The sequence below is a fragment of the Chryseobacterium sp. GTID13 genome (assembly GCF_056172655.1).
On record NZ_JAOCMB010000007.1, the window covers coordinates 576,715 to 634,385 of the forward strand.

Below are 57,671 nucleotides of genomic sequence, written 5' to 3' on the forward strand. Positions count from 1 at the left end.
GCATGTAAAACAACTACTCCGACAGCAGAAAAAACGACTGATATTACGGGCAAAACATGGAAACTAACGGAACTGAACGGACAACCGATCCAACTTAAAAATCCTAAAAACAATCCATATTTCAAGCTTAATACGGAAGGCATGAGATATGAAGGTCATGCAGGATGCAACGGGTTTGGAGGTACTTATGAAATCAAACCTGAGGTGATGAGGATCAAGTTCAACCAGGGAATGTCTACCATGATGGCTTGTGAGGATCTGGAAACTGAACAATTATTTACAAAAGCGGTGCTTGCAGCAGATAATTATTCGGTAAACGGAAATACGCTGACGCTTAATAAAGCAAGAATGGCTCCTCTGGCTAAATTTGTTCTTCAGCCGTAAAACTAAAGGCTAAAGGGTAAGAAGGCAAAAGTCTTCAATATATTTACGATAAAAAAGGTGGCTTCGAGTTCCTCGGCCACCTTTTTTGTTAAGATTTTTTATAAATCATGTAGCAGACCAACAAGCTTATGTTAACAAGAACCGCAAAAGCATTTGATAAAATGATGGGCAATTCGTCTTTAATAAAGCCGTACCAGACCCAGAGCGACAGTCCTGAAATAAGAACCAGAAGCATTACTAACGATATATCATCTACATTTTTATCTTTTATTACTTTAATGAGTTGAGGAATCATGGAGATGGATGTAAGAATTCCGGCTATTATACCCAGGACATTTTCGTTCATAGTTTAATTCTTTCCCTGAAGATAGGAATTATTTAAATCTATCGAGGGAAACTTCCTCGTGAAGTGGTACATTTTGTTCAATAAACTGATAAAGGCTTCTGGAAAAATAGCAGCCGTTAAGAATTCCCTTGCGCCAAGGCCATTGAAAACATATAAATTTTTAAATAACTGATGTCTTCCGATGATGGGTCTTCTGTCCTTTACGGTTGGTCTGAAACCAAAGTTTACTTCTTTCACTTCAAAGTCATAGGGATAAATTTCAGAAAGGCCGTTCACAAGCTGCGTGACGGCGGATTCATCAATATGGTGATGGAGCTGTTCCCTGTCGTAGGTTCCTCCATAGAAATGAAGCCCGTTATCTGTTGGAAATAGGAAATGTTTCTTTTTAATGGTAACATCCTGTGGAATTTCTTCAGACAGTTTTACCTTAATGTGATGACCTTTATTCGGAACTACAGCAATATCCGAGAAAAAAGGATTTTCTTTCACTCCCATTCCTTCACAGAAGATTATATTTTTGAATTTTATATCTTTATAGGAATCTGCGGAGGGATCCAGTTTTTCGTAATCAAACTTTTCTTTAATCAAAAGTTCGTTTTTTTCTAAAAAATCAAATAGACCTATAAAAAATCCATTAACTTCGAGCCTGGCAGACTGATTAACCTTTCCTGTCTTAAAATCGTTTTTTACCACCTCTAAATGATCCAATTTTTGATCAAGAAAGTTAGAAAGTTCTTCATTTCCGGATTTCTTCAGCCAAAGGTTCTGCTCATTTTCGTCATGAAAGATTCTGTGGATGGGTGAACTGATGAGGTAATTTTTTCCTGTGTATGATTCTATTTCATTTAAGGTGACCTTGAGGAAATCAATTTGTTCCTGCGCTTTCCAGAAAGTAGTGAATTTCTTAAGAACCACGGGATTGATAATTCCTGCGGAAACCTGGGATGCACTTTTTCTACCCTCAGAGAAGATCACGAATGATTTATTATTTTTAATTAACTGGTGGGCGAAGAAGAGTCCCGCATATCCGTCTCCAACAATGATATAGTCTATATGTTTCATAATAAAAAAACCTGAGTAAAAATACTCAGGTTTTGTATAAATATCAAGTGAAATCTTAGTAATTCCACATATCATTTTCCATGTTAAGGATTTGAGCCTTGATTCTTTCGCTCTCTTCCAACTGATCTTCAGCATCTTTAGGAATGTAATCCTTAATGGTACCATCTCCTAAACCGCTTGATGATTTGTAAATAACCGAAGAGAATCTTCTACCGTTGATGATATCATCAAAAGAAAGGTCTGCAGAAGAGTTTTTTCTGTTATAAACGTAATTGTTTGCCAGAATATCTCTCGCGTTCGGATAGAAAATCCAGAATAGGTCGATAAGTTCGTCGTTACCGGCGATTGGCTTACCATCTGGTCCTATAACTCCCTGTACAGCAGGATCTGGTCCCATAGCTGCAATTCCAAGAGGTCTGTATTTCATCTGTCCGTCTCTCTTATCGATAAACCACATCCCCATGATTTTAAGAACTTTTACTTTATCGGTAGTAGTTTTGAAAACGTCGGTATATTCTTTTTTCTCCTGTTCAGTTAACTGTCTTCCGGAGTTAAGGATATCAATAGCAGCATCATTGATGATTACTTTTTCAAGTCTCTTCTGGATACCTTCCGGTGAAAGTTTCACGGTAAAGTTTTCGTCATCATAAACCTGCTCGATCTTTCCTGTTAAGGCTCCGTCTAATAATAGCTGGTACAAAGATCTTGTAGGAGTAGCTAGAAGCCCGTCCGGATTGTCGTAGTAGAATGGCTGATTGATCTTATCATTCATATCAATGATTTCCCAAACAAACATACTCTTAAGGATATCTTTATCTTCTACAAAACCATATTCAAGAGGCTTTACTTTGTTATCAATAATAGTATCACCAACTTTTTGTTTGTTTTCTTCTCTCATCTGTCTGAACTCTTCCGGAGAAGCTGCGTTCAGGATAGTCTGGGAAAAAGCAAATCCCGAAACTAATACTAAAAGGGTGCTAATATATTTTTTCATAATAAATTACAATTTTAGTCCTATTGAACATTAATAATTATAGGAGTAATGTTTTTAATCTGCTGTCCTTCCAATCCTTGTGCTGTAGCTTTAATATCGAAGATCGAAACCACATCACCTGTTCTAAGGTTCTTCACTAATCCTGCGGCGTCACCTAATGTGTTTCCGTGAACCAGTAATGCTGCTCTTCCAGGTACTCTTACCATGAACTGTGTCACGTTAAATGAAACAGGGAAGTCGAAGTCCGGAATCGCTGCCTGTACAGACTGGTTAGGAATAGACGTTGCCGGCATCGACAATACGTTCTGTCCTCTCATCTGACCTTGTGGCGGCGGAACATTCTTAATTCTATATTCAAACACCTGAGATACAGATTTTCCATAAGGATCTACTCCTGATAACGTTAGCTTAACTGTATTTCCTGTTGTTGGTTTTACAATCCATTTTCCTGGGCCTGTACCTCTTACAGAAGCTCCCGGAGCAGATAGTGAAAGTTTAGAATTGTCAGCACCCAAGATTGATCCTGAAACAGGGTTCTCAAGTCCTCTATACATTACATTCATCTTATCAGCAGAAAGCAATAGTCCTTTTTCAAGTTTTACTTCTCTAGGTCCAGCAATTACGTTGTAAGTATGCGTCCAAGGGAAACTTTGCGGCTTACCTGAAGCATCTGTCAGAGTAATTGTTCCGGCAAGTTTATGCTCACCAATACCAGATCCTGAAATAGGGATGATCCCTTTACCGTTCTCTACTCTGCTTACACCGGAAATATTGATCTTATTACTGTTTGAATAAGTACCCAACATTACTTTTACTTCAGCCTGTTTTCCTGCCTGGATATCTACCGGACCGGAAACAATAGGTTCGTAGCTTGAGAATTTGATATTCGCATCTACTTTCTCCTGAAGTAATAACGCCAATGCATCAGACTGTACGTTTCTCGCATCATTCTGGATGATCTCAAGGTTTGAGATCGCAGCGATTAACGGCTGGTGATAGAATTTATTCTGAAACCAAGTCTTATCATTCGGAGATTTTCCTTTAGGATATTCAGCAATCAGAGATTTGTTGGCTCTGTCTACTAAATCTTTTAACTGAGGATTATTTCCAAAAGTTGAATTAATATAATTTCTTACATCATCAATTTTAGCTTTTAGTTCCAGAGCTCCTTTTGAAGGTGTATTCTCATCTCCTTCTTTAAAGAAATATTCTGTAGTTGCCTCATTGTTGTTCAATGCAGCGAAGTTTTCACTTACATCAATATCTTTTCCTGTTTTAGGATCTTTGTCATGAAATTCCGACTGCTTTTTCAAAGCATCTTTAATACCTTGAGCAGAGGATACCAATAGATCGATCTTACTTTTTAAGACTTTATAGTTCTCCCAAGGCTGTGCATAGGTATCCGGAACCTGCTGAGCTTTAGCTTCTAACGTTTTTTCAAAGATTTTTTCGTTCTTTTTCTCCGTTAGAGTTCTGGTTTCGTTTAATGCTCTGGTAGAGTCATAGTATGATCTGATGATTTCTGCATCAATATTTAGGGCCATCATCGCGATGAACACCAAATACATCAGGTTGATCATCTTCTGACGAGGGGTCTGTTTTCCTTGTGCCATTCTCTTTTCTTTTAGTTTTTGATTAAGTAGTTAAATTTAGAAATGGTTAGGAATTAAGACTTCATAGCAGTAAGCATACCACCATAAACTCTGTTTAAGCTATTTAAATTAGTTGTTAAACCTTGTAATTCTTGATTGAACTTTTCAGACTGCTCTGCAGATTTCTGCATATCTGCTACATATTTGTTAGCAAACTCAGATTGCTTTTTACCGTTCTCCAACTGCATTGCATATAAAGCATTCATACTTTCCATATGCTGTGCAGCTCTGTTAAGCTGTTCATTATATTTATGAGTAGAAGCAGATACATCCACAGTCTGGTTGATCTGATCAACAGAGCTGGAGAATTTGTCGATACCTGTTCTAAGTCTGTCAAATAACTGAACATCCAGTTTTGCTTCCTGAAGCATTTTGTCTAATTTATTTGAAAGAGAATTTTCTAATTCTGCAAACTGCTGTGCATTGTTTTTGGATGACACATTAGAATGTAAAGGGTTTGGGTTGGCATGCTTATCCAATAGCTCAGGATAAACATTTTCCCATGCATAAGACTCTTCTGATTTCGGAGGGTCGAATGCGAAAATAATAAAGATAATAGCCTCCGTAATAAGACCCACTGTAAGAGCCATATTACCGTTAATTGGTCCCAAGGTAATGTGAGTAATTTTAAGCCAAGCTCCAAGAATTACAATTGCAGCACCGAATGAATAAAAGAAATTCATCCAAGCATCTTTAGTCTTAAACATATTAAGTTAGTTTTTTTAATGTTAAATAAAATTGTTATTGAAAAATTGTCCGGTTAAATTATCTGTTAACTCTTCTTGGCTTAACAGCTGCTTCAGGAATATCCTGTACAGTTCTGAATCCGATATAGCTTCTTGCAGAATCTTTTCTTTCCCAATCTCTAGCACCTGTCATAAGGGCATATCCTATATCTTTCCAAGATCCACCTCTTACAGACTTCTTCGTATCCACCTTATTCTTAGTCGAAGGGTTTAACGTAGAAGAGAATCCATAAGAAGAGTTGTTATACGCAGATTCTGTCCATTCAGAAACGTTTCCAGCCATATCAAATAACCCAAATCCATTTTTCTTAAATTTCTTTACTGGAGCTGTATATGTATAAGTACCTTTTTTATCGTCTTCCATATAGTTACCTCTCTTAGGTTTGAAGTTGGCAAGGTAGCAACCTCTGTCATCCATTAAATATGGACCTCCCCAAGGGTAAGTAGCATTTTGCATTCCGCCTCTGGCAGCATATTCCCATTCGATTTCTGTAGGAAGACGGAACTGCATTGGTCTTTGTTTTTTCTTTTTAAGCTTTCGTTGTAATCTGTTTTCAGTTTAGATCTGAAGTTACAGTAAGCTCTTGCCTGATCCCAGGTTACCCCAACTACAGGATAATCTTTGTAGGCCTTGTGCCAGAAATACTGCTCAAACAATGGTTCGTTGTAAGCAAAGTGGAAGTCTTTTACCCACACTGTAGTATCCGGATAGATGGCAATGCTTGAACTCTTAAGGTAATTGGCTCCTCTTTCGTTGTCAGCAAGTGCCGCATCCATATCTCCCCACTGGTAGCTGTATTTTAGTTTACTAACGTCTAAAATTCTTTCGTTTCCTATTCTGGAAGAAGCAGGCAGATACATAGATTCCAAAACTTCTGCATACTCTACATCAGGATACTTTCCAGTACTCCAATGCAAAGGAATTTTCCAGTCTAGTTTTTTGGTTGGATCATAGCCTCCGTCTTCTCTTCCTCCCTGGCCTTCTAAATATTCTTGATAAGGTGTTAAATTTTCTTCTTTTTTAGCAAGATATGCATAGTCGCCAATGCTTGCGCCTTTACGTCCGCCTTCTTCACCGCCTTCCCCAGCAGCTTCGGCTAGCAGAGTTCTCGCAATGGAATCTCTTACATAATTGATAAATACTCTGTATTCTGCATTGGTAGTTTCCGCTTCATCCATAAAGAATGAGGAAACAGTAACAGTTTTCAATGAAGCTTTTTCAGGAGTGTTTGTTGGATCCTGATCTGCAAGACCAGCAACAAATGAACCTGCTGGAATACCGACCATTCCGTATGGTCTTTCCGCAACAAATGATTTCGTTTTTTCTCTTGGTATCAATTCTCCTTTTGTTCCAGGCTTCCCTACAGAAGAACTGCCACCACCTGAACAAGATACTGATGCTACCGACGCAGACAATAATAAAAGAAATATCCTTTTCATGTTAATTTTTATAATTAAGCCGTAAATATATAATTTTTTTAAGAAACTTTTAAGATTTTTTTGAAATAACGGAAGAAATCTAAATTTATTTTATTTACAACTGTTTTTTATTCCACAGTTACCGATTTTGCTAAGTTTCTTGGCTGATCTACATTAGCTCCACGGTATATAGCAATATAGTATGCCAATAGCTGTAAAGGCACAGAGGCAACGATTGGTGAGAAACATTCTGAGGTTTCCGGGATTTCAATAACATAATCTGCCATTGAGCTTACCTGCTGGTCTCCTTTATTAACAACAGCAATGATTTTTCCTTTTCTGGCTTTAATTTCCTGAACATTACTTACAATCTTATCATAATGTCCTTTTTTAGGAGCAATAATAACGATCGGCATGTTCTCGTCAATAAGCGCAATAGGTCCGTGTTTCATTTCTGCTGCAGGATATCCTTCTGCGTGTATATAAGAGATCTCCTTAAGCTTCAGGGCACCTTCCAATGCAGCAGGATAGTTATATCCTCTTCCTAAATAAAGGAAATTGGTTGTCTGGATAAAATCTTTGGCAATATTCTGAGTCAGCTCGTGAGTAGTGCTCAAAACTTCTTCTATCTTTTTAGGAAGTGCATTCAGCTCAGTAATCAGGCTCATGAATTCAGCATTCCCAAGGTTACCGTTATGTTTTCCTAATTTAAGGGCAATTAAAGAAAGAATAGTAAGCTGCGCAGTAAATGCTTTAGTAGAAGCTACCCCGATTTCAGGACCAGCATGAGTATATGAACCTGCATCTGTAATTCTTGCAATGGAAGAATCCACTACGTTACATATACCATATATAAATGCTCCTTTTTCTTTAGCCAGCTTCAATGCAGCCATGGTGTCTGCTGTTTCCCCTGACTGGGAGATTGCAATAACCACGTCTTTATCTGTAATGATAGGGTTTCTGTATCTGAATTCTGATGCATATTCTACCTCTACAGGAATCCTTGCATATTCTTCAATAAGGTATTCCCCGATAAGACCTGCATGCCATGAAGTTCCGCAGGCAATAATAATGATTCTGTTGGCATTTTTGAATCTTTCAAGATGATCCCAGATTCCGGCCATTTTTATAACCCCTTCATCTACAAGAAGTCTTCCTCTCATCGTATCATGGATAGATTTAGGCTGTTCAAAGATTTCTTTAAGCATGAAATGCTCGTAACCACCTTTTTCAATCTGCTCCAGGCTTAATTTAAGCTCCTGAACTTCAGGCTCAATTCTTGAATTATCATTGATAGTTCTGATGTCTACCCCCTTTTCTAATGAAATTGTAGCCATATGCCCTTCTTCAAGATAGATGGCTTCTTTAGTAAATTCCACAAAAGGAGAGGCATCGGAAGCAATAAAATATTCTTTGTCTCCCAGTCCAATTGCCAGTGGAGAACCTAGTCTTGCCACCACCAATACTCCCGGGTAATCTTCATGTAGCACGGTAATAGCGTATGCTCCGTATACTTCATTCAAAGCATATCTTACCGCCGTAGGGAAATCTGTTTCCGGTTTCAGATCTGTGAAATACTGAATAAGATTGACCAAAACTTCTGTATCTGTCTCAGATTTAAAAGTAAATCCTTTTTCGCTAAGCATTGTTTTAATCGTATCATAGTTTTCTATAATACCATTGTGTACAAGAGCAATTTTTCCGTTGTTTGACACATGCGGGTGTGAGTTTCTATCACTAGGAACCCCGTGGGTAGCCCATCTGGTATGTCCCATCCCTATTTTGGCCGTTCCTTTCAACTGAGATGAAATATTAACCAAATCATCAACCTTACCTTTTGTTTTTTCTACTTCAAATTTGTTATCTGAACCTTCCAAAACAATCCCTGCACTGTCATATCCTCTATATTCTAATCTTCTAAGACCGTTGATTACAATATCATACGCATCTTGAAATCCTGTATATCCTACAATTCCACACATATTCTTCTGGTGTTTTTTATTTTTTAGTTCCGTAAGTAATTTTTAATTGAATTCTGTTAGCATTGGTTTTATCTGAACCAACATAAACGCCTCTTTCCGTTGCAAATGCGCGGGTGGTAAATTTATACCCTCCCAGTGAACCTGCTGTAGTTAAAACAAACTTTCCGGTATTAACGAGAAGTATTTTATTTGTTTCTGAACCTTCAACAATATCTTTTACTGTTTTTGTAACTACAAAGTCATAATAAGATGGGTTTTTATCTAAATCATAAGATTTAATCATTCCAAATCCTGCTGTTAAATCTGAAAGAAATCCTGAAGAAGTAAGCAAGCCGCTCGTCGCATCTTTCACAACAGGAAGCATCATTAAGTTATCTGCCGTTCTCTTATAGTTGTTGCTCCATGTTGCACCATCTGTATAGATTCTGATTTTAGCGCTCATAATTGCGTTCTTATCTTTATCATATAAAGCTTTAAGGCTGGTAATAGTCTCATCAGGAATTTTCACAGCAATAGAAGGTCCTCCCATTCCCTGTGCATATAGTTTTTTATCACCTTCACTCTCATTGATTGATAATCTTGCAGCTGCCCATGCAGAATTTGTTCTGTCATATTCATACTGACCGATACGGGCATTACCCACACCTCCTGTCAGCAAGAACTTAAAGGTAGATTGTGGTCTTGTGATAGTACCGTTATCATTCTTTTCGTTGGTATAGTACATGATCATTTCCATAGATTCCGGAGAAATCTGCAGAAGATATCCGTCTGTATCCGTTACAGAAAGCCTGATCCCTTTGAAGTATCTTGTAAAGTTAGCTGCATCCATAAGCTCTGGCTTACCATTCTTATCAAGAATCTTGGTCTGGAAAAAATCTTTGTCCAAACGAATTCTGATTCCTGCATCAGAGGTAAATAAAGCTGAGTTATCCGACTTTTTAGTAATCGTTTTAGCAGTTACTGTTCCGTTAAATACGGCAGACCCTAAAGCTGCTCCAGTGCCTACAACAACGTTGGAACGTTTGAAAGCAACATCATTCCCATCAAGGAAGGTTGTAATTTCGTCTACGTTAATATGCATTAAAGTATGGGTTCCTCCCGGACCTAACTTTGTTTTACCATATTTATAATTAAAACTGGTAGGGTATGTCTTAATCTCTGTAGAAACGGGTACGGTTTCTGTTCCGACTAATAGGCTTTCGTCTTTTAGAGGAAGGGTTGTTACTGAATCGGCAACAACATCAGGTCTCAGTACAAGAACAACTGAATCCACCTTTGGAGTAGTCCCGAAACTAAAATTATCCGTGCTCATTCTTAACTGGGTAAGATAAGATGCTCTCTGCATACCAAACTGTCCTTCTGAAAAAGCTCCAAGAACAAAACGGGATGAAGATATTCCGGAAGTGTTAATTACATCTACCAGTCTGCTGGCATCACTTCTGATTGAATCGTGATTATCAATATTATAAGCAATAAGGTCATAAGAAGATACATTGCCTTCCGCAGCACCATCTATAAAAAGCTGTTCGCCAAGCGAATCCGCCTCCGGTTCGCAATTATAAAGAAAAGCGCTCCCGAAAACCGCCATGAAAAGTATGGCAAAGGTCCTTTTAACAGTATGAGTCATTAAAAATGTGTTTAATAAAGTTGGTTTATAGAATCTACGTCGACGTATTCCGATTTTGAAGTGGCTGTTTCATTGAAACCTTTGTCAAGGTCTGCATCCAGAAACTCATCTCCTTTCACTACCATGTCAACATAGTTCATACTTTCAATAACAAAATTTTTGATTGTCGGATTATCTAACGCTTTTAATCCTGAAATATTATCGAATGTCAGTTTTTCGGCAATGTTTTTGTCCAGTGCGGCATCCTTCTCATTGTATAAGGAAAGAATAATTTTAGCGTCTTTGAAATACGTATCTGATTCGTAGTATGTTTTTAGGTAAATTGGAACAAAGGAAGACATCCATCCGTTTAAGTGAATTACATCGGGAACCCAGTTTAGTTTTTTGATGGTTTCTATAACTCCTCTGGCAAAGAAAATAGCTCTTTCGTCGTTATCATCGAAAGGATTTCCTTCATCATCTACGTAATATTGTTTTCTTTTGAAGTATTCTTCGTTATCAATAAAGTAAACCTGAAGTCTTTCCCCGGAAGAGATGCTACTTTAATAATTAAAGGCTGGTCCAGATCATTGATAATAATGTTCATTCCCGAAAGACGGATTACCTCATGAAGTTGAAATTTTCTTTCACTTATTTGTCCAAATCTTGGCATAAAAACTCTTACATCATTGCCTTCATTGTGCATCTTAAGTGCCATTTTGTTTACCAATGCAGCCATATTCGTATCTTCCTGATATGGATACATCTCTGTAGTAATGTACAGTATTTTTTGATTCGGCATAAATTCTATCTATATTTTTGTAAAAATGCTTTAATGTGCAAAATTACAAAAAAACATTCAACATTATTTTAATTAACATTTTTTTACGATAATTCCCAATTTCAAATTATTAAAAACTCATATAATTATATGATATTTTTAGTATTTTTGAATTAGTATTAAAATAAACTATGGAAGTTATAAAGAATAAGAAAACCCTTCAGGATTTCATTGAAAGACAGAAAGAAATGGGAAAAAAGATAGGCTTTGCTCCTACTATGGGTGCCCTCCACAAAGGCCATCTTTCCCTGTATGAAGAAGCCAGAAAAGATAATGACCTGGTAATTTCTTCGATTTTTGTAAATCCTACCCAATTTAATAATCCGGAAGACCTTGAAAAATATCCAAGAGATGTGAACAGGGATATTCTTATCTTAAAAAATTCGGGATTGGTAGATGCTGTTTACATCCCTGAAGTAGCTGATATTTATCCTGAAAAAACAGAAAGCAAACATTATGATTTCGACGGACTGGAAAACGAAATGGAAGGAAAGTCCAGGCCGGGACATTTTGACGGGGTGGGAACCGTAGTGGAAGAGCTTTTCAGACAGGTTAAACCGGACCACGCCTATTTCGGTGAAAAAGATTTCCAGCAGCTTGCCATCATCAAAAAAATGGTTGAAAAGAAACACCTTCCGGTAAAGATCATAGGAGTTCCTATTTATAGGGCTGAAAACGGCCTGGCCTTAAGTTCGAGAAACCAAAGACTTCATGAAGACAGGAAAGAAGCCTCAAAAGTAATTTACGAAACCCTGGTTAAGGTAAACGATTGGTTCCGCGTGATCACTATCCCTGAAATAAAAGAAAGAGTAACAGATATTTTTGACCAGCAGCAGGGAATGAAATTGGAATATTTCCTAATTGCCGATGAAAACACCCTAAAAGAAACAGATTTTTTCTACAAAGACAGAAAGTACAGAGCATTCATCGTGGTTGTAGTAGATGGTGTGAGGCTTATTGACAATATGCACCTGGATTAATATTAAACAACCGTTCAACAAAATACACGGGTATATTTTTATAAAACACAACTCTGGTTATAATAATCAGAGTTTTTTCTTTTTTATAAGACTCTATATAATAAAAAATCAAAGGTCTCTTACGAGACCTTTGAAACACCAAATCACAAAATATTAATATGAAAAAAATTTACTTTTCAGTAAATTAGTGACCCGGCTGGGATTCGAACCCAGGACCCATACATTAAAAGTGTATTGCTCTACCAGCTGAGCTACCGAGTCGGCCACAAATAAAACGATTGACATTTCTGATATCGTTTTTTAAGCGGTGCAAAGATATAAATCTTTTTTTATTCCTGCAATAGTAATTATAAAAAAATCAAAGGTCTCTTACGAGACCTTTGAAACACCAAATCACAAAATATTAATATGAAAAAAATTTACTTTTCAGTAAACTTGTGACCCGGCTGGGATTCGAACCCAGGACCCATACATTAAAAGTGTATTGCTCTACCAGCTGAGCTACCGAGTCGGCCACAATTAAGAATAAATGTAATGATTTATTTCTTAACTATAAAAATTTTCTTTGCAGTGCCTGCGACTGGACTCGAACCAGCACATCCTTAGGAAACCACCCCCTCAAGATGGCGTGTCTACCAATTTCACCACGCAGGCTATAAAATTACAAAAATCCAGTAATTTTTTCGCTTGTGACCCGGCTGGGATTCGAACCCAGGACCCATACATTAAAAGTGTATTGCTCTACCAGCTGAGCTACCGAGTCGGCCACTTTACAAACGATTTCTATTTGAATAATATCCCTCGTTTTCAGTGGTGCAAAGATAGGCGTTTTTTCATTATCTCAAAACTTTTTTGCAAATTTGTTTAAAAAAATTCATGGTTATTTCACTGATCGGATACATGGGATGTGGCAAATCTCACATTTCCAAAATTTTAAGCGATAAAATAAATTTTAAACTCATTGACCTCGATAAAGAGATTTCCAGGAGAAATAAATTAACCATTCCTGAAATATTCGAAAAAAGGGAGAAATTCATTTTAGAAAGCTGGAAAGAGAGGCGCTGGAGGAAATTCTTGCTTCGGAAGAAAATGTGGTTTTAAGCCTCGGAGGAGGAACGCCGGTTTATTATAATAATATGGAAATTATCAACCACAGCTCGAAAAGCATTTTTTTAAGGGCTTCCGTCAACACTTTATATGAAAGACTTTCCAAACAGAAAGAAAAAAGACCGCTGATAGCCAATATTCCGGATGAAGATCTGCCTGAGTTTATCGCCAAACATTTGTTTGAAAGAAATGCATTTTACAGCAAAGCACAGTTCAGCATCAATACCGATTCAAGAACTCCGGAAGATATTGTTCAGGAAATAGTAGAAAAGCTCTATCTCTAGAGCTTTTATTTAATCTTCATTTTCTTCGGTACCATCTGCCGTTTCTCCGAAGAAATCATCCCAGTCTGTAAAGTCTGAAGCAATATCATTTCCTACATACTCATCCATCTCACGTCTGTCTTTCTTCGTAGGCCTTCCTTCACCCTTACTTCTATAGTAATCCTGAGACATTTTGCGGAGCTTTAATAATTCATACTGCTCTTTATCCGTCACATCCTGGATATGAAGGGGAACAAGCTTTGCCCCCATCCTGCTTTTCGGGATCTGGGTAACCTTTATTTTATAATCAATCTGATTTTTGCGGATCTTGATAATATCCCCTTCTTTAACCTCCTTAGACGACTTTACGGCGGACGTTCCTATGGAAACCCTGTTCTTTTTAATTTCCTCTGCTGCAATACTTCTCGTCTTATAAAAACGAATGCACCATAAAAATTTATCTATTCTCATAATTTTTTATACTTTTGCCGTTATATTATTTGTAAAGTAATTAAAGTTTTTTGAAATGAAAAAAATATTTTTATATATCCTTGCGGGATCTTTGTGTTTTTCTGCATGTAAGAAAGATGATGAAATTGAAACGTATAAAGAACCGGAAGATATTACCGTTCAGAACAGCTATGATGATCAGGCAATTAAGAAGTTTATGAACGAAAATTATCTGGACGCCCAGGGGAATATAAAAGCTTTCAGTACTACAGATACCAGTGATGATAATGAGAAGAAGCTGATAGATATGCCTTATGAAACGCTTCCATCAGGAACCATATACATTATGAGAGAGGGAGCACAGCCCACAGCTGCAGATGAACCGCAAACTATCGGAAATTCTGATATTCTTACGCTTATGGTAAGAGCTAATGCTTATTTAGCTGGGAATACTGATGGCAATGTTTCCTTTATTTCCTCAATTGCAATAAGCAATACAATCAACGGGAGCGCTTTACCTTTGGTAGATCCGATGTATTATTATGTAAAGAAGTCTACTCGTCTAGCAGCAACGGGTGTAGCACAACAGAGAAGTTATTATGAAGTTGAAGGTTTCCGCGAAGCCATACAAAAATTCAAAGCATTCAATAATCTGCCAAGCGCAACTCCTTATAATCTTCAGGGTGTTATTATAGTACCGTCAAGAGCTGCATTTGCAAGGGATCCTCACTATCCTTACAATTCACAATATTCTCTGAGAAACTGTTCAATGGTATTTAATTTCCAGGTGTATGGAACAAAAGCCAGATCTGCAGAAGAAATCCTTGATTAATCACTAAAATCCATTCTTATAACGATTCTTTTATTTATCTATTCTAGGATCGGATACAAATTAAAAAAATGCCGCCTTCATCTGAAGGCGGCATTTTTTTACTATCTCTGATGATTACGGTCTTGCTTTCTGCTTTACATTTCCTAAAATATCTGGGAAGTAAAGATCGGCCAGATGATCAAACTCATCTCCCCTCATGAACATCGTAGCATCTACTTCTTCGTAGGAGCTTCTTCCTGCTGCTGCAATCAGCTCATTACAGGTATGAAGGGTATTTTTATGGAAATGGTAGACTCTTTCACTTTTATCAGTAACATCAAGCCCTTTAACCAGCATTTTATCCTGAGTGGCAACACCTGTAGGACAGTTATTATTGTTACATCTTAAAGCCTGGATGCATCCTAAGGAGAACATAAATCCTCTTGCATTATTACACATATCCGCGCCCATAGCTATTGCTCTCAGAATATCCAAGCTTGTCAGCACTTTTCCGCTTGCAATTACCCTTAGTTTGCTTCTTAAATTATAATTATTCAGTGTTCTGTTTACAAAGATCAGAGCCGGCTCCAAAGGCATCCCTACTCCATCCGAGAATTCCGGCGGTGCAGCTCCTGTTCCTCCTTCTGCCCCGTCTATGGTAATAAAGTCAGGATAGATTTTTAAAACATTCATCTGTACACAGATATCCTCAAATTCTTTCGTATCTCCAATACAAAGTTTGAAACCGATTGGCTTACCTCCGGAAAGCTCTCTAAGCTGCTGGACAAACCTCAGCAAACCTGCTGCATCAGAAAATGAGGAATGAGACGGCGGTGAGATAATGGTCATTCCCGGAGTGACGTGACGGATTTTTGCAATTTCAGGTGTGTTCTTCACACCCGGAAGCACCCCTCCATGTCCCGGTTTTGCTCCTTGGGAAAGTTTAATTTCGATCATCTTCACATTAGGAAGAGTGGAATACTTTTTAAACAGTTCCGGGTTAAATTTCCCTTCTTCATCACGGCAGCCGAAATATCCGGTTCCGATCTGCCAGCAAAGGTCCCCGCCTTCCATATGATAGGGAGAAATACCACCTTCACCTGTATTGTGATAAAAATTTCCTTTTTTTGCCCCTCTGTTCAGGGAGATCTGTGCCCTGTCGCTTAACGCACCGAAACTCATTGCTGAAATATTAAATAAAGAGGCATGGTAAGGCTGGGTACACTGCTCTCCTCCAACCCATACTCTCGGAAGTTCTTCTTTAGGTGATTTTGCATAAATGGAATGCTTGATCCCCTCATATTTCCTGTGATTAACTTCTAACTGTGTTCCGAAAGGCACAGTATCACTCAGGTTTTTTGCACGTCTGTACACTGCAGAACGCTGATTTCTAGGAAATGGCTTGCCATCTGTTTCTCTTTCGATGAAGTATTGCTGCATTTCTGGTGAGATACTCTCGAAAAAGTACCTGAAATAACCCAATACCGGGAAGTTCCTCAAAATAGCGTGTTTCGACTGGTAAGCGTTATAAACGCCCAATGCATAGATGGCAGATAAAAGGATGGGTATCCAGTAATGTGCTCTGATCAGTAACGCAACAATCCATGTTGCAATTACCAATACAATTCCCCAAGATAAAAACTTATCTCTCATGAATGTAGTATTTAAAGTTAAAATAAATTTAGTAGAAATTTTGCAAAGAGACTACGCTTTTGCTAAAAAACTTTCGAAGGATGACTGCACAGAAACCGTGCCATCTGGCAGGATTTTTTCTAAATTTAGAAATTCGATCTGATTAACGAATGCGGGATCAAAATCTTTCTGGACTCTCACATAGTTTTCCGTGAAGCCATACATTTTGCCGTCTTTATTTTCGTGCTCCCAAAGAACAGGAAGCGTTTTTCCAAGCTGGGTCTGGTAAAATGCCATTTTTTTCTTTTCAGAAAGTATTCTGAGCATTTTATTGCGTTTTTTTCTTTCCGGGATCGGCACTACACCATCCATACCGGCAGCTTCCGTATTCTCCCTTTCAGAATAGGTAAATACGTGAAGATAGGTAATAGGAAGCTCATTCAGGAAGTTATAGGTTTCCATGAATTTTTCTTCCGTTTCACCGGGGAATCCAACAATAACATCTACACCAATGGCAGCATCCGGCATTACTTCCCGGATTTTATTGACCCTGTCCTTATACAGCCTGGTAAGATAACGACGTTTCATTTTCTTCAATAAATCATCGCATCCCGACTGAAGCGGAATGTGGAAGTGAGGAACAAAGCTTTTGCTTTTGGAAACAAGATCTATACTTTCATCCTTTAAAAGATTCGGCTCTATGGAAGAGATGCGGATTCTTTCGATTCCCTCTACCTGATCGAGTTCTGAAATTAAGTCTAAGAAAGTATGTTCGTGTTTTTTGTTACCGAATTCACCTTTACCGTAATCACCGATATTGACACCGGTAAGAACAATTTCTTTGATGTCTCTCCTGGCAATTTCCCTGGCATTTTTAATCACATTTTCGATGGTATCTGAACGGGAAATTCCCTGGCCAGCGGAATGGTACAATACGTACATTTATAGTCGCAGCCGTCCTGTACTTTCAGGAACGCCCTTGTTCTGTCGCCGATTGAGTAGCTTCCGATAAAGAAATCCGTTTCTTCAATTTCGCATGAATGAACCACTCCTTCACTTTCGGATTTTTCCAGATCATCGAGATAGCTCAGGATATTGAATTTTTCTTTGGCTCCCAGAACGAGGTCCACCCCTTCAATCTGTGAAATTTCTTCAGGCTTCAGCTGGGCATAGCATCCTACGATAACCACCAGTCCTTCAGGATTGGCTTTCATGGCACGCTTCACATGAAGTTTACACTCACGGTCTGCGTTTTCAGTTACTGAACAGGTATTGATTACATAAACATCTGCTTTGTCATCAAAACTTACCTTATCATAACCTGCATCTGTTAATTGACGGGCAATAGTAGATGTTTCCGCAAAATTTAATTTGCAGCCGAGGGTATGAAATGCGGCAGTTCCGTGAAAAGTAGACATTTATTTACTCGTGAATTTTATGGGTGCAAAGATAGTAATTTTAATAATACTTCAGAATTGATTCAGTCTATTATTTATATTCGTCTCTTACTTCCGGACTGTTCTGAAAGCACACCGGTGATGAATTGGAAGAATCTTCCGGCTTAGAAAATTGATCTTTCATGACAGCATTAAACTCCTGAGACTTGTTTCTTGCAATTGAAAGTGTTTTCCAATCTTCGTTTTTGAGCATTTTCGCAATAGAAACGATCTGCCCGATATGATACGGGTAATGAGCCAGCTGCCGCAGAACAGCATCTAAAACAGAATGCGCTTCTCCTCTTATATAAATTGTGGAATATAAATTCTCTTCATTAATCTGATCAAGGGCTTCAAAAAAGCATTTCCAGCCTTTCTCCCAAAAATCTATAACTTCCTGTTGGGTTTTAAAAGTATTCACAAATTCATCATCCCTGTTTCGCCATGGCTTTTCACCGTCCTCCGTTAGAAAATTGGTCCATCTGGAAAGCATGTTCCCGGCAATATGCTTCACAATTACCGCAATAGAATTACTCTCCTCATTATACTGCCAGAAGATCTGCTCATCAGAAAGCTGTCCGAAGGCTTTGTCTCCGAGAGACTTATAATATTTAAAACGGGTTACAAAAAGTTCTTTCATATTTTTCATTTTGTGAACTAAAATTAAAGTTATTTTAACAACAAAACCACTTCTTTCGAAATGGTTCTGTCTATATAGTTTATTATTAAAAAGCTTAATCCCTGTTTTTAACCACGATCCATCCTGAATACTTGATCGGAGTGCTCAGTTTATCATTTTCATTCCAGCTTACAGAGTACCAATAGTTTCCTGTAGGTACTTTCAAGCCGCCTTTGCTGGTGCCTTCCCATTTATAACCGCTAAATTTATCCATCTGGAAAATCATGTTGCCATAACGGTCAAAAATATTCATTACAAAATTTTTCTTATTGGCTAATGCAGAATAATCAATAAAATCATTGTAGCCGTCACCATTTGGAGTAATGACATTCACTAGATTAGGAACCACAATACTGATTTCTATAGGATCACAATCATAAGAATCCTTTACAAATACTGTAGCATCACCTCTTTTGACATTATTGAATTCATTGGAATCCTGCCAGTTAATATTATCCATCGAATATTTATAAGGCGGTGTACCTCCTATTACAAATACTGTAACGGTAGTATTTGAAATTTCGATGCTGGAGACAACAGGCTGTTCGGAAGGATATACTTTTACATTCTGAACTACGGTACAATCTCCTGTTTTAAGTTTCACCCAATAGGTTCCTACTCCTACGTTTGTAATGGTCTGGGTGGTAGCTCCCGTACTCCACTCATAGCTATTAAATCCAGGTCCGGCATCCAGTGTCGTCCTGTCTTCCACACAGATAATTTTATCCTTAAGAACAGTGGAATAAACCGGAGGAATAACCACGAGTGTGATTTTAGCAATATTATAACATCCCTGTGCGTTGGAAACCCTTACATATACTACACCGTCAGGAGCCGTATAAGGTGAAGGCGTTACAATTTCATTGGTCTGATTGACCGCATCTGCTGCTGAAGGATAATATTTCTTCCCTGCGCCTGTTTGTGTGGTGACAGACGCTACCGTAAGATTAAAAGATCCTAAGGAAGGAGTAGCTTCAATAGCACAGGATCTTAATGTAGCATCAGTTACGACAACAACGGGATAAAATTTCAGTGTAATCTGTGCTACAGCAGTACATCCGAATGTAGAAATCACTTTTACATAAATCGTTGCTTCGGCAGAAGTAAATGCCGATGGGTTTGTAATTTCATTGATGCCTGCGTTCAGATCTGAAAGTGTGTTATAATATTTCTTGATTACCGTCGGATCTGAAATAACATCTGCTGTTGTCAGGTCAAATACTGCTGTTCCTGCGTTATTGTTGTTACATTGGGTCAGTGTCGCATTTTTTGCGGTGATCTTACCATCCCTGAATTTAAATGTTCCGATCTGTTTACATTGATTGAGCGGACTGTTTGGATTGGTAGGATCGGTATAGCTGATACTGTAATAATAAACAGAAGTTGTATTGACGGTTGTAGGAACAGTGATCGCATTATTTCCTGTCAATGCATCATTCTGGCTCATATGATAGCTTACGCTGAAATGGGGGTTCCCGTTTAAGATTCCTGCAGAAAGAGTAGAGAAATCAAATACGGCAGGATTTGTACAGATAATTACCTCTTTTGGATCTGCCGGATTAGCAGCCGGAACTCCCGGCGGAATGAATGGATACGGCTGTAAAGCAGGATCCGTAAACGGAGAAGCTAATGTTGCAGTTCCGCCCCATGTTAAAGAAAAAGGGGCCGTTGTACTGCTGGTACTGCTCACCCAGTTGTCAATAAACAGATAATAGGTTTGTCCGGGTAAAACATCCATGTACTTACAGTAAGGGGTAAGCGAGCCACCCAAAGCATTGGTAATCGTACTCGTCATATTTAATCCTGTAGCCGGGCCCGGCCCTATAACGGTTGCGGCGTTGCAGCGAATAGGTGATCCTAAAGCTCCACAGTTGACATTAGGACCGAAAATGGCCCAGTCATAGTCAGCATCCGGATTATTCGGAACCAGATCGAAGGTGAGTGTTCCACCGGTAGCGATCGTAATTTTATACCAGATCGAATTGTGCTCACCGGTAAAATCAATACAGCTTCCCGAATTGACCAGTTCCCTGACGTTACCGTATCCGGTCGGACTATAGGTAATATTGGAATTTCCACAGACTGCAAGAGCTGTCGCACAATCTGCCTGTGCAAAGAATATCTGGGAAATACCGAAAAAAATAACAAGTAAAAGTTTTTTCATAGATATATAGTTTTTAGTAAATGATATAAAAATCACATGATATGTGCTGATTCACAACACATACACCAAATATACCTATAATTTAACTACAAACAATAGAATTTTAAAAATATTGAATTATTACAAATAAAAACTCATAATGATTATGATATCAAACAATAAACACCAACTATTTTATACTTGTAATATTTCCACACAGGTTTTCCAGATGGAAAATTTTATGAAAAGGACTTTTCACTTGCTGGAGGTGTTCTTTGTCCTGAATAAACGTATATCTGGATGCAATGGAATTCATATCGGAAACAATGACCAGCCAGCATTCATCCACAGAAGTATCGTAATAAGGAAACTTTTCATTTTTTTTATCAATGAGTTCAAGGATTTTCTCAGAACATAGCTCATCAAAAAGATTCATGCTGTATTCATGGGTAATGAAGACATTTCTTCGGTGAAAGGATTTCCTCATCCCTTTTACACAACCCACCGGTTTATTTTTTTTGATGCTTTTACAAATACTCAGGATATTTTCTTCCTGCTGCTCTATATTATCAAATTTAATGTTCGGATAAAATTCTAAAAAATAAACACCACGATACTTCGCGGTGTCTTCCTGTTCTAATAATATTTCTGCCTGACGGAACATTTTATTTAAGGTGCTTTCTACCTTTTTCATTTCCAGATGGTTGATCACCTCGGTCAGTTCTATACCAATTTTCTTGTCGTTGAGTTTTGCGATAAAGTCAGGGCTTTCGCAGGTAAGGTCTTCAAATTTCACTTCGGGAAAGTGATGCATGAAGGAATTAAGCAGCAGAATTTCAGATTTCTTTCTATACTTTTCGCGGTCATGAAGCAGGGATTCGTCTATTTTACGGTGATACTTCTCTATCGGCTTTTTTTTCAAATGCCGGTTCATATAGTATAGGCTCAGATTCTTTATTAAATCTTCATCAGAAAATGTCTTTTTCATAAGTAATTTTTTTTAAGTAACCATAGAGCGCATGCCGCATTGGCTTTCACCGTTAGAAGTTTTTGATTTCCAAAAAATTACATAATAAAGGTAAGTAAAAAAACTATTCACAGGATACTTTTAAATTAATTTATCAAATAATTAATGTAAAGTTTATTTTCATAATCAATACCTTTAGCGTTCAAATTATAAAACTGTGACTTTTATGGATTTTAAAAACTTTAAAATACCTTACAACGTTAATCCACAATATTCTAAAAAAACCGTCTATTTTTCGATGGAATTTGCCATTGAACAGGTTTTAAAAATATATTCGGGAGGCTTGGGATTCCTTGCAGGGTCCCATATGAGAAGTGCTTATAACCTGAAACAGGACCTTATCGGGATCGGAATCCTATGGAAATTCGGTTATTACGATCAGGCAAGAAACCATGACCAGACCCTTCAGCCGGTATGGACGAGAAAAATGTACAGCTTCCTTGAAGATACGGGAATAAAATTCCAGATCGAAATCCACAGCGCACCGGTATGGGTAAAAGTATGGTACCTTGACCCTGAAATTTTCAATACGGCACCGATGTTTTTTCTTTCTACGGATGTTCCGGAAAACGATCATGTTTCCAAAACAATCTGCCACAAGCTGTATGACGCCAATGAGTCTACAAAACTGGCCCAGTATATTTTATTAGGAAAAGGAGGCGCCAAATTATTGGACGAAATGAACGCAGAAAGGGAGGTCTACCACCTGAATGAGGCACATGGCCTTCCCGCAGCCTTTTACCTTCTGAAAAAGTACAACGGTGACCTGAACAGAGTAAAAGAAAAACTGGTTTTCACCACCCATACTCCGGAAGAAGCAGGAAATGAAAAGCATAATCTGAAATTGTGTTACGATATGTCTTATTTTTCAGGTTTCAGCATGGAAGATGTGAAAAGCATTGAAGGATCGGATGATGATCGCTTCAATCACTCATTATGTGCTTTGAAAATGGCACGGATCGCAAACGGTGTATCCAAGCTGCATGGCGTGGTATCAAGGGCTATGTGGAGCAAATATCCGGGAATCTGCGAAATCACCTCCATCACCAATGCCCAGGAATTTAAATACTGGGCAGATAAACCTCTGTACAATGCCAAAGACGAAAATGACGAAACCGTTTTTGATTATCGCAAAAAGCATTTAAAGAAAAGACTATTCACCATCGTTGCGGACCAGACCGGAAACCTGTTCAACCTCAATATCTTTACTATTGTCTGGGCAAGAAGGTTCGCCGGCTACAAACGGGCAGACTTACTGCTTCATGACAAGGAAAGATTCTATAAATTACTAAACAATCCCAAATATCCGGTACAGATCATCTGGTCAGGAAAGCCCTACCCGATGGATTATTCTGCTATTTCCACGTTTAACACACTGGTGGAGGAAAGCAAGAATCATAAAAACATGGCCGTTCTTACAGGTTATGAACTTTCTTTAAGTAAATCTCTGAAACAGGGTTCTGATCTGTGGCTTAACAACCCAAGGGTACCGAGAGAAGCTTCGGGAACTTCGGGAATGACTGCTGCAATGAACGGATCTGTTAACCTTTCTACCGATGACGGATGGATTCCTGAATTTGCCAAACCGGGAGAAAATTCGTTTGTCGTTCCAAAAGCAGATTATATGAACATGAGCATCTACGAACAGGACACTTATGATCTGAACAAGCTGTACGAAATCCTTGAAAACGAGATTCTTCCTACCTACTATGACCACCCTGACCGATGGAGAAAAATCCAGTATACAGCTATGGATGATGTTCAGGAACAGTTCAACAGTGATAGAATGGCGGATGAATATTACAGGATATTGTATAATGGGCAAAAAGGCTGAGAAGCTAAAGAGCGAAAAGGCTAAGAAAACGAATAAGATGATAAGCAAATTGCTTGTGAATGTAAATAGCCAGAGAAGTTCTTTAGCTGTTTTGCAATTTCGCCCTTTAGCCTTATCGCCCTCAAAATAAAAATTCCGGGAAAATTTTCCCGGAATTTTTATTTTGAATTTAATCCTTTTTTTCTTCGGTACCTTCAGCCCTTTTTCTCTGGCTTCGGAAATACCAATGGCTACTGCCTGTTTTTTACTGGTCACTTTTTTTCCTGAAGAGGATTTCAGTTTACCCTCTTTAAATTCGTGCATGACCTTTCCTACTTTGTCCTGAGCTTTTTCTGAATATTTAGTCTTGCTCATGATAAAAATTTTTAAGATTTTGGCAGGGATACCCCTAGTTCATATACTTCAGCGTGCTTCAAATATTTTGAGCGTTCTCTGGAAGTTACCGATTCGAAATGATCGTTCTTGATCACAATAATCGGGTCTTCTGCATTTTCAATCTCGAAATTGGCCAGATACCTTTCGTCCGGTGCATCCTGGCGTATTTTTGCCTTTATTTTCTGTAATTCATCTGCGTATTTTCTGAATCCGGGATCGGAAGAATGGATAAATTTATATTCGTCGCCGGCATATACATAATAATGAAGTTTTTTTCAATGAGTCCTGCTTCATGGGTAATCTGAGGATTATCATTTCCATCTTTAAAACCTACTTCTACTAAAGTTCCTCCTTTTTTGTTTGCACATTCTTCTGCATCTTTGAAACTTGAAAATCCAGTATAAACAATCTGATCAGCTAAAACATAGCGGTTCAGTTTCTGGTTGTATGCATTCGTTTCCATAATTATTATTTTAATTTGATATATCGTTATATATTCAATTTTTTTGCCAAAACCCGCAGAAAAAAAAGCTTTTTTGTCCATTTAATAAAATTATTATCTTTGAAATCCATTAATATTAGAAATGAAAAAACTACTCTTAACTCTTACTGTAGCCGTAGCATTCCATAATGTAGCTGCTCAGGAAATTACTTTAGATAAAATATATTCAGGATATTACCGCGGAAAAGGCATTGCCGGGATTACCTCCATGAAAAACGGAGAAAATTACCTGGTCATTGAACCGGCCGGAATTGCCAAATATTCTTACAAAACTTCACAAAAAGAAGGAAATATTGTGGACGGTAAGTTCGAAAGCTATGAATTTTCTGATGATGAGTCGAAAATCCTTCTTTTAACCGAAAGCCAGCCTATTTACAGACACTCTTTTCTTGGAAAATTTGATGTGAAAGACCTAAAATCAGGTAAAACAATCAGCCTGAATGAAGGTAAAACAGTTCAGGAGCCCAGATTTTCCCCCGATGCCACGAAAGTAGCATTTATCTCTGAAAATAATTTATTCTACCAGGATCTGAGTACCGGAAAAATTACCCAGATTACCAATGATGGTAAGAAAAATTCCATTATCAACGGGCTTGCAGACTGGGTATACGAAGAAGAATTCGGACATGCAAGACAATATGAATGGACAAAGAATTCGGATGCGATTGTATTTGTAAAATCTGATGAAAGCCAGGTTCCGGAAATTTATATCCCAATCTACGGGAAAACGCTTTATCCGAAAGAAATGCGTTACAAATATCCTAAGGCAGGAGAAAAAACTCTATTGTTTCTGCGCAGCTGTACCGTCTTGACACAGGAAAAACAATGCCGATCAACCTAAGCTCTTTCAAAAATTATTATATCCCGAACGTGATCCAGACCGCAAAAGCTGACGAAATGGTTCTGGTGACTTCCGAAAGGATTCAGAATGCTTCCGATATTTTAAAGGTCAATACCAAAACCGGAGCTGTTCAGAAACTATTCACAGAAACGGATGAAAAATGGATCGATACGGACAGCCCTACCCTGGAATTCCTTGATGAAGACTCTTTCCTTTGGGCTTCTGAAAGAGACGGAAACCGCCATCTGTACTGGTACGACAAAGACGGAAAACTTAAAAAGCAGATTACTAAAGGAAACTGGGAAGTAACCGATTATTATGGATTCAATCCGAAATCTAAGGAAATCTATGTTCAGACCACTGAAAAAGGAAGCATCAACAAGGTAGTTTCCAAAGTAAATATTGAAAACGGAAAGTCCCAGCTTATTTCTAATGCGGAAGGGAACAACTCTGCCAACTTCAGCAAAAACTACAATTATTTCATTGAAACATCTTCTACCGCTGCAAGACCTTACACTTATGTTTTAAAGGACGGAAACGGTAAAACGTTAAAAGAGCTTCAAAATAATAACGACCAGCTACAGAAATTAAAAGCAGATAACTTCGCAGAAAAAGAATTCATTACTATTCCTAACGATGCAGGAGATCAGATGAATGCATGGATTATGAAGCCTAAGAATTTTGATCCTAACAAGAAATATCCTTTATTCATGTTCCAATACTCAGGACCGGGCTCACAGCAGGTTGCCAATTCATGGGACAATGGAAATGCTTTATGGTTTAATCACCTGGTGCAGAAAGGTTATATCGTTGCCTGTGTAGATGGCCGTGGAACAGGTTACAAGGGAAGTAAATTCAAGAAAGTGACCTATATGAATTTAGGAAAATATGAGATTGAAGATCAGATAACTGCAGCAAAATGGTTCGGAAAGCAATCTTACATCGACAAAACAAGAATCGGAATGTTCGGATGGAGCTTTGGGGGTTATATGACCAGCTTAGCAATGACGAAAGGAGCAGATGTTTTCAAAACCGGAATCGCTGTAGCACCGGTAACCAACTGGAGATATTATGATTCCGTATACACGGAAAGATTCATGAGAACCCCTCAGGAAAACGCTGACGGGTATGATAAAAATTCTCCGACAGAGTATGCCAATCTGTTAAAAGGCAAATTCTTACTGATCCACGGAACCGCTGATGATAATGTGCATTTCCAGAACTCTATGGAATTTTCCGAGGCTTTAATTCAAAACAAAAAACAGTTTGAGTTTATGGCTTATCCGGATAAAAACCATGGAATTTACGGCGGACAGACAAGACCACAGCTGTACCAGAAGATGACAGATTTTATCTTGAATAACTTATAATTTTTTTAAAATAAATTTTCAGAACCTCTCCATCATTGGAGAGGTTTTGTATTTATATTATTAATCATTTTCATAAAATATTATTTATTTTATCAATTAAAATTAAAAACCTATTTTTGGGAAATTTGAAAATTGATTATATGAAGACTAAACATCCTAAAGGCCTACCCTTCCTCTTTTTCACAGAAATGTGGGAGCGTTTCGGGTATTATCTGATTCTTGGAATCTTTGTTCTTTATGTCATCGAGCCTACCGGACTGAAAGGAGGACTTGGGCTTCCGGACAAAACTGCTGATGATATTTTCGGAACTTACATCGCTTTAACTTACCTGACCCCTTTCCTTGGAGGTTTTTTGGCTGACAGGGTTTTAGGATATATTAAATCTATCTATCTGGGAGGGATACTGATGGCAGCCGGCTATATAGGAATGGGTGTTTTTAAGGAACTTCCTCTTTTTTACGGTTCCCTGGCATTAATCATTATTGGAAACGGTTTCTTTAAGCCTACCATTTCCACACTTCTAGGAAACCTTTATTCTGAAGAGCCTTACAAAGCCAATAAAGACTCCGGGTATAATATTTTCTATATGGGAATCAATATCGGGGCTTTTATCTGTAACATCATCGCAGCATTTATGCGTAATAAATTCGGGTGGGGCGAAGCATTCATCACGGCCGGAGTCGGTATGCTGATTGGTATGGTCATTTTTACGATCGGAAGAAAACATTATATCCATGCCGCACAAATGAAACCTGTAGAAGAAGGAGATACCAAACTTTCTGAAATTTTAATTAAAGTTTTCGTTCCTGCCATTGCCGTAGGAACTATAGGATGGTTTATTCCAGGGAATATTTTCGGAAGCGACAGTACAGACGCCTTTATTTTTGCCTGTGTTCCTGTTATTTACTTTTATGCATCCCTTTACTTTAAGGCCAAATCGGAAGAGAAACCGGCAATCGGAGCCTTGCTTTCTGTATTTCTGATCAGTATGTTCTTCTGGGCTGTTTTCAAGCAAAATGGTACGGCTCTTACAAGATGGGCCAATTATTATACGGACAGAAGTGTTCCTGCTTCTTTGGAGAAACCTCTTGAAAATATCTATATGGTAGAAGGAAAGAGTTATGAAGACAAGGAAGTTCCTGTATACGACAACCAGTTTCAGTCTCAGAAAGACAAAGACGGAAATACCCTTAAAGAGACCGGAAAAGATGTATATTTCAAAAATATCTCCGCCGAACAACGTGCTGCCCTGGAGAAAAACCCTGAAACTAAAGTTTATTTATACAATACGGAATTATTCCAGTCCATCAATCCTTTTTGGGTAATTGCCTTAACACCGGTTATTGTAGGATTCTGGGCTTTATTAAGAAGGAAAGGTAAAGAGCCTCTAACGCCTACAAAAATTGTTTTAGGACTGTTTATCTCAGGATTATCATGCCTTGTAATGGTTCTTGCCGTAATGGCCGGGGATAATGGCGCTGTAAAAGTTTCACCGTTATGGCTTGTAGCAGGATATGGAGTCATTACTATTGGAGAATTATGCCTTTCGCCAATGGGTCTCTCTTTGTTTCCAAGCTTTCACCGGCAAGAATTACAGCTTTGATGATGGGAGGTTTCTTTCTTGCCAACTCGGTAGGAAATAAGCTTTCAGGAATCCTGGCTAGTACGTGGTACAGCTATGACAACAAAATGAATTACTTCCTTGTTAATTTCGCTTTGTTAATATTTGCTACCCTTTTAGGGCTGTCTATGTTAAAAAGATTAAACAAGATCATGAAAGAAAAAGGTCATTAATTCTTATTTATCATAAAGAATATCAGGCTGCAGAATCATTCTGCAGCTTTTTTATTTAAATATAAAATTAAAACCTTGCCAAAAACCCAAAAAAAACTATATTTGTCAGTCTTAACAAAAATTAACAATAGAATGGATAATACTGAAGCATTAAGTCCGAAACCGGATGAATTTGTAGAGAACAAGAATTCAAGGCATCCAAAAGGATTGTGGGTTCTTTTCGGAACAGAAATGTGGGAGCGTTTCAACTTTTATGGGATGAGAGCACTTTTAACGCTCTTTATGGTAAATTCCTTATTGATAAAAGAAGCGGATGCGGCAATCATTTACGGTGGATTTTTAGCTTTGTGTTATTTAACGCCTCTTTTGGGAGGTTTTATTGCAGATAAATATATCGGAAACAGAAATGCCATCTTAATCGGTGGATCTTTAATGGCTATTGGCCAGTTTCTGTTGTTTATCAGTGCTTCTACTTTCTCTGCCGATCTTGGCAGCTCCAAAATGATTATGTGGCTGGCTTTATTCGTTATCATCTTCGGTAATGGATTTTTCAAACCTAATATTTCATCAATGGTGGGAAGCCTTTATCCTAAGCAGGAAAAATCCAAATTAGATTCTGCTTTCACCATTTTCTATATGGGGATCAATATCGGAGCATTCCTTGGACAATTTATCTGTCCATACGTAGGAGACGTGAAAGATGCTGCCACAGGAGTAAGAGATATTTTTGCTTTCAAATGGGGATTCTTAGCAGCTTCAATTGCAATGATCATTGGAACAGTAACATTCTTTATCCTTAAGAATAAATATGTGGTAACGCCTGAAGGAAGACCTATCGGTGGATTGCCAAAAAACAATACAAGTGAAGATTTTGAAGAAGGCGAAACACAGACCGCTAAATTCTCCGGAACATCTTTAGGAATTACAGGGCTGATCTTCGTAGTCTTATTCTTTGCTTTCAGATATCTGCTTGTAGGAGAATTCGGATTCAATTCCGTAGAAATGGGGCAATTAATCAAAGGAATTATTTATCCTTTCATTTATGCAGCCGGTATTTCCCTGGCATTCCTGATCATGACTTCTGCAGAAAATAAAGTGGAAAGACAGAGAATCTGGGTAATTTATATCGTATCCTTCTTTATTATTTTCTTCTGGGCAGCCTTCGAACAGGCAGGATCTTCATTAACCTTCATCGCGGATAACCAGACAGACAGAAACATCTTCGGCTGGAATATGCCGCCTTCAATGGTTCAGATCTTCAATGGTATTTTCGTAGTTCTGTTAGCAGTTCCGTTCAGTTTGACATGGGATAAGCTTAGAGCAAAAGGAAAAGAGCCCGTATCGCCTTTCAAACAGGCAATGGGTCTTGCGTTAATTGCTCTTTCATACTTTATCATTGCACATAATGTAAAAGATCTTGGAAATTCAGGATTATTGGCTATCAAATGGTTAATGCTCCTATACTTTATCCAGACTTGTGGTGAGCTTTGCTTATCTCCAATCGGTCTTTCACTGGTTGGTAAACTGGCTCCAAAAAGATTTGCATCATTATTATACGGTGTTTTCTTCATTTCCAATGCTGCGGGTTATGCCCTTGCAGGTTCATTGGGAGCTCTTATTCCTGCAACGGGGGATAAGTTTAAAAAAGCAGAAGAAATCGGAGTTAATCTTCAGGATGTTTTAGATAAAAAAGTAACCCTTACTGCTGATCAGACGGCAGCATTTGAGAAAGCTCAGTTGCCGTTGCACAATCCTACATTCGCAGGATTTGAGATCCACAATCTATTTGAATTCTTTATGGTATTCGTAGTACTTTGTGGTATTGCATCTGTAATTTTGGCGTTCCTTTCTCCAATCTTAAAGAAAATGATGCACGGTGTGAAATAACCGCATCAATAAATATAATAAAACCTCTGCCAAGTCAGAGGTTTTTTTATTTTCGTATGATGGAAATTTCCGAAGATTCTTTATTCCAGTCCGTAAAGGAAATCATTAGGCAGTCGCGCGAAAAAGTATTTCGGATCGCGAATTCTACTTTATTGCTTACTTACTGGCAGATAGGAAAACTGATCGTGGAAGATGAACAGCAGGGAAAAGAACGTGCAGAATACGGAAAGCAAACCTTGAAAAATCTTTCTAAAAAACTTTCCCTGGAATTTGGAAAGGGTTTTGACTATACCAACCTTTCCAATATGCGTAAGTTTTATAATGCTTTCCCAATTGTTGACACATTGTCTCTACAATTGAGCTGGTCTCATTACAGATTACTTTCCGCACAGGAAGATAAATCAAAAAGAAGCTATTATCTCAATGAAGCTGTACAAAACAACTGGAACGTAAGAGATCTGAAAAGACAGATCAACTCACTTGCTTACGAAAGAGTTCTGGAACACAAGAAATCTCCGGCGGAAAACATCCACAGCTTATTAAAAGATCCCTATATCTTCGAATTTTTAGGTTTAACAGCGGACCAAAAAATATCAGAAAAAGAAATTGAAACTGCCATCATTGATCATATTCAGAAATTCCTTCTGGAATTCGGGAAAGGATTCGCTTTTGTAGCCAGGCAGCAGCATATTTCCACAGATACTTCAGACTTTTATATAGATCTTGTTTTTTACAATTATATTTTAAAATGTTTTGTCATTATCGACCTTAAAACCGGCGAACTCTCCCATCAGGACATCGGGCAGATCGATATGTACGTAAGAATGTATGATGATCTGAAACGTGGCGAAGGCGATAATCCTACCATTGGAATTCTACTCTGTTCAGAAAAAGACGAAACCATCGTTAAGTATTCCGTTCTGAATGACAAAAATAACCTCTTTGCCAGCAAATACCTTCTTTACCTACCAAAAGAAGAGGAATTAAAAGAAATCATAGATCAGGACAGAATCCGTTTTGAACTGGATCAGAACAACAATAAACAACCCTAATTAAATTATATCATACCCAATTATGAGCTTAACTCTAGAAGAAATACAAAATTTTAAAGGAAAATACCCTAAACAGATCTGGAGCCTGTTTTTCTCTGAAATGTGGGAACGCTTCTGTTTCTACGGAATGCGAGGAATGCTGGTTTTCTTTATGATCTCACAGCTAAATTTCCATGAAAAAGAAGCTAACCTTCAGTATGGTGCTACCCAGGCATTTGTATATGCCTTTACTTTCGTTGGTGGTCTTTTTGCCGATAAAATCCTTGGATTCAGAAAATCCCTCTTCTGGGGAGGACTTCTGATGATCGTCGGAAGTTTGATCCTGGCAACCGATCCACACAAATTCTTTTTCTTAGGAATTGCATTTACTGTAGTAGGAACAGGATTCTTCAAACCTAATATCTCATCCATGGTCGGACAGCTTTATAAGCCTAACGATTCACGTGCTGATGCCGGATTCTCTCTTTTTATGCAGGAATTAACCTTGGTGCCTTGCTTGGCGGATATTTATGTATTGCTATTGGAAAAGGAGAAGTATTGAGTCATATTATTCCGGAAGGAATGAGATGGAATATTGCCTTCGGACTGGCAGCAATAGTAATGGTAATCAGCCTCATCAACTTTATTTTCACTCAGAGAACACTGGGAACCATTGGTCTTCAGCCGGGACATCCTATGGCAGAAGTAAAATCTGCACCGATCCCGAAATGGAAAGAGTATGGGGTATATGTATTATCCCTCATTTTTGTTCCGATTATTATGACGATGGTAGCCAAAACAGAATATACCGATTATTTTATGTGGACCATCGGTCCTTTGACATTGATCTATCTGTTCTATGAAATGTCCAAGGTAACCTCATCGGAGCGCAAAAAACTTTGGGCAGCTTTAGTTTTCATCATTTTCTCTATTTTATTCTGGGGAATTTATGAACAAAGCGGGGGCTCGTTAAGTATTTTCGCGGCTAAAAACCTTAATAAAGATCTTTTCGGACTAGACCCCAATGGAGTAAATAATTCAGGAGGAGCATTTTTCATTATTTTCCTTGCTCCGGTTATCGGACTGCTTTGGATTTGGCTGAATAAAAGAAAAATTGAACCTAATACTATCGTTAAATTCGGTTTAGGATTTATCTTTCTTGGAATTGGTTATTATGTTTTATTTGCAACCAGGCTTTTTGCCGATCTTCAAGGGATAACATCACTGAACTTCTTCACACTGGCCCTATTGATTATTACTCTTGGAGAACTTTGTCTTTCCCCGATCGGGTTATCGATTATGACAAAGCTTTCCACCAAAAACCTACAGGGAATGATGATGGGAATGTGGTTCCTGGCTTCAGCTTACGGGCAATATGTCGCAGGGATTATAGGCGCTGGACTTGCCACTGCCAAAGAGGGATCTACCAATTATGATGCTTTGATCACTTACACCGATGGATATAAACAATTGGGATTGTATGCGGTAATTGCCGGCGTGGTATTAATTTTGATATCTCCGTTCGTGAAAAAATTAATGCAGGATGTAAAATAACGTAAGCAGATTATGCTTATTTTTATGTTAAATATCAAATTATGAAAAAAATTATAAGCATAATACTCTTATTTTTAGTTAGCTTCAGTTTTGCTCAGGTAAAATGGATGACCATTGAAGAAGCCTTAAAAGCCCAGAAAGAAAATCCGAAAAAAATTCTGATCGACTTTTATGCAGACTGGTGCGGTCCGTGTAAGATTATGGATAAAAAAACATATGGTCATGAAATCATTGCCCAGATCTTAAATGAAAGTTATTATCCCGTAAAGTTTAATGCTGAAGAAAAAAATCCATTGATGTTTTTGGAAGAACATTTTCCAATGACAATACCGAGCATAAAAAAGGAAGAAATTCACTGCACGAATTCACTCAGTATATGAACGTTGGTGCAGTTCCGAGTACGGTATTCCTGGATGAAACTGGCGGTCCCATCACTATCCTTCAGGGAGAATTATCTGCCAGGGAACTCGAACCCTATTTAGAATTCATCTCTAAAGATATGTTTAAAAAGATCCGTTCCAGAGAACAATGGGAAGATTATCAGAAGAAATTCAAATCTAAAATAAAAGATTAAACCTTACAGCGGCTTTCCAATGGGAAGCCGTTTTTTATTTTATTTTGGAGAAAAATTTTAATCTTAGGCCTATTTTCCCGAAATTAGGGCTCATTTTTAAAATGACTTTAGAAACTTCTATAGAATATGTAAAAGGAATTGGTCCTGACAGAGCCAAACTCATCAAAAGTGTGTTGGGCCTTTCCACTGTTGAAGACCTTCTGAACTTCTACCCTATCCGTTATCTGGATAAAAATAAAGTATACAAAATTTCCCAGCTTGAGGAAAGTGCTATTGAGGTACAGCTTAAAGGAAGAATTACACAGGTTCAGGAAGTGCAGACCGGGAAGACAAAAAGGCTTTCTGCAAAATTTAATGACGATACAGGAACAATGGATCTGGTATGGTTCCAGTACTCAAAATGGCTGAAAGAACAGATTCCGGTGAACCGTGAAGTTTATATTTTCGGGAAGATCAATGTTTTTAACCGGCAGTTTTCCATGCCTCATCCTGAAATTGAAGCTGAAGAGAATAAAGAAAATGACAGCCGCCTGAAACCTATCTATCCCAGTTCCGAAAAGCTTACCAAAAGAGGTTTGAATCAGAGGTTTTTCCAGAATGTTTTAAGAAATATCTGCAAAGAGATTCCCAATCTTATTGAGGAGAATTTCCCAGAATATATGATCAAAGCTTTTAAGTTTTTATCCCGGCAGCATACTTTTCTGAATATGCATTTCCCAAAGGATATGGAGCATTTTGAAAAAGCTGATAACAGGCTGAAATTTGAGGAATCCTTCTTTTTCCAGCTGGGTTATGCCCTCAAAAAGCTTCATCATAAAAGCCATTCACCTGGAAATCCGTTTCCTGTTGTAGGGGATCATTTTAACGACTTTTACAATCATCATATTCCTTTTGACCTTACCAATGCACAAAAAGGGTTTTAAAGGAGATCCGTCTGGATATGAAAAGACCCATCCAGATGAACAGGCTTCTTCAGGGAGATGTAGGATCCGGGAAAACGATGGTCGCTTTGCTTACGATGCTGATTGCTATGGATAATGGTTTTCAAAGCTGTATGATGGCTCCCACTGAAATTCTGGCCCAGCAGCATTACAACGGAATTAAAGATCTTTTAACGAAAACAGGTATTAATGTGCGGCTGCTGACAGGTTCTACCAAAACTTCGGAAAGAAAAATCATTCATGAAGAGCTGGAAAACGGAACCCTTTCTATTTTAGTTGGAACACATGCTGTTCTGGAAGATAAGGTAAAATTTAAAAACCTTGGACTGGCTATTATTGATGAACAGCACAGGTTTGGTGTAGCACAGAGGGCAAAATTATGGGCTAAAAATAAAATTCCTCCGCATATTCTGGTGATGACCGCAACTCCTATCCCCAGGACGCTGGCCATGAGTTTTTACTCTGACCTGGATGTTTCTGTGATCGATGAAATGCCTGTGGGAAGAAAGCCCATCATCACAGCTCACAGACGCGAGAAAGACAGAACTTATGTGTATAATTTCTGTAGGGACGAGATCAGAAAGGGAAGACAGGTTTATTTCGTTTATCCATTGATCGAGGAATCGGAAACGCTGGATTATAAAAACCTGATGGAAGGTCTGGATCATGTGATGAATGCATTCTCCGACTACAATGTTACGATGCTTCACGGAAAGATGAAACCTGCTGAAAAGGATGCTGCAATGAATTATTTTGCTTCCGGAAAAGCAGAAATTATGGTGGCAACTACGGTTATTGAAGTAGGTGTCAATGTTCCCAATGCTTCTGTAATGGTTATAGAAAGTTCGGAAAGATTCGGGCTTTCTCAGCTTCACCAGCTGCGGGGCCGTGTGGGAAGGGGTGCAGAACAAAGTTATTGTATTCTTATGACCTCAGACAAATTATCGAAAGAAAGCAGGACCCGTATCAGGACTATGACAGAAACCAATGACGGCTTCAAGATTTCTGAAGTTGATATGCAGCTCCGGGGTCCGGGAGATATTTTAGGCACTCAGCAGAGCGGAGTTGTAGACTTTAAAAGACTCGATCTTGTGAATGATTCCGCCATTATCAAAACGACAAAAAATACGGTTGATAAAATCCTGGAAGCAGATCCGCATCTGACCAGGCCGGACAATCTGATTATTAAAAATTACTATCTGAAATACTACAGGGGAAAGAATAAATGGAGTAAAATTTCATAAAAAAACCGCGTAAAGAAAAAATCTTTCCGCGGCCCCCTTATAAAACTGTTATTTAGAAGAAATTACTTTTTTGATTCTTTAAAAAATTTATTTTAATAGTAAGAACTAATATCTTGTGATTTGGTGTGAAAATATTTATATACTATTTGAATTTTTCAGTCCTGACTATTAAAATAAATTAAAAAAACAAAATGAATTATTTTTCCAACTGCTTATTATAAAAACTAACTGTTCAAGTTGAAGAGTGGGAAATGAAACGAATAAATACCCTTCAACTCTCTTAAGTTTTCATGATTGTACCGTTTTGTTTAAAGATCTTCTATGCTTTATAGCTGGAAATAAACATAATTCATTTTGTTAAAACTAACATTGTGACTTATATCTTGTTTCTTGTGAAATAATCTGTTTTCTTATCATCCATTGCTTTTATATATAACTAATTTGTGTTGCAATGTTTACATTTACAAAATTGATCATATTGCCTGGATTTCTTCTTATATTATTTTAATTATTAATTATACAATTTTCACTTTTGTGTGAATAGTATGTATTAAATATAAACTTTCTTCTAAAAAACCAACTGTTGAAAAAACTTTGTTCATCATACTTTCATGATAAAATTATCAATATTCAATCCTGAAGAATGGTACTGCCAGTTGATCGTAATAATTTCTGTTATTGCCTTTTTCAACCCTTCATAAGTTTCCGGCTGTCTCATAAAAACATTGGCTCCGTCAACGAATACTTCTTCAATTTCAGTCTCAGAAATCTGGTGAGCATAGACTACAGTTACTATAGTACTGAATTTGGGATCTGTTTTAATTTCTTTCAGACAATCCATACTGTTCTTTCCCGGATTATCATATCTGATGAAGATTACTTCCGGAACAATGGCCCCGCAGCTTTTCAAATAGTTCATAAGTCCTTCCCCATCGGAAAAACACTGCGACTTCACACCAATCTTTAAATCCTTGAAAATATTTTTAAAGAATATTATGTTTCCTTCGTCATTATCTACCGTTATTACATTCAGATATTCCTTATTCATACAGCATTTTTGAATTTATAGCTATCGCCTGCTTTTTTCTTCTTTTCATGACGATCTTCTGGAACTGGGAAGGCGTAATTCCGGTGGTATTTTTAAATTGAGTACTCAAATGCGCTACACTGGAATAATTCAGCTTATGCGCAATTTCTGTCAGACTCTGCTTATTATTCAGAATCAGCTCTTTGGCATATTCTATTTTCTGAAGGATGATAAAATTTTCTATTGATGTATAGGCAACCTCGGAAAAAAGATTGGAAAGGTATCCGTAGCTGTGATTCAGCCTTTCAGCGATGTAAATAGATGCCTTAACGGGAACTGCATTTTCAGAAAAGACAAGTTCTACGATGGCATCTTTTATTTTTTGTACCAAAGCCGTTTTCTGGCTTTCTATGATTTCTATTCCGTAATCTTTAAGATTTTTCTTAAAAAGATTATGCTGCTCCTGGGTAAATGGTTCATAGAATTCCACCTCGCCAAAGTTCAGCAGGCGGTATTTCAACCCATGCTCTTTTAGCTTTTCATCCAATACTTTCTTGCAGAGAGCATTGAAATCAAATTTTACATACATTTTCATCCTGGTATAAGTGTGTTGAATTTCGGAGTAAATATAATAATTTATTTCATTTAAAAGTGAAATAGAATTATTTTTTTAACATAATGTATAAAAAGAAAAAACTCCTGCATATTGAATACAGGAATTTAAACACTAAGGATGAAAAAAATATACTGATAAAAAGCTATAAAAGCTCAAAACCAAGCATATGAATGTATTATTGAAAGTGATTTGGTTCTGATACAAAGATGAAGTAAAAAGAAACATCACTTGTTATAGAATTAAAATTAAATGTTACAGAATTTTAAGTCAATCATTTGTGAAATACATACTCCATTAAATAATCGTCCATGACGAAATTTCCGCCTATATCCAAAACTACTTCATCGTATACTCTGTATCCCTGAGATTCATAAAATTTTTTAGCAGAATTCTCTTTATTCACGTTTAAAATAATTCGTGTGTTTCCACTTTCAGATACTTTATCTTTTAAAAAGGTCAGTGCTTCTTTTCCAAATCCCTTTCCTTTACTTTCAGGAACCAAATAGATCCGGTGGAGTTTTGTAGTTCCTGCCTCATAATTGTTTTCATAACCGATAAAGCCTTCAAAAGAATTATTATCTTCATCAAAAATGAGATAATAATGATAATCCGGGTTTTGAAGCTGACTTAAAATTTCTTCCTCCGAATACATTTTATCCAGCATGTACTCTATCTGTTCCGTAGAAATAATGCCCACATAAGCACTCTCCCATGATCTTCTGGCCAAATCCCGGATCAATGGAATATCCTTTTCTGTTACTTCCGTTAATTTCATATTTTAAATTTTACGATTAAAAAAAGTGAAAAGCCGCAACTTTTCACCTTGATATTTTGATGTCAATGATGAACGGCCAACGGTACATTTAAGATTGACTATTCACTTGCGAAGCAAATTTCACAATTGACTATCCGATTTTCGTCATTTCAGCTTTGATCTTCGCATAAAGCCCCTCTGAAGCAGCAACTAAAGGAAGTCTCAAATAATTTTTAATGATTCCTTTTTCCGCAAGAACCACTTTTATCCCGCATGGATTTCCTTCTGCAAAAATCAGTCTTGTGATATCAACTAATTTATTGTGGATTTCGTAAGCTTCTTTTACTTTCCCCTCGAAAGCCAGCTGAACCATTGTGGAAAACTCTTTAGGATATCCCTGCCCTATAACAGAAATGACACCATCTCCACCGGCTAAAGTGACAGGAAGTGTATATTCATCATCTCCCGAAACCAGTGAAAATCCTTCAGGCTTCTTTCTTAAAATATCGAAATACTGAAGAATATTCGGTGCTGCTTCTTTGATCATGAATAAATTCGGGAATTCCTTGGCAATGCGGATCGTAGTATCAGCTTCAATATTCTGTCCCGTTCTTGACGGAACGTTATAAATAATGATATTTTTACCGGTAGACGCCAGCATTTTATAGTGCTGGTAAAGTCCTTCCTGGTTAGGCTTGTTGTAATACGGGGACACAGAAAGCACAGCTTCAAATGCAGAAAGATCTGTTTCTTCAATCTGTTTCTTGACTTCAAGAGTATTATTACCGCCAATTCCTAAAACCAAAGGAAGACGTTTATTATTAACCTTAATGATATGCTCAATCACCTGTTTCTTCTCCTCATCAGAAAGCGTTGCAGCTTCTGCTGTAGTTCCCAAAACAACTAAATAATTGGTTCCGTTTTCGATATTATAGTCAACAAGTTTAGTTAAACTGTCGAAATCAACGGATAAATCTTCATTAAAGGGTGTTACCAATGCAACACCTACTCCTTTTAAAATGCTCATCTGCTAGAATTATTTTTGCCAAATTTAATAATTTACGACAAGAATTTGTAATAAATAATAATGTTTTATTATACATATAATTATATTTGCATATACTAAAAGATAGTATGACATCGCTGCTACCAAACTCATTTATAAAAAAGCTATAGATACCGGCGATTACATATGACCTTTAAAAATAATTTGCAACATATGAAAAATAAATTCTTGTTACTAGGAATTGCTCTGGCTACACTCACTGCCTGCAAAACAGCATCCTCGCTGCAGCTGGCTCAGGTTCAGCCCCAGAAAAATATTTCTATTAATAATGAGCTGAAAAATGATGAGGCGTTTGTAAATGTCATTGAACCTTATAAACAGAAACTGGATAAAGAGATGAACCAGAAGATTTCCCACACCAGCGTAGACCTTACCAAACAAGGGGATAACAGCAATCTTGGAAATCTTTTGGCCGATTATACTTTTGAAGGTGCCGATGCATGGGCAAAAAAGAATCTGAATAAAAATGTAGATGCGGCCCTGATCAATATCGGAGGAATACGTACAACAATCGGAAAAGGTGATATTCTTCTGAAAAGCGTTTTTGAAGTAATGCCTTTTGAAAATGAGGTGATTATCGTAAAAATGAAGGGTTCGGATCTTCAGGGACTTTTTGACTATTATGCAAAAACACAGGTCAACAATCCTGTTTCCCATTTATATATTGAAACCAATAACGGACAGCTCACCAAATCCCAGATCAATGGCCAATCTGTAAATCCTTCGCAGGATTACTATATTGCCACTTCAGATTATCTGGCATTGGGCGGGGACAATATGAAATTCTTTTCCAAAGGAGAATCTATTTCCACAGGGATCAAACTGAGGGATCTTTTCATTGAGTATTTCAGGAAAACTCCTGAAGTAGTTCCAAATACAGATGTTCGTTTAAATTTTATCGGTAAGAAATAATGGATAGAAAAAGATTTTTAAAAGTAATAGGTGGCGGATCTTTAGCAGCAGCTCTAGCTCCCAATATGATGATGGCGGAAGAATTGAAATTCAATCCTTTTAAATCCGCAAATAAACTGACCATTCTTCATACCAACGATCAGCACAGCAGAATTGAACCTTTCGATGCAACCTATACAAAAAATCCCAATCAGGGAGGTTTTGCCAGAAGAGCAAGCCTCATACAGCAGATCCGAAGCCAGGAAAGTAATGTTCTTCTTCTGGATTCCGGTGATATTTTTCAGGGAACTCCTTATTTCAATTTTTTTGGAGGCGAACTGGAATTCAAACTGATGTCTATGATGAAGTATGATGCTTCCACCATGGGAAATCATGATTTTGACAATGGTCTGGACGGATTTTTAAAAGTGCTTCCCAATGCGCAGTTTCCATTTATCTGTTCAAATTATGATTTTAAGAACACGGTTCTGGACGGAAAGACTTCACCGTATAAAATCTTTAATAAAAACGGAATAAAAGTCGGAATTTTTGGTGTCGGTATCCAGCTGGATGGCCTTGTAGGCAAAAAACAATATGGAGAAACCGTATATTCGGATCCGGTAGAGGTGGCGCAGCATTATTCCAACTTCCTGAAAAACGAACAAAAATGTGACCTTGTCATCTGCCTTTCTCATATAGGCTATGATTACAAAGATGAACCTGATAAAATAAGTGATAAAATTCTGGCTGCCAAAACGGAAAATATTGATATCATTCTGGGCGGGCATACCCATACTTTTTTACCTGAACCACAAACATTTACCAACAGACAAGGTAAAAATGTTCTGGTGAACCAAGTAGGATGGGCAGGTCTTCTCCTTGGCAGAATAGATTTTTACTTCGACGCAAATAAAAACGTAAAGCACATTTCCTGGAACAACCAGGCAATAGACAGCAGCATAACCGTATAATATGAAAAAACTCTCTTTAATCTCTCTGGGTATTTTGGCCTCCCTGCAATTCATGAATGCGCAGGTAATTTCATCAAAAAATGGACGGATCTTTTTTCCTATAATAATGTCCTTGCCATGAAGGAAGACAATGGAAAAATAATTGCCGCCACTGAAAACGGGATATTTTACTATACCATTTCAACCGGGGAGATTACAAAGCTGTCAAAAGCTAACGGGCTGCATGACGTCAGTATATCTGCCTTTGATTATAATCCACAGACTAAAATAGGGATTATAGGATACACAAACGGTTCGATGGATGTTATTACCCCGCAAGAGATTAAATATATTGTTGATATTCCTATCGCAACAGGTTACAACGGAAGCAAAAAAATCAATCATATTTCTATTACAGGAGATCAGGCTGTAATATCTGTAGGATACGGAGTTTCCATATTCAATATTAATAAAAAAGAATTCGGAGATTCTGCATTCTTTGTGAGTGGCGGCGTATATGAAGCAAGTAACGAAGCAACTATATTCGGAACCAAAGTTTACTCTGTAACAAATACCGGCCTTAAAAGCCACGAAATGAATACTACATTTCCGGTATTTTCTACATGGACTAATGAAATTCCAGGATCATACAAGCATATTGACGCTGAATCGTCACTTATATTTTCCTCTGCAACATCAGCCTACATTTACAATAACGGTACCGGTACGCCATTACCTGCCAGCTTTTCAAATATTCAGGATATTGTCATCAATGCCAGCAATATTGTAGTAACGGATAACAGAATATATACTTTTGGATTAAACGGAGTATCACAGAATGCCGTAAGTGTAGGAGAAGACTGTAATACAGCAATTACCGCAGGCGGAAAAATATACGCCGGAACAATATTGTCCGGAATAAAAGAAGAAAGCGGAACCACTTACAAGCCATCAGGACCATATTCTAACTCTTCTTATAGGATTAACCTGTATGACAATAACCAAATGCTAGTGTCATCAGGATCCAGAGTCAACAGATATAACCAGCCAGGGGATAATCCCAAAAAACCCGGATTTTATTATTTTAATGGCACAGAGTGGCTGCGTTCCTCTTTTTTCAACAACTACCGCACCCATAAATGTATTGGATGCTGTATTCAACCCGGCTGATAACAGTGAAGTATTTTTCACCAATTATACGGTTACTGCACAGGGTGTATATAAAATGAAGTACAATTCCAGTACTAAAGATTTTGATTTTGTAAAACGATATGATCTCGGATCACCTGGTGATTACTCTCACCGTCCTGTAGGTTTTGCCCATGATCCTCAAAATAACCTTTTTGTTTCTTTCGGCTTCAACTATGGCAGTCCATCTATAGGTATTTATGACAGAGGAACTGATGATTTCGTCATCAAAAAATTCGGGATAACGAGTGATGGTGCACAAACACCGGTTTATTATGAAAATATGCTATGGTTCCCACTTCCTAGAACAAATAATTTCATTGTATATGATTATAAAACCCCTACCAACCTTTCGGATGATACGGATTATATATTAAAAGACACCAATGGTTTTGCAGGAAACTCAAAAGGAACTTTATCCGTAGCTTTCAGCAAATCCGGAGACGCCTGGATCGGTACTGACAGTGGATTAAGAATACTACCTAATGCCGCTACGGCAATAAAAGATCCAAACCCAACAGTGGAGCCCATCATCATAGAACAGGGCGGACTTGGAGAAGAACTTTTCAGGGACGGACAAGTATTGCAGATAGAAGTAGATGCGGGTGATTACAAATGGCTTTCTGTAGACGGAGGAGGAGTATACTATCTGTCTGCCGATGGACAGCAGACTATAAAGCATTTTACAAAAGAAAATTCACCTCTTCCCACCAATTCTGTTACCGATATAAAGGTAGACAGAAAAACCGGAAAAGTGTATTTTGTCACTTTCAACGGCATTGTAGCCTATCAGGGAGACGTCGCTGATGTGAATGCCAACTTCGGAAATGTAGTGGTTTATCCAAACCCTGTTGTGTATTCAAACTTTAAAGGAAAAGTAACTATTAAAGGACTTGCGGAAAAAACAAATATCAGAATCACAGATTCGGCAGGAAATGTAATTCACTCTGCGGTAGCCAGAGGAGGATATTACGAATGGGACCTTAATAATCAAAAAGGCACCAGAGTCGCTTCAGGTATTTATTTTGTCCTGATGACCAATGAGGATGGCTCAGATAAAGCTACTGCAAAAATAGCTGTAGTTAATTAATGATTTCACAAAACGGATTTTTATTATCATTCATAAAATATGGTGAAAATGATGCAGTTTTGCATTGTTTTACAGAAGAGGACGGCTTTCAGACGTATTTCGTAAAAGGTATTTATTCCAAAAGAAATAAAAAGAAAGCCCTGCTCCAGCCATTAAGTATGCTGAATTTCACGGTTAATCCTGCAAAAGGAAACGGAATTCCGCTGGTTTCTAAATTTGAGCTGGTGAAAAATCATGATATGTATACGGATATCAGAACCAACACGGTAATCTTCTTCATATCAGACTTTCTGAATCAGGTTTTGAGGCACGAAAATAAGAATCCCGGGCTTTTCTTTAGTATTGATCAGTTTATAGACGAGTTGATGGCTAAAAATTACCAGTGCCATTTGTTGTTTTTAATTACAGTATTGAAAATCCAGGGAGTTGCTCCCCTGATGCATGACGGCCCTTATCTGGACCCTGAAACCGGGACATTTTCCGAGGTCCCTGCCCATCAGCTGTTCACTAATGAAATTTCCGGTTTATGGAAAAAATTCTCTGCGCAGAAAACCTTTATGCCACAAAAATTCATTCTTCACAGCGAAAAGATTTTCTGGACAGTATTTTAGTGTACTATCATTACCACATCACAGATTTTAAGATCCCGGCATCGCTTGAAGTGATACAGCAGATCTTTGAATAGCAGAGATAATATTCGAGGTTATAAATCGCTTTAACTGCTAGCTTTTCACTTCTCCCGGCATTTCTGTTTCGGCTTCTGCAATTTCTTTTTGGAGAATCTTGGCTGGAGGATCTTTGCAATCAGTCCCGTCCATCCGGTCTGGTGTGAAGCTCCCACACCTCTCCCATTATCCCCGTGGAAATATTCGTAGAACAAAATGTAATCCTTAAAATCAGGATCGGTTTGGAATCTTTCGTACTGGCCGTTCACAGGACGTTTTCCGTTTTCATCCATTAAAAATATTTTAGAAAGTCTTTTGCTTAAAGAATCTGCAATCTGGTCCAGATTTGAATAATTTCCGCTTCCTGTTGGGTATTCTACCAGGAAATCCGGACTGTAGTAGAAGAAAAATCTTTGAAGACTTTCAATGATCAGAAAGTTGATAGGAAACCAAATAGGTCCGCGCCAGTTGCTGTTTCCTCCGAAAAGTCCGCTATCGCTTTCTGCAGGCGTATATTTCACACAATAATCTGTCCCGTTCAAATTGAGTGTATACGGATTCTGCTCATATTCTTTAGATAATGCCCGGACTCCGTAATCGCTCAGAAACTCTTCAGGATTCAGCATTCTGCTTAACAGCCTTTTCAAACGGTGTCCGCGAAGCAGCGAAAGAAGGTGCTTTGAATCCTGACCTTTTACTTCCCATCTCGATACAAGGGCAGCCAGTTCAGGCTTATTTTCGAGAACCCATTTCATTCTTTTTTGAAATTAGGAAGTTTTTCTATCATTTCATCGTCTATAACCTCAACGGCAAACATAGGGATCAGCCCTACAATGGTTCTTAACCTTAAATACATATGATTTCCGTCATCGGAACTGATGGCATCGTAGAAAAATTCATCTTCCTCGTCCCACAGGCTGAACTTTTCATCTCCCATATTATCCAGTGAATTGGCAATAGAAAGAAAATGTTCAAAGAACTTCATGGCCATTTCTTCATATACATTGTTATACAAGGCCAGTTCAAGGGCAATGCGCATCATATTAAGCGCAAACATGGCCATCCAGCTTGTTCCGTCGGATTGTTCCAGTTGCTCCCCGTTTGGAAGCGTTAGATTTCTGTCGAAAACACCAATATTATCAAGTCCTAAAAACCCTCCTTCAAAAATATTATTGCCATTGCTGTCTTTTTTGTTCACCCACCATGTAAAATTCATGAGCAGCTTTTGGAAGGCGCTTTCCAGAAACTGGAGATCGGGTTTTCCTTTGATATATTCATCAATTTTAAAAACCCGGAAGGCAGCCCATGCATGAACCGGAGGATTTACATCACTGAAATTCCACTCGTAGGCGGGAATCTGGCCGTTTGGATGCATATACCATTCGAACAGGAAAAGTTTTAGCTGGTGTTTGGCAAAATCCGGATCAATAAGTGAAAAACTGATCGTATGAAATGCCAGATCCCATGTTGCATACCAGGGATATTCCCATTTATCAGGCATTGAAATGATATGTTCATTATTGAGGTGCTTCCAGTCGTAGTTCCTGATCTTTTCCCGGGATTTGGGAGGCGGCATTTCTGCAGGATCTCCTTTCAGCCATTTTTCAACGTTATAATGATAAAACATTTTGTTCCACAGCATTCCTGCAAAAGCCTGTCTTTGAACCAACTTTTCATCATCGGACGATATTCCTTTCTGAATCTCGGCATAAAATTCATCTGCTTCTTTTTTCCTGAGTTCAAAAATATCTTCAAAATTGGCAAAAGGGTCTTTTAAATCCTTTTCCGACATTCTGAATTCAAAAATTTTTGTTTCTCCCGCTTCCAGCGTTTCATCAATAAAGAAAGAAGCTTTAGTCCCGGTACTTTTGGGATTCACAGCCTGTGAATTTCCGTTGATAACAAAATCGTTAATTCCATCTTTACAGTATCTTGACTGATTCGGGGACTTGTAGAGTTTTTCCGTATTGCTCTCATTATTACAAAACAATGTCTTCAGGGACTGTTTGGCATACAAATTCCTGATTTCTATGTCTTTATGGCTAACGGCTATATGCTCTGCGTTTTCGCTATCCAGCCTTGGCAGATAATCATCATAGCCCCAGCTCCATGTATTCCTGAACCACAACGTAGGCAGTATGACAATCGGAGCTTCCTTTTCAGATTTATTAACTACTGTAAGCTTAATCAAGATATCGTGCTCACTTTCTTTGGCATATTCAATGAAAAGATCAAAATATTCATTCTGATCAAAGATTCCTGTATCAATCAGCTCATACTCAGGTTCATTTTTATTTCTTTCTGCATTTACCTTTAAAAGATCTTCATAAGGAAAAGGATTCTGCGGATATTTGTACAGCATCTTCATGTAAGAATGCGTAGGAGTGGAATCGAGATAATAAAAATATTCCTTGACATCTTCCCCGTGATTTCCCTGTCCGTTGGTAAGCCCAAAGAAACGTTCCTTCACTATTTTATCTTTTTTATTCCAGAATCCTATGGAAAAAACAAGCTGCTGAAGATCATCACAAATACCACAAATTCCCTCTTCTCCCCAACGGTAGCTTTTGGATTCTGCAGTATCATGGGTAGTATAATTCCATGCATCTCCGTTTTCGCTGTAATCTTCACGGACAAGCCCCCATTCACGGTTACTGACATAGGGCCCCCATTTTTTCCATGTTATTTCTGAAAGTCTTTGTTTTTCGGACATGTGTTGTTTTTGTAAAATTTATTGTAGAAAGAATAAAGAGAAAGACTTAAGGCGGATTTCAGACTATTAAAATAGAAACTTTAATTACTGACAACAAGTAACCAGCAATCATTTCCACTCACCCTCAAACTCTCAAACCCCGAAACTCGAAACCTGAAACCCGCATCACATCTATCCTCCTGTAGAAAAGCTTTCAAAAGTGGTCATCGCTCCGTCTACAAATATGCTGGTTCCTGTAATATAATCGGCAAGATCACTTGCTAAAAAAGCGGCTAAATTTCCGATATCCTGCGGCTGTCCGATTCTGTTGTAAGGAATAAGGTTCAAAAGTGAATTTAATGCCTGAGGCGTGCTCCATGCATCTTTATTGATAGGGGTCTGGATAGCGCCCGGGCAGATAGAATTGACACGGATCTTATCCGCCCCATATTCCTGAGCAAGGGTTTGCATCAGCATTCTGATGGCTCCTTTACTGGCTGCATAATTGGCATGTCCAGCCCAGGGAATAATTTCATGAACTGAACTGATATGAATGATTTTTCCGCAGGCAATGGATCGGGAAGTATCTATACCTCGACGCAGAAATTCTTTGATTGCCTCCCTTGCACAAAGGAACTGCCCGGTAAGATTGACACCGATTACTGCATTCCACTGATCGAGAGTCATGTCTGTAAATTTGGCGTCTTTCTGAATCCCTGCATTATTGATCAGAATATCCACAGTTCCAAACTGCGAAACAGTATCCTGAAACATTTTGATCACCTGGTCTTCTTTGGAAACATCACACTGATACGTAATCCCGTTTCCGCCGGTATCAGTAATTTCTTTTAAAACAGCCTGTGCTTCTCCCAGAGATCGTTCTGAGGAGTGATTGACCACTACAGTAGCTCCTGCAGCTGCAAGAGATTTTGCAATTCCTGAGCCTATTCCACTGGAGGCACCTGTAACAACAGCCACCTGATTTTGAAGGGATATTTCCATATTTTTTATTTGTATTTTACTCAAAGTTAATGGAAAGAATCAAGCCAAACAGAAAATCTGGAATTAAAATTTTCTTAAAGTTTCTTATACATGAGGTATTGCGGACCGCTTCTTCCTATCCTGCTTTTCCCTTCGTACAGGTAACCTGTTTTGAGGTAAATCTGATAGGCGGAAATATTCTTCTGGTTTACTGCAAGAACAATTTCATCACAATCGGGGAAGTTTTCCCTCACAAACCGGTCTACCAGCTGCATCGCTGCTTTTCCGATTCCTTTTCCCTGTAAATCAGGGTTGACAGATAAAGATCTTAATAAAACCGATTTTTCATTGTCGGTAAGGTCCAGTTTATCCTCTCCAAAATCGAGCACAAAAAAACCGGCAGGCTTTTCATCCTGAAGAATGGTAACTGCCGATGCCTTACTGTCATCTTGTGTAATTCTTTCCAGAGCTTTTTCTACTGTTGAAGTATACTGCAGTTGATGTTCATCCAAAGCATAATCAAGCCCGGAAAAATCAGATATCTCGAAAAACTTTAAACTGACCATATTTTTTTTAATGATGATAAATATCCTGATACATCACTCCAGCCCTGATCTCTACAGGAAGCTTATTTTCTTCGGGAACAACCGGACAATTATAGTCGTAAGCGTTATATGCACAATATGGCTGATAGGATTGATTGAAGTCCAGAATAATCGTATTGCCTTTCGGAATTCTTAAATCCATATATTTTCCGCCGCCATAGGTTTCTTTTTCGTTGGTAGCATCACGAAAGGGAAGGAAAAGATAATCTTTATATTTTTTCTGTTTGATCAGGTCAAGACTTTGATATAAAGTAAGGGTATAGGGTTTTCCATCCAGCTGAAATGTGGCTTTTCCATATTCACGATAAGATTTGGTTTTTCCGGAAGATGTTGGAAGGTCAAAAGGCTTAGGATTTTTAGTCTTAACCAGTTTTGCCGTAACCCTGTATTTTAAATCAAACGGGAAGAAAGGATGTCCTTTAAAATTGGTAAAATTATCTCCTCTTAAAGGTGTTTCCTTAGGATTCAGATATTCAGCATTCAGTTCTTCCTGGAATTTCTTAACTGCCATAACTTCCGGGGACACCATTTTTTGAGCAAAAGCAAAAAACGGAAAAAGCAAAATAAGGATCAGGTATTTTTTCATCTTCAAAGCAAATTATACGTAAAATTAAAAATTTTCTATAGCATGAAAGGTTAAAATTATGATAAAAAGACACAATCTATTTTAAATAATCAAAATTCCATTTTCTTTAGCATATTTTTTGACCAACCGAGCACATGGACAGGAAGAAATTCATTAAAACAAGCTTATTGGCGGTATCGGGATTTTATTTTCTTAATTCTGAGCTGTTTCAGGCTGTACAACCCACAACAATACAATCTGGTAAGGAGGTCATAGAAGCACCAATACTTATTATCGGAAGCGGTTATGGCGGTGCTGTATCTGCTCTTCGTCTCTGTGAGGCAGGGAAAAAAGTCGTGATGCTGGAAATGGGTCTGAATTGGGAGAAATCCGGAATTCCTTTTTCCAATATGCTGAAACCCGGAAAGAGTGCCGCATGGCTGAAAAAGAAGACGATTGCGCCTTTTATGAATATTTTTTCTTTAACTCCATTTACGGGTACACTGGACAGGATGGATTTTGAAAACATCAATATCTGGGTAGGCAGAGGAGTTGGCGGAGGTTCCCTGGTTAATGGCGGAATGGCCGTTAATCCGAAGGAAAGCTATTTTAAGGAAGTATTTCCTGATCTGGATGCCGAAAAATTCTATAGCTATTATTTTCCACTGGTGCAAAAGGAATTGAAAGTCAATGTTATCGGTGAGCAGTTTTTAAAGGATTGTCCTTATTATCAATTTACAAGAGTAGGTGAAGCAGAAGCCCATAAAGCCGGATTTAAAACCATACGGGTTCCGAATGTATATGATTTTCAGTATATGGAGAAGGAATACAGAAATGAAGTTCCCCGATCTGCTTTCAACACGGAAGTGATCTACGGAAATAATCACGGGAAAAACAGCCTGGACAAAACCTATCTTAAAAGAGCCCTGGAAACCGGAAATCTTGAAATCCTGGATCTTCACCATGTCGAAGATATAAAACTCAACGGCGATAAAACATATACTTTACAGGTCCGGCAAACTGACACTTCGGGAGCTACAGTTTCGGAGAAGAAATTCAACTGTAAAAAGCTGATTCTTGCCGCCGGAACAATGGGAACTTTACAGCTGCTTCTGCATTCCAATGCAGTTAATGACTTTCCTGTTCATGAGCAGATCGGGAAAAACTGGGGAAACAACGGCAATTTCATGACGGGCAGAAACTGGGTAAAACCTCTTTCGGGCGGAACTGGTGCTAAACAATCTACCATTCCTGTAGGCGGTATAGATAACTGGGAAGATGATGAACATCCTTTTTTTACTGAAATAGCTCCGCTTCCAATGGGAATGGATGTGGCAACAGCATTGTACCTTCTTATTAACAGGGTTGATAAAAAAGGGAAAGTTTCTTATGACCCAAACACAAAGAAGATCAGTTTAGACTGGGACCAGAGCAATACCGTTAAAATGAGGGAAAATGCCAACTATTTCATCAAAAAGATGAACAGGGCCAATGACGGTACAAGGAGTCATTTTTTATTTAACAACGGTTTCGGGGCAGATATATGTTACCATCCGCTGGGTGGTTGTGTATTAGGTAAAGCGACAAACGAATACGGAAAATTAAAGGATCATGACAATCTTTATATTTTAGACGGTTCGCTGATTCCCGGAACCATTGGTGTCAATCCTTTTGTAACGATTACAGCTATTGCAGAATACTGTATTGAAAACCTGATCCGGCAGAATGAGTTTGCTTAACAATCAAGGCATTGATTTTACCTCATCGAAGTATTTCCTGATATCATTTTCCAGCTTCTGAGGATACTCAAATTTTAACTTTTCTGCTAAAATGGTCCCAAGCTCGTGTACCAGGTCTGCAGTGGCATATAAAGCACGCCAGTTTTCTTCGGTGCTGCTTGCCGAAAAGGTAGCTTCTACCCTTTCCCAGAGTTCTACGGGCAGGTAGTTTCTGAAAAGGCGGCCATGTTTATTTGTGGTGATATTTTCCCAGTTGTGGCTGCCGGCAATATACCATTCAATGAGAGGCACAAGATAATCAGTTCTGATTTCCCCGAACATGAACTGAGCATAGAACAGATCTTCTCGTTTAAGGCATTTTACCACATAGGTCGTATCCCACCAGAAATCGTTCATCACTTGCCTGAATTTCTTCTCCGTTGGTTTTTTGATCATTATAGATTGATAGGTAGGTAATTTCATATGCTTAGTCAGATGATCCTTATCAATCAAAACCTTATAACCTACATCCCAATCATCAGGAAGGACTTCTCCCTGAATTTCTTTTTCAAACTCTGATCTCTGATACAGCTTAAAATCCACTTTTACATGATCTGCATAAAGTACCATTTTCATGGCATGCTTCTCGTCAAAATACGTTTCATCTTCTTCCAGCATTGAAATGGGCTCGCCAAAGAGGTCAATCCATTTCGTATCGGTCTCATAATCTTTCATATTTTCGAAAACGAGCTCAATATCCAGGTCACTGAAATCATCTACCGGAGCATAAGGATTCATGAGCGAACTGGTAAGCAATACGGTGCGGATATCAGGGTTATTTTCTGCCCAGCTGATGATCTGTTTTAATTTTTCCTCGCGTGCTAACATATGGACTAATAAGATTCTGAAATTTTCACCCGGTAAACATCCAGCTCATTCCTTTTGATGGACTCTACAAAGAATCCTCCTTCTTCCGGAATAACTTCTTTAAGGTCAAAGCTTTTGCAATCTCTTGGTAAGCCGGAAAAAACCAGGGTAAACCAAAAATCCCGCATAAACGGTACCGGAGTCCAGTTGGGATAGATGCTGATATTTTCTGCATGAATCAGCTTGCTTTTATGTTCAGACTGATTGTCCAGCAGATAAGTGGAATTCCAGATCCTGATCAGGTTGCCTAAAAACGGGGAGGCCGGAAAACAGCAGTGCACAATCACCTGTTTCTCCTCTTCTACTTTGGTTTGAAGGGATTCCAGGAGTTCTTTGGCGATGATGGGCTTTATAACAACTTCTTCCACCTTTTTTATAATAATCTACGTGAATAGTGAAATGTCAATAGTCAATGGTCAATTTTAATCTCACTCAAAAATTCACTTGCGAAGCAAAACTGACCATTCACCATTCACTTTTTTAATATTCCAGTTCTAATTTTTCTTTGGTATAATTTCTAATCTTATCAGTAAGTTCAGGATTCTGAGCTAACTTCTGGCCATATGAAGGGACCATTTCCAGCAATTTATCTTTCCATTCGCCGTGCAGTTTCTCGGGGAAGCATTTCTCAAGTACATTCAGCATGGCATACACTGCTGTAGAGGCTCCGGGAGAGGCACCAAGCAATGAGGCAATGGTTCCGCTTTTGTTGACCACCACTTCGGTTCCGAATTCCAGTTTTCCACCTTCCTTCTCATCTTTCTTGATGATCTGTACCCTTTGTCCTGCTACTTTCAGTTCCCAGTCTTCTTCTTTGGCATCTTTAATGAATTCTCTCAGGTGCTGCATTCTCTGCGATTTTGTCATGGCTACCTGCTGAATAAGGTATTTAGTCAGCGGAATATTGTGCCACCAGGCTCCGAACAATGATTTCAGGTTTTTAGTATTAACACTTTCCGGCAGATCGAGATAACTTCCTTCTCTTAGAAATTTGGTGGAGAATCCTGCAAAAGGTCCGAAAAGAAGTGCTTTCTTACCATCAATGATTCTGAGATCCAGGTGGGGAACGGACATTGGCGGTGCATCTACTGTCGCCTGGGTGTATACTTTGGCGTGATGCTTTTCTACCAATTCCTGATTATGACTTACCAGCCATTGCCCTGAAACAGGGAAACCTCCGTATCCTTCACTTTCTTTAATATCCGAACTGTCCAGCAGCGGAAGTGCATAGCCTCCGGCACCGATAAATACAAAATCGGCAACGACTTCCTGCTTGTGATTATGGATCCTGTCTTTTACCTTCATTTCCCATTTACCGTCTTCTCTCGGATCAATATCTTTTACTTCATGGTACAGGAATACTTCCACATTAGAATCTTCCAGCAGGTGTCGTCCCATTTTTCTGGTCAATGTTCCGAAATTCACGTCTGTTCCCATATCCATTTTGGTCGCTGCCATTACTTCAGACTGATTTCTTTTGCTCATCACCAGTGGAATCCATTGTTTAAGCTGCTCGTGGTCTGTAGAATATTCCATACCGGAAAACAGAACAGATCCTGACATTTTTTCATAACGTTTTTTGAGGTATTCAGCATCTTTTTCGCCAAATACAAGGCTCATATGAGGACAGGAATTGATAAATTCTTTGGGATCTTTTACATATCCCTGAGTAATAAGGTACGCCCAGAACTGTTTTGACATCTCGAACTGCTCTGCAATACTCTCTGCCTTAGTAATATCAATACTTCCGTCTGGTTTTTCAGGGGTATAATTTAGTTCACAAAAAGCTGAATGTCCCGTCCCTGCGTTGTTCCATGCTGCCGTACTTTCTTTGGCAAATCTGCCAAGCCTTTCAAATATGGCAATTTCAAGATTGGGATCAAATTCGTGAAGCAGTGTTGCTAAAGTGGCGCTCATGATTCCGCCGCCTATCAGTACAACGTCATATTTTGGTTTCGGTGTTCTGCTTGTAAGCGATTGTGACATAATTCTAAATTTTACTTCAAATTTCGGGAAAAGTTTTATAAGTCAGAGTGGGTTTAACGATTTTAACACGTTATTTTTTATGCTAAAAACAGTTTTTAAACAGACAATGAAAATTCCATGGATACTGTCAATATCCCTCTATCGAAATAGCTGATTAAAAGGTAAAATATCCTAAAAAATTCAACAAAAAACTTAAGCCCGGAAGACTTAAGTTATATTTTGATCATTCAATTTGAAACTGAGTAAAACTATTTTTAATTTAATTTAGCAGTCAGTTTCTTGAACTGCTTCTCTGCATTTTTTCCTTCATACAGAATAGCATACACGGTATCAATAATTGGCAGTTTCAGGTTTTTCTGTTTTGCCGTTTTGTAGATGGAATCTGCTGCATAATATCCTTCTGCAACCATATTCATGGACTGGATTGCAGATTTTACGGTGTAACCTTTCCCGATAAGGTTTCCTAAGCTGCGGTTTCTTGAGAAAAGGGAATATGCAGTTACCAGAAGGTCTCCCAGATAAGCACTTTCGTTGACATCTCTCGGGGCTTCATATACAGCTTCAAGGAAGATTTCCATTTCACGGATTGCATTGGAAACAAAAACGGCAGTGAAGTTATCTCCATAACCCAATCCGCTTGCTATTCCCGCTCCGATGGCGAAAATATTTTTAAGGATCGCGCTGTACTCATTTCCTAAGATATCTTTGCTGGAATGTACTTTGATAAAATCCGAACTTAAAATTCCCTCCAGTTTCTCAGCAGTTTCATCTTCCGCCGCAGCTACTGTAAGGTAAGAGAGTCTTTCCATAGCCACTTCCTCAGCATGGCATGGCCCTGCAATAACCGCCTGATTTCTGAAGCCTATTTTGAATTCGTCTCTCAGGTAATGCGCTACCACATCATTTACTTTAGGAATAATTCCTTTAATAGCGGAAACGAAAATCTTGTCCCCATACTCACAGGTCATCTTATCCATGGTATCCGAAAGATAAATGGAAGGCGTCGCCAATACGATCACATCGCAGGCACTCACAAGTTCGTTGATATCCGTGGTAAGTTTCAGACTTTTAAGATTAAAATTAACTGCCGTAAGATAGGATGGGTTGTGCCCGCGAAGCTCAATAGCGCCTTTTACGAATTCATTTCTTACACACCAGTGCACCGTTTTACAGTTTTCAACCAGCATTTTTACGATAGCGGTTGCAAAACTTCCGCTTCCTACTACTCCTACAGAAACGTCCTTTTTATTCTTTTTAGGATGAGAAGATTCTGAAATTATTTTCTTTTTAGCCATAATTGGAAAGTGAACTGCAAATATATTAAAACAAAGACGGAACAAGGACTTTTGAGGCTATGATAAAACCCATTTTCTGAAAAAATTAACACTTGAACACAATTAAATATCTAATCATACGTTAAATACAGAAAAAACTAAGTTTTCTCTAAAAATATCGTACAAAGAGTATTTTTAATTAAATTTGCACGCTTAAAACCGTTTTGTAATATACTAAGAGAAGAAATATGAAGAAATTTCTAAACAGCAGGAAGAACGTGAACCTTCTCCTGGGAGGGCTTTTGCTAGTAGTCTTTGCACAGGCCGTCTTTATCGCAAAGTTATTTTCCGAAAAAGATGACAAGATGTATGAAGTAAACCTGGTTAAGATCAACACTGAAAAAGACAGTGTGGATTATCTAAAAATGAAAACAGATCTTACATTGGTGGACCAGACTGTTGCTGAGCTTAATTCTTTCCTGAAATCTAAAAACATTACTGATGAAAAACTGACGGTGCTCAGTAAAGACAGTATCTCCAATTCCATATACCTTGCCAAGCAGGCCAACCGCTACAGCCAGTATCTGATGAATCTTCAGAAGAAACTGATGGAAGTTCCTCTGGGAATGCCTACTGACGGATATATTTCCTCTAATTTCGGCATCAGAAAAAATCCTATTCCATTTAAAACCGTATTTGCCTCTGTAAAATCAGGTGCTGCTGCTGAATCTAAACCAGCAGCCGTTGCTGCAGCTCCTAAACCAGAAGTAAAAGCTGAACCTGTTGAGAAAATCATAGAATTAACAGACAGCTATGGCAATAAAAGGGAGGTAAAAGTAATGGTAACCCCAAAAGCTGCCCCTTCTGCTTCTGCCCCGGCGCCATCATCACCTGCTGCTGCCTCAACGAAAGTTGTTGCCGGTAACACTCCCGGTAAAGCCCCGATGGAAAAGAACAATCCTCCTGCTGAAGCCGACCAGATGCAATTTCATAAAGGTCTGGATATTGCGGTTGCTTACGGATCAGATGTAAGGGCTGCCGCCGCTGGAACTGTTATTTTTTCCGGCCAGAAGGGAGGTTACGGAAACTGCGTCATTGTTTCTCACGGAAACGGACTGGCTACGCTATACGGACACCTTTCCCAGTTGGTTTCAAAAGTGAATGATAAAGTAAAAGTAGGACAGGTTATTGCAAAATCCGGAAATTCCGGGCGTTCTACAGGACCACACCTTCATTACGAAGTACACAAAAACAATACTCCGGTGAATCCGAAATTGTTTATGAATTTATAAAGCAAAATGGCCGTCTTTCTGACGGCCATTTTTTATGTTATAAATATCTGCGTATTCTGAGAAACCCGTGGGAGATTGTAAGAGACAGGATTTTATAAAATTTTTCTTAACCATTAAGACCTGATTAAGAGTTTAAGAATATTAAGAGGAGCTTCGCTTTAAGCAGTGCTGACTTAAATCTATTTGATTTTTCTTAATGAACCTTAATCCTTTCAATGCTCTTAATGGTTCAAATTAAAATCGGAGTCTTTGATAGGTCTGTGGGAAATAAAAGTACCAACCACAAAAGTCTCAAAAGTTTTTTAACACTTAAGTTATTATTAAGTTGAATATTATGCATCTATAAAGTACACTAAAGTTTTATGAAAGTCTTTGATTTTCTGCTTATGTGAGCTTATTATTTTTCAAGATGATAAAACTTCTGAAACTAAAGTGATCTAAAGTGTTAAAAAAACTTAGATTTTTGTGGTTGAAATAATGTACAAGCGTGGGGACTTCGGGAGCCTCAGCCCCCAGAAATGTTTGTCATCTGTCATCTTATTGCCGGAATCATCCTGTATTATTTGTATTATTAATAAAAAAACTGCCATCCAATGACAGCAGTTTTTTATTTATTTCAGAATTTTTAAGGTTCCTTTCAGATGGGTAAAGGTACCGTTTGGCTCCGCAATATTGGTGTAGATTATATTTTTATTATAATCCTGAATATGGGTGACATTGGTTCCTAATTTAGGTTCGTGCCAGTACACCATGAAGACATTCTTTGCTACTTCTACAGCAGTGTACTGTACAGTATCCGTGCTGCCTTTTACGTTTTCGGAAATTCCTGTGAAAGACATTTCCTTATTGTCTTTAAAGTCCAGAACGAATTTAAGTGTTCCGAAATCAACTTCCACTTTATTTCCAATAGCCGGATAAGGTGACTTCAGGTCCCAATCCATTTCTCCGAAGAAAACTTTTGCTCCCATTGCCAGTTCATCTTTTCCGTGAAGATCAGGATATTTTTTAACCATAAAATCTACAACCCCGGAAGATGTTTTATTATCAGTCACCGCTGTTTTATAGTTTTCCAGATAGTTTCTGACGAAATCCAGAGACTGGGGAGACAAAGATAGTTTGGCAAAATGGGAAGGCACCACCTGTTCAGGCTTCAGTGCTTTCATGGCATCAATCTGAGCTATCCATTGATCAATAGCTTTTACATTCTGTGTATCTGCCATCCAGATGTGTGAATCTACGGAAACAGAAATACCTCCTGCAATAGTTTTCAGTGATGGAATCCATACAAAACTGTGAGCAGGATCTTCAGCATTCTGCTTTATTTCAATCTTATTCCCTTCAAGGTCCGGAATTGCATTGACAGCTTCCGGAACAATGATTTCTGATGGAGCATCTTCTTTCAGTTGTGGCTTCCAAACTGCCATTTTATCGTCTTTTGAGGCAGATATAAGATAGGCAGTCTGTGCTGTTGAAATGATTTTGACGTTTGGAAATGCCTTTTTGATGACATCCAGTCCAAAATAAAAATCCGGGTCACTGTGAGAAATAAACACTGTTTTCAGGTTTTTTCCTGTGGCTTTGATTTCCTTTACCAATTGCTCTGCGTACTGCTTCTGAAACTGGGCATCGATAAGCATTGCATCCTTATCTCCATAAATAATGGTGGAAGTAATGGGAAAGATGGCCTTTGAACCTGGATTATAAACTTTGATCTTTAAATTTCCGGCCAGTAAAATACCTGCAAAACCCAATATGGCCATCAGCGATAATAATTTCTTTTTTAACATTGTTGATTTTTTTGTGTGAATTAATAAGCTGCTGTAAAACGTTCACGGATATGGTTATTCTGTTCCAGTTCGTCTGCCAGAACTACAGC

General features: G+C 38.2%; 42 protein-coding genes, 4 tRNA genes and 10 pseudogenes (2 of these 56 only partly in view). 20 read left to right on the forward strand and 36 right to left on the reverse strand.

All coding sequences use genetic code 11. The annotated features are described in order from the left end of the window. On the forward strand, nt 1-384 hold the 3' portion of the coding sequence (locus N4G44_RS21995) for an META domain-containing protein (protein ID WP_474929925.1). It extends 54 nt beyond the left edge of the window; only the last 384 of its 438 coding nucleotides appear in the window; its start codon lies off the left edge, out of view; its stop codon occupies nt 382-384. 88 nt (nt 385-472) lie between these two features. On the opposite strand, the gene N4G44_RS22000 is transcribed toward N4G44_RS21995, so the two are convergent. From N4G44_RS22000 to N4G44_RS22040, 9 genes and pseudogenes are all read right to left on the reverse strand, one after another. Further along, nucleotides 473-730 carry a SemiSWEET transporter gene (locus tag N4G44_RS22000; protein WP_040996774.1) on the reverse strand — a complete coding sequence of 86 codons (258 nt, stop codon included), beginning with the start codon at nt 728-730 and terminating at the stop codon, nt 473-475. Between the two features lie 28 nt (nt 731-758). Continuing rightward, nucleotides 759-1,792, reverse strand: a pseudogene (locus N4G44_RS22005) (NAD(P)/FAD-dependent oxidoreductase). 55 nt (nt 1,793-1,847) lie between these two features. Next, entirely contained in the window at nt 1,848-2,786 is a 939-nt protein-coding gene (gene porN, locus N4G44_RS22010; RefSeq protein WP_474929926.1) for a type IX secretion system ring subunit PorN/GldN, read from the reverse strand. A gap of 20 nt (nt 2,787-2,806) precedes the next feature. Then, entirely contained in the window at nt 2,807-4,399 is a 1,593-nt protein-coding gene (gene porM, locus N4G44_RS22015) for a type IX secretion system motor protein PorM/GldM (RefSeq protein WP_474929927.1), read from the reverse strand. A gap of 53 nt (nt 4,400-4,452) precedes the next feature. Next, complete coding sequence (gene porL, locus N4G44_RS22020) at nt 4,453-5,145, reverse strand: type IX secretion system motor protein PorL/GldL (protein WP_474929928.1); 693 nt, start codon at nt 5,143-5,145, stop codon at nt 4,453-4,455. 58 nt (nt 5,146-5,203) lie between these two features. Further along, a pseudogene (gene porK, locus N4G44_RS22025) lies at nt 5,204-6,624 on the reverse strand (T9SS ring complex lipoprotein PorK/GldK). A gap of 107 nt (nt 6,625-6,731) precedes the next feature. Further along, nucleotides 6,732-8,585 (reverse strand): glutamine--fructose-6-phosphate transaminase (isomerizing), encoded by a 1,854-nt coding sequence (gene glmS, locus N4G44_RS22030; protein WP_474929929.1) that lies wholly within the window; start codon nt 8,583-8,585, stop codon nt 6,732-6,734. 16 nt (nt 8,586-8,601) lie between these two features. Beyond that, the gene (locus tag N4G44_RS22035) at nt 8,602-10,212 is read right to left on the reverse strand and encodes a DUF4270 family protein (RefSeq protein WP_474929930.1); all 1,611 of its coding nucleotides are present in this window, start codon (nt 10,210-10,212) and stop codon (nt 8,602-8,604) included. Between the two features lie 11 nt (nt 10,213-10,223). Further along, a pseudogene (locus N4G44_RS22040) lies at nt 10,224-10,993 on the reverse strand (glycogen/starch synthase). 170 nt (nt 10,994-11,163) lie between these two features. Between N4G44_RS22040 and panC the strand changes: the two are divergent. Continuing rightward, nucleotides 11,164-12,012: a pantoate--beta-alanine ligase gene (panC, locus tag N4G44_RS22045; RefSeq protein WP_474929931.1), complete on the forward strand. Its 849-nt coding sequence runs from the start codon at nt 11,164-11,166 to the stop codon at nt 12,010-12,012. 188 nt (nt 12,013-12,200) lie between these two features. On the opposite strand, the gene N4G44_RS22050 is transcribed toward panC, so the two are convergent. The 4 genes from N4G44_RS22050 to N4G44_RS22065 form a co-directional block, all read right to left on the reverse strand. Next, nucleotides 12,201-12,273: transfer RNA gene (locus tag N4G44_RS22050), tRNA-Lys, on the reverse strand. Nucleotides 12,274-12,450: 177 nt separating this feature from the next. Further along, a tRNA-Lys gene (locus N4G44_RS22055) sits at nt 12,451-12,523 on the reverse strand. Between the two features lie 60 nt (nt 12,524-12,583). Continuing rightward, nucleotides 12,584-12,666 (reverse strand) — tRNA-Leu (locus tag N4G44_RS22060). Nucleotides 12,667-12,702: 36 nt separating this feature from the next. Beyond that, nucleotides 12,703-12,775, reverse strand: a tRNA-Lys gene (locus N4G44_RS22065). Nucleotides 12,776-12,888: 113 nt separating this feature from the next. On the opposite strand from N4G44_RS22065, the pseudogene N4G44_RS22070 reads away from it, so the two are divergent. Beyond that, nucleotides 12,889-13,403 (forward strand): annotated as a pseudogene (locus N4G44_RS22070) (shikimate kinase). 9 nt (nt 13,404-13,412) lie between these two features. Here N4G44_RS22070 and N4G44_RS22075 read toward each other — a convergent pair. Beyond that, entirely contained in the window at nt 13,413-13,853 is a 441-nt protein-coding gene (locus N4G44_RS22075) for an RNA-binding S4 domain-containing protein (protein ID WP_474929932.1), read from the reverse strand. Nucleotides 13,854-13,908: 55 nt separating this feature from the next. On the opposite strand from N4G44_RS22075, the gene N4G44_RS22080 reads away from it, so the two are divergent. Then, nucleotides 13,909-14,664, forward strand: coding sequence for a hypothetical protein (locus N4G44_RS22080; RefSeq protein WP_474929933.1), 756 nt, complete (start codon nt 13,909-13,911; stop codon nt 14,662-14,664). Between the two features lie 114 nt (nt 14,665-14,778). On the opposite strand, the gene N4G44_RS22085 is transcribed toward N4G44_RS22080, so the two are convergent. The 5 genes and pseudogenes from N4G44_RS22085 to N4G44_RS22105 all read right to left on the reverse strand — a co-directional run bounded on the left by N4G44_RS22085 (nt 14,779) and on the right by N4G44_RS22105 (nt 21,521). After that, on the reverse strand, nt 14,779-16,296 hold the full coding sequence (locus N4G44_RS22085) for an FMN-binding glutamate synthase family protein (protein WP_474929934.1): 1,518 nt from the start codon (nt 16,294-16,296) through the stop codon (nt 14,779-14,781). A 51-nt stretch (nt 16,297-16,347) separates the two neighbouring features. Then, a pseudogene (mtaB, locus tag N4G44_RS22090) lies at nt 16,348-17,693 on the reverse strand (tRNA (N(6)-L-threonylcarbamoyladenosine(37)-C(2))-methylthiotransferase MtaB). A 70-nt stretch (nt 17,694-17,763) separates the two neighbouring features. Then, nucleotides 17,764-18,351 (reverse strand): DUF1572 domain-containing protein, encoded by a 588-nt coding sequence (locus N4G44_RS22095; protein ID WP_474929935.1) that lies wholly within the window; start codon nt 18,349-18,351, stop codon nt 17,764-17,766. Nucleotides 18,352-18,445: 94 nt separating this feature from the next. Then, nucleotides 18,446-20,554, reverse strand: coding sequence for a T9SS type B sorting domain-containing protein (locus N4G44_RS22100; protein ID WP_474929936.1), 2,109 nt, complete (start codon nt 20,552-20,554; stop codon nt 18,446-18,448). A gap of 169 nt (nt 20,555-20,723) precedes the next feature. Next, nucleotides 20,724-21,521: a hypothetical protein gene (locus N4G44_RS22105; RefSeq protein WP_048503033.1), complete on the reverse strand. Its 798-nt coding sequence runs from the start codon at nt 21,519-21,521 to the stop codon at nt 20,724-20,726. Between the two features lie 205 nt (nt 21,522-21,726). Here N4G44_RS22105 and glgP point away from each other — a divergent pair, with 205 nt between their 5' ends. After that, nucleotides 21,727-23,394, forward strand: a complete 1,668-nt coding sequence (gene glgP, locus N4G44_RS22110) for an alpha-glucan family phosphorylase (protein ID WP_474929937.1) — start codon at nt 21,727-21,729, stop codon at nt 23,392-23,394. Nucleotides 23,395-23,583: 189 nt separating this feature from the next. Here glgP and N4G44_RS22115 read toward each other — a convergent pair. Both N4G44_RS22115 and N4G44_RS22120 read right to left on the reverse strand, forming a co-directional pair. Beyond that, nucleotides 23,584-23,748, reverse strand: a pseudogene (locus tag N4G44_RS22115) (DUF6496 domain-containing protein); the annotation flags it as partial. Between the two features lie 196 nt (nt 23,749-23,944). Continuing rightward, a complete protein-coding gene (locus N4G44_RS22120) occupies nt 23,945-24,232 on the reverse strand; it encodes a hypothetical protein (RefSeq protein ID WP_474929938.1) in 288 nt (95 codons plus the stop codon). Nucleotides 24,233-24,353: 121 nt separating this feature from the next. Here N4G44_RS22120 and N4G44_RS22125 point away from each other — a divergent pair. The 8 genes and pseudogenes from N4G44_RS22125 (at nt 24,354) to recG (ending at nt 35,508) form a co-directional block, all read left to right on the forward strand. After that, nucleotides 24,354-26,482 (forward strand): annotated as a pseudogene (locus tag N4G44_RS22125) (S9 family peptidase). Between the two features lie 140 nt (nt 26,483-26,622). Beyond that, nucleotides 26,623-28,277 (forward strand): annotated as a pseudogene (locus tag N4G44_RS22130) (peptide MFS transporter). A 132-nt stretch (nt 28,278-28,409) separates the two neighbouring features. Beyond that, on the forward strand, nt 28,410-30,164 hold the full coding sequence (locus N4G44_RS22135; protein ID WP_474929939.1) for a peptide MFS transporter: 1,755 nt from the start codon (nt 28,410-28,412) through the stop codon (nt 30,162-30,164). Nucleotides 30,165-30,220: 56 nt separating this feature from the next. Then, nucleotides 30,221-31,216, forward strand: coding sequence for a PDDEXK nuclease domain-containing protein (locus tag N4G44_RS22140; protein ID WP_474929940.1), 996 nt, complete (start codon nt 30,221-30,223; stop codon nt 31,214-31,216). Nucleotides 31,217-31,238: 22 nt separating this feature from the next. Further along, nucleotides 31,239-32,749 (forward strand): annotated as a pseudogene (locus N4G44_RS22145) (peptide MFS transporter). Between the two features lie 41 nt (nt 32,750-32,790). Then, nucleotides 32,791-33,129 (forward strand): thioredoxin family protein, encoded by a 339-nt coding sequence (locus N4G44_RS22150; protein WP_474929941.1) that lies wholly within the window; start codon nt 32,791-32,793, stop codon nt 33,127-33,129. Continuing rightward, nucleotides 33,126-33,323: a hypothetical protein gene (locus tag N4G44_RS22155; RefSeq protein WP_474929942.1), complete on the forward strand. Its 198-nt coding sequence runs from the start codon at nt 33,126-33,128 to the stop codon at nt 33,321-33,323. The genes N4G44_RS22150 and N4G44_RS22155 overlap by 4 nt, the downstream gene beginning before the upstream one ends. A 101-nt stretch (nt 33,324-33,424) precedes the next feature. Next, nucleotides 33,425-35,508: pseudogene (gene recG / locus N4G44_RS22160) on the forward strand (ATP-dependent DNA helicase RecG). Between the two features lie 601 nt (nt 35,509-36,109). Here the strand turns inward: recG and N4G44_RS22165 are convergent. The 4 genes from N4G44_RS22165 to dapA form a co-directional block, all read right to left on the reverse strand. Continuing rightward, entirely contained in the window at nt 36,110-36,556 is a 447-nt protein-coding gene (locus tag N4G44_RS22165; RefSeq protein ID WP_474929943.1) for a response regulator, read from the reverse strand. Then, the gene (locus N4G44_RS22170) at nt 36,549-37,130 is read right to left on the reverse strand and encodes a helix-turn-helix domain-containing protein (RefSeq protein ID WP_474929944.1); all 582 of its coding nucleotides are present in this window, start codon (nt 37,128-37,130) and stop codon (nt 36,549-36,551) included. The genes N4G44_RS22165 and N4G44_RS22170 overlap by 8 nt, the downstream gene beginning before the upstream one ends. Nucleotides 37,131-37,422: 292 nt before the next feature. Next, on the reverse strand, nt 37,423-37,926 hold the full coding sequence (locus tag N4G44_RS22175; RefSeq protein ID WP_474929945.1) for an N-acetyltransferase family protein: 504 nt from the start codon (nt 37,924-37,926) through the stop codon (nt 37,423-37,425). Between the two features lie 130 nt (nt 37,927-38,056). After that, nucleotides 38,057-38,932: a 4-hydroxy-tetrahydrodipicolinate synthase gene (dapA, locus tag N4G44_RS22180; protein ID WP_474929946.1), complete on the reverse strand. Its 876-nt coding sequence runs from the start codon at nt 38,930-38,932 to the stop codon at nt 38,057-38,059. A 192-nt stretch (nt 38,933-39,124) separates the two neighbouring features. Between dapA and N4G44_RS22185 the strand changes: the two genes are divergently transcribed. The 5 genes from N4G44_RS22185 (at nt 39,125) to recO (ending at nt 43,701) form a co-directional block, all read left to right on the forward strand. Next, nucleotides 39,125-39,883 (forward strand): 5'-nucleotidase C-terminal domain-containing protein, encoded by a 759-nt coding sequence (locus N4G44_RS22185; RefSeq protein ID WP_474929947.1) that lies wholly within the window; start codon nt 39,125-39,127, stop codon nt 39,881-39,883. Continuing rightward, on the forward strand, nt 39,883-40,833 hold the full coding sequence (locus tag N4G44_RS22190) for a bifunctional metallophosphatase/5'-nucleotidase (protein ID WP_474929948.1): 951 nt from the start codon (nt 39,883-39,885) through the stop codon (nt 40,831-40,833). Before N4G44_RS22185 ends, N4G44_RS22190 begins: the two co-directional genes overlap by 1 nt. Before the next feature lie 117 nt (nt 40,834-40,950). Then, entirely contained in the window at nt 40,951-41,982 is a 1,032-nt protein-coding gene (locus tag N4G44_RS22195; protein ID WP_474929949.1) for a PorZ beta-propeller-like domain-containing protein, read from the forward strand. After that, the gene (gene porZ, locus N4G44_RS22200) at nt 41,957-43,090 is read left to right on the forward strand and encodes a type IX secretion system anionic LPS delivery protein PorZ (protein WP_474929950.1); all 1,134 of its coding nucleotides are present in this window, start codon (nt 41,957-41,959) and stop codon (nt 43,088-43,090) included. The genes N4G44_RS22195 and porZ overlap by 26 nt, the downstream gene beginning before the upstream one ends. Beyond that, nucleotides 43,090-43,701, forward strand: a complete 612-nt coding sequence (gene recO, locus N4G44_RS22205) for a DNA repair protein RecO (RefSeq protein ID WP_474929951.1) — start codon at nt 43,090-43,092, stop codon at nt 43,699-43,701. The genes porZ and recO overlap by 1 nt, the downstream gene beginning before the upstream one ends. A 119-nt stretch (nt 43,702-43,820) precedes the next feature. On the opposite strand, the gene N4G44_RS22210 is transcribed toward recO, so the two are convergent. From N4G44_RS22210 to N4G44_RS22230, 5 genes are all read right to left on the reverse strand, one after another. Beyond that, entirely contained in the window at nt 43,821-44,510 is a 690-nt protein-coding gene (locus N4G44_RS22210) for a hypothetical protein (protein WP_474929952.1), read from the reverse strand. Further along, complete coding sequence (locus N4G44_RS22215) at nt 44,507-46,468, reverse strand: MGH1-like glycoside hydrolase domain-containing protein (RefSeq protein WP_474929953.1); 1,962 nt, start codon at nt 46,466-46,468, stop codon at nt 44,507-44,509. Before N4G44_RS22215 ends, N4G44_RS22210 begins: the two co-directional genes overlap by 4 nt. Before the next feature lie 171 nt (nt 46,469-46,639). Next, nucleotides 46,640-47,449 (reverse strand): glucose 1-dehydrogenase, encoded by an 810-nt coding sequence (locus N4G44_RS22220; RefSeq protein ID WP_474929954.1) that lies wholly within the window; start codon nt 47,447-47,449, stop codon nt 46,640-46,642. 74 nt (nt 47,450-47,523) lie between these two features. Further along, nucleotides 47,524-47,994, reverse strand: coding sequence for a GNAT family N-acetyltransferase (locus tag N4G44_RS22225; RefSeq protein ID WP_474929955.1), 471 nt, complete (start codon nt 47,992-47,994; stop codon nt 47,524-47,526). 7 nt (nt 47,995-48,001) lie between these two features. After that, nucleotides 48,002-48,619 (reverse strand): DUF1684 domain-containing protein, encoded by a 618-nt coding sequence (locus tag N4G44_RS22230; protein WP_474929956.1) that lies wholly within the window; start codon nt 48,617-48,619, stop codon nt 48,002-48,004. Nucleotides 48,620-48,753: 134 nt separating this feature from the next. Between N4G44_RS22230 and N4G44_RS22235 the strand changes: the two genes are divergently transcribed. Next, nucleotides 48,754-50,337, forward strand: a complete 1,584-nt coding sequence (locus N4G44_RS22235) for a GMC family oxidoreductase N-terminal domain-containing protein (protein WP_474929957.1) — start codon at nt 48,754-48,756, stop codon at nt 50,335-50,337. A gap of 3 nt (nt 50,338-50,340) precedes the next feature. Here the strand turns inward: N4G44_RS22235 and N4G44_RS22240 are convergent, their stop codons facing one another. From N4G44_RS22240 to N4G44_RS22255, 4 genes are all read right to left on the reverse strand, one after another. Then, entirely contained in the window at nt 50,341-51,204 is an 864-nt protein-coding gene (locus tag N4G44_RS22240; RefSeq protein ID WP_474929958.1) for an AadS family aminoglycoside 6-adenylyltransferase, read from the reverse strand. A 5-nt stretch (nt 51,205-51,209) separates the two neighbouring features. After that, complete coding sequence (locus N4G44_RS22245; RefSeq protein WP_474929959.1) at nt 51,210-51,611, reverse strand: hypothetical protein; 402 nt, start codon at nt 51,609-51,611, stop codon at nt 51,210-51,212. Nucleotides 51,612-51,723: 112 nt separating this feature from the next. After that, the gene (gene mqo / locus N4G44_RS22250) at nt 51,724-53,229 is read right to left on the reverse strand and encodes a malate dehydrogenase (quinone) (RefSeq protein WP_474929960.1); all 1,506 of its coding nucleotides are present in this window, start codon (nt 53,227-53,229) and stop codon (nt 51,724-51,726) included. 254 nt (nt 53,230-53,483) lie between these two features. After that, nucleotides 53,484-54,524, reverse strand: coding sequence for an NAD(P)H-dependent glycerol-3-phosphate dehydrogenase (locus N4G44_RS22255; RefSeq protein ID WP_474929961.1), 1,041 nt, complete (start codon nt 54,522-54,524; stop codon nt 53,484-53,486). A gap of 227 nt (nt 54,525-54,751) precedes the next feature. On the opposite strand from N4G44_RS22255, the gene N4G44_RS22260 reads away from it, so the two are divergent. Next, nucleotides 54,752-55,795 (forward strand): M23 family metallopeptidase, encoded by a 1,044-nt coding sequence (locus tag N4G44_RS22260; protein ID WP_474929962.1) that lies wholly within the window; start codon nt 54,752-54,754, stop codon nt 55,793-55,795. Nucleotides 55,796-56,406: 611 nt separating this feature from the next. On the opposite strand, the gene N4G44_RS22265 is transcribed toward N4G44_RS22260, so the two are convergent. Then, complete coding sequence (locus N4G44_RS22265) at nt 56,407-57,582, reverse strand: MoaF-related domain-containing protein (RefSeq protein ID WP_474929963.1); 1,176 nt, start codon at nt 57,580-57,582, stop codon at nt 56,407-56,409. Between the two features lie 20 nt (nt 57,583-57,602). Then, on the reverse strand, nt 57,603-57,671 hold the end of the coding sequence (locus tag N4G44_RS22270) for an NAD(P)-dependent oxidoreductase (protein ID WP_474929964.1). Its footprint extends 585 nt past the window's final position; 69 of the gene's 654 nt are visible here — the last part of the coding sequence; its start codon lies beyond the right edge, outside the window; the stop codon is at nt 57,603-57,605.

Coding starts and splice junctions, on each gene's coding strand:
- N4G44_RS22265 (WP_474929963.1), bottom strand. CDS start 57,582: ATGTTAAAAAAGAAATTATTATCGCTGATGGCCATATTGGGTTTTGCA.
- N4G44_RS22140 (WP_474929940.1), top strand. CDS start 30,221: ATGATGGAAATTTCCGAAGATTCTTTATTCCAGTCCGTAAAGGAAATC.
- N4G44_RS22100 (WP_474929936.1), bottom strand. CDS start 20,554: ATGAAAAAACTTTTACTTGTTATTTTTTTCGGTATTTCCCAGATATTC.
- N4G44_RS22225 (WP_474929955.1), bottom strand. CDS start 47,994: ATGGTCAGTTTAAAGTTTTTCGAGATATCTGATTTTTCCGGGCTTGAT.
- N4G44_RS22150 (WP_474929941.1), top strand. CDS start 32,791: ATGAAAAAAATTATAAGCATAATACTCTTATTTTTAGTTAGCTTCAGT.
- N4G44_RS22230 (WP_474929956.1), bottom strand. CDS start 48,619: ATGAAAAAATACCTGATCCTTATTTTGCTTTTTCCGTTTTTTGCTTTT.
- N4G44_RS22210 (WP_474929952.1), bottom strand. CDS start 44,510: ATGAAATGGGTTCTCGAAAATAAGCCTGAACTGGCTGCCCTTGTATCG.
- mqo (WP_474929960.1), bottom strand. CDS start 53,229: ATGTCACAATCGCTTACAAGCAGAACACCGAAACCAAAATATGACGTT.
- glmS (WP_474929929.1), bottom strand. CDS start 8,585: ATGTGTGGAATTGTAGGATATACAGGATTTCAAGATGCGTATGATATT.
- N4G44_RS22170 (WP_474929944.1), bottom strand. CDS start 37,130: ATGAAAATGTATGTAAAATTTGATTTCAATGCTCTCTGCAAGAAAGTA.
- porL (WP_474929928.1), bottom strand. CDS start 5,145: ATGTTTAAGACTAAAGATGCTTGGATGAATTTCTTTTATTCATTCGGT.
- N4G44_RS22190 (WP_474929948.1), top strand. CDS start 39,883: ATGGATAGAAAAAGATTTTTAAAAGTAATAGGTGGCGGATCTTTAGCA.
- N4G44_RS22175 (WP_474929945.1), bottom strand. CDS start 37,926: ATGAAATTAACGGAAGTAACAGAAAAGGATATTCCATTGATCCGGGAT.
- N4G44_RS22095 (WP_474929935.1), bottom strand. CDS start 18,351: ATGAAAGAACTTTTTGTAACCCGTTTTAAATATTATAAGTCTCTCGGA.
- N4G44_RS22075 (WP_474929932.1), bottom strand. CDS start 13,853: ATGAGAATAGATAAATTTTTATGGTGCATTCGTTTTTATAAGACGAGA.
- dapA (WP_474929946.1), bottom strand. CDS start 38,932: ATGAGCATTTTAAAAGGAGTAGGTGTTGCATTGGTAACACCCTTTAAT.
- porM (WP_474929927.1), bottom strand. CDS start 4,399: ATGGCACAAGGAAAACAGACCCCTCGTCAGAAGATGATCAACCTGATG.
- N4G44_RS22220 (WP_474929954.1), bottom strand. CDS start 47,449: ATGGAAATATCCCTTCAAAATCAGGTGGCTGTTGTTACAGGTGCCTCC.
- N4G44_RS22260 (WP_474929962.1), top strand. CDS start 54,752: ATGAAGAAATTTCTAAACAGCAGGAAGAACGTGAACCTTCTCCTGGGA.
- N4G44_RS22185 (WP_474929947.1), top strand. CDS start 39,125: ATGAAAAATAAATTCTTGTTACTAGGAATTGCTCTGGCTACACTCACT.
- N4G44_RS22135 (WP_474929939.1), top strand. CDS start 28,410: ATGGATAATACTGAAGCATTAAGTCCGAAACCGGATGAATTTGTAGAG.
- N4G44_RS22000 (WP_040996774.1), bottom strand. CDS start 730: ATGAACGAAAATGTCCTGGGTATAATAGCCGGAATTCTTACATCCATC.
- N4G44_RS22120 (WP_474929938.1), bottom strand. CDS start 24,232: ATGGAAACGAATGCATACAACCAGAAACTGAACCGCTATGTTTTAGCT.
- N4G44_RS22155 (WP_474929942.1), top strand. CDS start 33,126: ATGAACGTTGGTGCAGTTCCGAGTACGGTATTCCTGGATGAAACTGGC.
- N4G44_RS22255 (WP_474929961.1), bottom strand. CDS start 54,524: ATGGCTAAAAAGAAAATAATTTCAGAATCTTCTCATCCTAAAAAGAAT.
- N4G44_RS22240 (WP_474929958.1), bottom strand. CDS start 51,204: ATGTTAGCACGCGAGGAAAAATTAAAACAGATCATCAGCTGGGCAGAA.
- N4G44_RS22165 (WP_474929943.1), bottom strand. CDS start 36,556: ATGAATAAGGAATATCTGAATGTAATAACGGTAGATAATGACGAAGGA.
- N4G44_RS22235 (WP_474929957.1), top strand. CDS start 48,754: ATGGACAGGAAGAAATTCATTAAAACAAGCTTATTGGCGGTATCGGGA.
- panC (WP_474929931.1), top strand. CDS start 11,164: ATGGAAGTTATAAAGAATAAGAAAACCCTTCAGGATTTCATTGAAAGA.
- N4G44_RS22080 (WP_474929933.1), top strand. CDS start 13,909: ATGAAAAAAATATTTTTATATATCCTTGCGGGATCTTTGTGTTTTTCT.
- N4G44_RS22195 (WP_474929949.1), top strand. CDS start 40,951: ATGAAGGAAGACAATGGAAAAATAATTGCCGCCACTGAAAACGGGATA.
- N4G44_RS22035 (WP_474929930.1), bottom strand. CDS start 10,212: ATGACTCATACTGTTAAAAGGACCTTTGCCATACTTTTCATGGCGGTT.
- recO (WP_474929951.1), top strand. CDS start 43,090: ATGATTTCACAAAACGGATTTTTATTATCATTCATAAAATATGGTGAA.
- N4G44_RS22085 (WP_474929934.1), bottom strand. CDS start 16,296: ATGAGAGATAAGTTTTTATCTTGGGGAATTGTATTGGTAATTGCAACA.
- glgP (WP_474929937.1), top strand. CDS start 21,727: ATGGATTTTAAAAACTTTAAAATACCTTACAACGTTAATCCACAATAT.
- N4G44_RS22215 (WP_474929953.1), bottom strand. CDS start 46,468: ATGTCCGAAAAACAAAGACTTTCAGAAATAACATGGAAAAAATGGGGG.
- porN (WP_474929926.1), bottom strand. CDS start 2,786: ATGAAAAAATATATTAGCACCCTTTTAGTATTAGTTTCGGGATTTGCT.
- N4G44_RS22105 (WP_048503033.1), bottom strand. CDS start 21,521: ATGAAAAAGACATTTTCTGATGAAGATTTAATAAAGAATCTGAGCCTA.